Genomic DNA, 57671 nt, shown 5'->3' on the forward strand with positions numbered 1-57671 from the left:
AGATTAGGGTATTTTTATTATTACGCCTTTTGTTTTTGCCACGAAGGCACTAAGACACAAAGTTTTGTTTCTGTCAATTCCAAGAAACGAAGCAGCGCTGCAAAGCATTAAAAGTTACTGTTTGTCATTTCGACCGAAGGGAGACTCGAGCGATAGCGAACTGGCGAAGCAAATCGCACTAGAAAGTCCGCAAAGTATGGTACGCAATCTTCGTCGAATTCCTAGTGTGATTCTTCGTTCCAGGAGAACAAGAATTGAATTAAAACTTTGTGTCTTAGTGCCTTTGCGGCAAAACAAAACTTAATCTTCTAGATTCTTTAATTGAGATTCCAGATTCTCAATATATTTCTTTTGAAGTTCTAGGGTATATTTCGCTTCTTCATACAAAACCTTATAATCCAGTTGCTGTTTTTCTGCAGAAGTAACTAGTTCTTCTTCCCCTTTAGCAGGTACTTTTAACATTTCTCCTTTTCCTGTTAGGAGCCATTCTGGATTTAATTCAGGATATGCATGTAGAATTTTCTCAATAGAAGTACTATTTATTCCTGAATTATTTGAAATAGCTTTTCCAATTTGTCCAATAGAAAGTCCAGCTGTAACTGTAATCATATTATTATTTATGCCTTTTACAGACATAAATTCAGCAAGCCTTTCCGTCGTTGAAGTATTCATAAACCATTAAATATTGAAAAAAAACTACTTCTAATCACAAAATATAGAAATAAATCTATATTTTTGTTTTAGTATAAACAAAGTAAGCAAAGGTATAGTTTTAAAACAATTGACATGCAATAGTTCAAACTTTAACCTGTTTCGATACGCACCTTCAATAATTTCCAACTCCAATTTCTTTCCAAAGAAGTCTTAGATTTCTTTATAAAATCCACAATTTACGCAACTTAAACTTTTATGCGGCAAAATTCGCATAAAATCGAATGAGAAAAAACTTACAACAGATATAATTTTGCGTTTTAATTTTTAAATTTTATGAAAAAGTATTTTAAAGTGATGTTCATGATGGGGATTTTAGGCACATTGAATCTTCATGCTCAAGTTGGTATTCCCACCAACAACCCTAACGCTAATGCAGTATTAGATTTAAACAGAACGGATGGAACCAGCGAAAAAGGATTATTGCTACCCAAAGTAGCCCTCAAAGCTACAGACAATTTTGCCCCTATGGCTGCGCATGTCGCAGGTATGAAAGTATATAACACAGCCACTGATGGCTCAGGTGAAACCGCCGTAACTCCAGGAGAGTATAATAATGATGGAACCAAATGGATACGTGTTGTTTCAAAAGACGAAACCTCAGATGGCTGGGCTTTAGGAGGTAATACCAATGGTGCAATTAAAGAATTAGGAACAAAAGACGCACAGCCTCTTCCATTTATTACAGATGGAACAACTAAAATGAGTTTGTCAACTGATGGAGTTTTAGGACTAGGAGGTAATAATGATGTAGATTCCAGTATTCGTGTTCCAGATAATCCGAGTAATCCAGCTAGTGCTATGTCTCCCAGATTAAATTTAATGTCCGATAAAAACCAATCATCACCTGGATTTGTGATATCTAATTTTACTGACGATAATACATCTTATTCCACATTCAATAGTCTTGCTTTTATAAAAGGCACTGGCTCTCACCAAAATCCAAAACCAGGAGTAGATAATGATATTGTTGGCCAATTATCTTTTTATGCTTATGATAATAGATATTCTACAAAGTTCAATTTAATGACTGCGATACGAGCAACAAACTTTTTAAATGCTTCTGGCAATAAATCTGGAATACTGAGGTTGGGACTTAATTCTCATGTTACAATTTATGATAATTCTGTCGTTTTAGGATTTGGTGGTATGACTTCTTTCGATCAAAATCAAAATAAAGCTCAAATTTATATTAGTGGTAAAATAGGTGTAAATTATAAACTTCAGACCACTATTACAAATGCAAACATTTCTGACTCTGATCAAACATCATTATACATAAATACGGTAAACTCTACTGTAACATTCAATCTTGCTAAAGCAGCCGTGTCAAATAATGGTCGAGTAGCAACAATTGTTGCAAGCGGAGGTACTTCATCAAAAGTTGCACTAAAACCAGCAACAGGTGACAGCATAATACTTATGGGAGCAGCACCAATAACTACTACTACAACTGCAACAACAAATATAAAAGTAATCAGTAATGGAGTTGATACATGGTATCAAATACCATAATAAAAGCTAGATTCGCTATATAAAAACCTATCCTACAAGAATGGGTTTATAAAATTAAAAGGTTACAAGTCTGTTTTATTTAATTCATTAAAAACAAAACAAAATGACTAAAACAAAACTCACCAATGCAAGGCTTGCCAAAGGCATTTCCCAAGAAGAACTCGCAGATTTAATAGGTATGACGCAATCCAACTATAGTAGAAGAGAAAATGGTCATAAAAAAATATCGGAAGTAGAATGGATAAGAATTGCAAAAGAATTAGGCGTTAGCAAAGAAGAAATTTATGAGCCAGATGAAGATCCAGCTCCTAAAAGCGATGCCTTAAAAATGCTTCAGTTTACGATGCCTAATTTTATTCTTGAACATATTGAGCTTTTAAAAAAAGAAAACAAAATGCTGAAAGAAAAACTCAAACAGTTTAAAAATCAAAATATTAATTCCTAATCATCTCAATATGCGGGATATCATCTTCCAGATACATTTCGCTTGTTTGTACAAATCCGTGGCTTTCGTAGAATTTTTTTAGATATAATTGTGCTCCAATGGTTATGGCCTCTTTTCCAAAATTAGCTTTAATTCCAGCAATGGCTTCGCGCATTAATTCATGTCCCCATTTTTTATCTCTGTAATTGGCGTCTACCACTACTCTTCCTATCGAAGCATTATCAAAACTAATTCCGGCATCGAACAAACGGGAATAGGCCACTATTTTGCCTTCGTATTCGCCAATTAGGTGCAAGGCTTTCTTGTCTTTGCCATCAAGATCCAAATAAACGCAATTTTGCTCCACTACAAAGATTTCACTTCGCAATCTGAGCACATCGTATAGTTCGTTTACATTTAATGCCTCAAAAGGCTTTATTTTCCATTTTAACATTTTTATCGTTTATTGTTTTTGGTTTGTTGTTTATTGTTCATGGAACAAAATTACATGAAATAGAAATCCCAATCGCAAAACTGCAATTGGGATTCTTAAAAACTGTACAGAATGAAGAAGCTATTTTTTCTTCATTAAAATTTCCATGCTTTTATATTCGGTGCCATTTTTAGTGTCGTACATTTCCATTTTACGTGTTTTTGGATCTACAATAGTATACACTTCTCTGTATGAGTTCTTTTTTCCAGTTGCAGGATCTACAAATTCACCTTTGAAGGTCGCGCTTTTAGTCCTTTCGTCGTATTTACCAATTCCAACCATCATTCCGGTTCCCATATTGTCGATAAAAGTAGAGGTGTATTCTTTGCTGGCGTTATTGAATGCCAATGTGCTTTTACCTTCAAATGGTGCACCCATTATTTTTCCAACATAATTTGCTTCTTGATAGCGTCCTCCTAAAATCATTTTGATTGTGGCTACTGAAGATGCCTTTTCGGGTTTCCCATTTGGTTCGTACCAAAAAGTCATTTCACAATTCCATGTTCCTACTTCGTCGGCCATCCATTTATGTGGTTCACTCGGAGTTGCAAAATCTTGCCATGCTTTGGCTACTGCCGCAGAGTCAGCTGGTTCTGCTACTACAGGCTCTTCCGTTTTAATGCTGTCTGAAACTTTTGGCGGTTCGGTTACTGTTTCGGTTTTTATGTCTTTTTTACAAGAAACAAAACAGAGTACAAACAATACTAGTGTTGCGGTTAATTTTTTCATAACTATTTGTTTTTATGCTTGTTATAAAAACAAAAGTAAGAAATATATTAAAATGATTTGTTTCAGGTTTATGCGAATGTTTGTTTAACCGCAAAGGGCGCTAGGGTTTTACGCAAAGCACGCTAAGTTATTTGTTATATATTACTTTGCATAAAAGTAAAGTTTGCAAAGCTTTTAAACATAGCACGTGATTTTGGAAAAATGGAAACTGTTGACAGAAAATTTATAGCCACAGATTACACAGATTAAAGGGATTTTCTTTTTTTCTTTTGCCACAAATTACACAAATTAGCACAAATTTTTTTTAATGAATTAGCGTTGATTCGTGAATTCGTGGCGAAACAATAATCTTTGCGTGTATTGCGGTTAAGGAAAAAACTACCTTTTCTCCACTTTAACCGATTTGATAATAGCTTCGAGTTCCAGCATTAAATCTCGTTCTTGATTGGATGGTGAATAACAGAAACCTTCTATAACCAAAAGACGGTTATATGCTTTGTCTACAATAGCATAATTGATAAAAGGTCCTGCCATAAAATCGTTCTTCAATTCCCAAGTTCCTTTGGTTTCGAAAGCTTCTTTGTTGTCTAAGGTTACTTTTGAAAAATAGGGTGCATAAGCTTCGCTTGTTATCATTGGTGTATTAGGTTCACGACCTTTGATGTATCGCCCAACAGAATCGCGCATGCGCACAATGGAATTGACAATGTCTTTTCTCTTTTCAAAATTATGCAATGGTATTTGATAAACCAGTAAACTTGTATTACCACTAATAATCTCCTTTTTAAGCCAAATAAAATTCTTTTTGTGCAACATGTATTCGTATCCTGTTGGAATCTGAATATTTATGTGGAATTTATTCTTGATAATGGTAGGATTCAAAAGCGACTTGCGGTTATCCTCCTGTACTTTTTCAATTTCGGCATTACGGATCTGTCTTATGATTTCTGCCGAATTATCTTCAATACTGCAGATAAGATCGTCGACAGATTTTTCGTAAATACGAAAAGTGTTGTGCGGTAAATTTTTGCTGTGAATTATTTCGAATTTCTCAGCAGCCGTTTTTTTAACGACAATAATACTTCGGCTGTCGGTCACAAATCCTTCCAGCAGACGCGCCGGATATTGGTTTATGGTAAAAAGCGGTTCTTCTTGTGTAAGTCCGAGAACCGGCGAAGCAAATTTATTTCGAATACTATCACCTACTTCTCCATACCACAACTGATCATCAATAATAATCGAAATTGTGTTGGTTTTTCCAGAAACAGAATCGTTCTGTTTTTCGCCTTTAAAACAGGAAATCAGGAAAAACGGAAGTAATAGCAATAAAAAATGGGTTTTATTCATTTTCTTAATTTATGAAATAAAACCCAAATTTAAATAAGATTTTTCTTTTATCCGTTTATTTTAAGTTTCATTCCCGGTTTAATATCTTCATCTTTAATGTCATTCCATTTTTTAATATCCGAAATGGTTACTCCAGGATATTTTTTAGAAATGCTGTATAAAGAATCTCCTTTTTTAACGTAATAATCTTCACTAACGTTTTTAGAAGACGCTTTTTTCTTGAATGAATCAACCGAGTTTGATGCAATTGCTGTTGAAGCCGGCTCTTCTATAACTATCGCTGCTTTAGAAATAATCAGTGTTTTTCCTAAACCAATGTTATTTGAGGTTAAATTGTTAAGTTCTTTTAACTCCGCAATAGTCGTACCGAACTTCTTTGCAATGCTGCCTAAATTATCTCCAGCAACAACTACATAGTCCATATCTACAGCTGCTTTCTCTTTATTTTCTACAGATGCAACAGCTTGTTCTCTGTCTGCAACAGGAACAGCTTTAACAGGAATTTCCTCTTCTGCTTTGATTTTCAAGCTTCTTCCAACTGCTACTGCATTTGTTTTTAAGTTATTCCATTTTTTAATTTCTGAAATACTCACATCATATTTAGCGGCAATTGCTCCTAAATTATCTCCTTTTCTAACTTTATAAAATTCGAAATCCCCTTTCTCTACTGTTGCTGGTTTCGTCGTAGCTGGTTTTGCTTTTGGAGCATATTTTACAGCCAGTCTTGAAGAAGTCGATCGAAACTCTGTATCATGTTTCACATAAGCATAAATCTGCTCTTCATTGGAAACAAAGGTTGCGATTTTATCTTTTGGTAGTCGAATAAAATGTTGTTCTCCTTGATAATACGGAACCACATTCATTTTATAAGACGGATTTAAAAGCTGAATTTGAGACTGAGGCATGTCTAACAAATCGGCAATCTGTTTGAAAGACATTTGATTTTTGATTGCTATCGTATCAGTTTCAAAGTTTTTAACAACAGCTCTTTCTGGATTAATTCCATGTTCTTTATGATATTCAAAAAGATACATTGTAGCTAAAAAAGCCGGAACATAACCTTGAGTTTCTTTTGGAAGGTAATTACGAATGTCCCAGTATTTTGTTTTTCCGCCAGAGCGACGAATTGCTTTGGTAACATTTCCTGGACCTGAGTTGTAAGAAGCTAAAACCAGTTCCCAATCACCAAAAATATTGAACATCTTGGTCATGTATTCAGAACAGGCTGCTGTAGCTTTAAGAGGGTCGCTTCTTTCGTCGATATACGAATCGATTTTTAAAGCGTATTGTTTTCCGGTTCCGTACATAAACTGCCAAAGTCCCGTGGCGCCCATTTTAGAAACTGCTTTAGGATTTAAAGCAGATTCTACAACGGCTAAATATTTTATTTCCAAGGGAACATTGCTTTTTGCAAAAGACTCCTCAAAGATTGGGAAATAATATTCTGATAAAGCCATTAATCGAGAAAACGATTTTTTACGGTTCTTAAGAAATGACTTTATTATATTTTCTAAACCTTGATTGTATTCAATCTCAAAAGGTGATTTCTCATTCATCGCTGCCAAACGCTGTTTTAGCAATTCGGTCGGCAGTTCTTGATCAACAGTAACGTCTTTGTTGATGGTTTGAATGTCTTTGGTCAGGTCGTCATAAATATCCAAACTTACTAATTCGTTCATCCATAAACTATCTACTTTTGAAGCTAGATCGTTTCTTTTGAATGTACTTTTAATAGAATCTAAATATGTTAACTTAACTTCTGGCTTACTTTCTAAAGTCGATGCTGTTTCTTGTGAAAAGGCAGCCATCGTAAAGAAAGCAGAAACCACTATTGATATTTTCCTTACAATCATATAACATTATTTTAAAATTCTGTAATTCAAACAATTACGAGATGTGTACTTTTGCAAAAATAAGCCCTTTATCGAAGAAAACTAATTAAAAAAATGTTAATTGTGATATTTTAGTCTAAAATCGCTGCGATTCCAGGTAAAATTCTTCCCTCTAACATTTCAAGCATAGCCCCACCACCAGTAGAAACGTAGCTCATTTTATCTTCAAATCCGAACTGTTTTACAGCTGCAACAGAATCACCTCCGCCTACTAATGAAAATGCTCCGTTTTCTGTAGCCTCTGCAATATAATCTCCTAATGCAATTGTTCCTTTAGAGAAAGTTTCCATTTCAAAAACTCCCAATGGACCGTTCCAAAGAATTGTTTTTGACTCTAAAATTACTTTCTTGAAGTTCTCCAAAGATTTTGGACCTGCATCCAAACCTTGCCATCCGTCAGGAATTGCAGTTACATCTACCACCTGAGTGTTTGCTGTGTTTGAGAAATCGTCTGCAGCCACAACGTCAACTGGAATATGAACTTGTACATTTTTCTCTTTTGCTAATCTTAGGATTTCTAAAGCTAAATCTAGTTTGTCATCTTCGCAGATTGATTCACCAATTTTTCCGCCTTGCGCTTTAATGAAAGTAAATGTCATACCTCCACCAATAATCATGTGATCTACTTTATCTAAAATATTTTCGATAACTGTGATTTTAGACGAAACTTTAGAACCACCAAGAACAGCAGTTACAGGTTTCACGCTATTATTCAAAACTTTATTTAAACTGTCTATTTCTTTTGCCAATAATGTTCCGAAGCATTTTTTGTTTTCGAAAAACTGTGCAATGATTGTAGTCGATGCGTGTGCTCTGTGTGCTGTACCGAATGCATCGTTTACATAAATATCTCCAAGAGAAGCCAATTCTTTAGCAAAAACCACATTTCCTTCTTCTTCTTCAGCGTGGAAACGTAAATTTTCTAATAAAAGAACTTCACCTGGCTGTAAGTTTTTAGCAGCTGTCTGAGCTGGTTCTCCAACGCAGTTTTCAGCAAACTTAACTTCAACTCCTAAAATTTCAGAAGCTGTTTTTAAAATATGTTTTAAAGAGTATTTTTCTTCAGCGCCTTTTGGTCTTCCTAAGTGCGACATTAAGATTACACTTCCTCCTTGAGCCAAAATTGTATCAATAGTTGGCTTTGCAGCTTCAATACGTGTCGTATCAGTTACATTAAAATTCTCATCCAACGGAACGTTAAAGTCTACACGGATAATTGCTTTTTTATTTTTAAAATCGAAATCGTTTAAAGTTTTCATCTTGATAATTTTTAGTTTTTTTTTAGAAAGAAAAACAAATATAGGACTTTTAGACTTGTAATAAATTCGAATAAACTAAAAAAGAAGCAAGAAAAAGAACGAAAACGTTATAAATTTACAAAAAAAATGGTTTATTTAAGAATAAAAACAATTTTAGACCACAATTCAATACTGCCTTTTATAAAAAAACCTTTCCTGTCAACAGAAAACAGGAAAGGCAAAAAATGAATTAGGATTTATTTTTTGTTTTTGGATGATGAATTAGTCTTCTGTCTTAATAAAACAAATTGACAAATTGTTTTGAGCTGGAAACATAATGGTCTCATATTCGTTTTGGTTTTCAACATTTTTGGAGACCAAATAATTTCCTTCAATAATTCCGAAATAATTTAATAAAGGCGTGTAAAAAGTAATTCCAATTTTATGTTTGGATATATCGGTTATATCTGTATTTATAATGTCCAACTGATAATTGAGAAAAGGAAAATAGTTGTTACCTAAAACATCTGTAACACGATGAAAGTTTCCTTTTAATTGTTCTACATAGCCACTCGCCGCGATTCCTGTTAAGAAATGCAGTTGTTTTGCTTTTTCGTTTTCACTCAATAATTCTCGAAAAGTATTCTTCGGACTTGTTCTCGAATTGAACTGCTGGCTCTGCATCTGGTATTCTTTGAATGTATCTTCAAAAACATATTTATCCCACAAAGAAGAAGACGAATTATCTATGACAATACGATACGCCAATTTTATTCTAGTGATTTTCATGAATTAAGTGCTTTTAATGGGACTTCTATAACCAATAGAATGGCATTTTCTGAAAGTGCTTCCCATTCAATTTTACTGGTTTCCTTTAAAGCTAACCCGTCTTTGGCTTCCAAAAGACGGTCTTCGACTTCAAAAGCACCATTGAGAACAAATGCAAAAACACCATTTTTAGAGTTTCTCAAAGTAAACGATCCGTGTTTTCTTCCATCATAAAGTCCGATAAACCCAAGCGCTCTTTCAACTTCAAATAAAGAATAAAGCTTATTATGTCTGCTAAAATCAAATTTGTATTGCTGGAAATAGTTCTTGAAATACTGTCTTCCCATATCAAATTCGATTTCGAGATAACTCACATTTTCATTTTCATACGGATTGAAAATTTCAACCGTTAATTCGTCATCAGCAGCCAGAACGCGAATTTGATCTACACGCAGAAACTCAGTATTGCCAATACTATCTTTATATTCGATTCCGCCAAACAGAGGCAGAATAATGACATTTGTTTTTGATTTTATAAGTCGGGTAATGCATTGCTGTGGCGCCAATATTACCTCATTCAAAATCTTTAACGATCCAAATGCATTTCTAGATAAATCCTGATATTGTTCAAAATTAAAAGTCGCAAAACAATTGTGTTTTCCAGAATTGAAAACGCCTCTTAAATCTGACTTATAAATTTGGGCTGGAATCTGCGCTATCATGGTAAACTATTTTAAAAAACTAACTTGCAACGTTGATGGTATGCGTTAAAACATACCCTTCACTGATACTTCCTGTAACTGTTCCTAATTCATTTGCTACTGAATCCGAAAATACATTGTCAGACGCATTATAAGTATAACCAGACAATCCTTTTGTATAGCCATTTGCTGTTGATGCGTTTACTGTAGCCACCGCACTATTTGTTCCTTCTGGAAAAGCAATTTGTGTTACTAATAGAGAAGTTCCGCTTGCATTGTAAATATGAACGTGAATATGAGTCGCACGACCAGAATACCATCCGGGAAAAATAGAAGTAAAAGTTACCAAACCATTTTCATCTGTAGTTTGTCTTCCTCTTAAAAAATGATAAGAAGTATAATTGACTGACTGCATTGATGTTCCTCCGTATTCTGAATAATACCCATCTTTATCACAATGCCAAATGTCGACAATCGCGTCTTTTAGTACAGCACAACTTGCTTTGGTGTTTTTGATTGTAATTTTAATGGTAAAAGCCACTCCTATTCTATCCATGACAATATTTGATTTTACCAAAGATGATGGCGTAATGGTTGGAAACGGCCCTGCTGTTTCAGATGGTGTTACCGAACAGCTGCTTGAAGAAGATCCTGAACCCGAACTTGAACCTGAATCTGTTCCAGTTGATGCCTCTGATGAGTCACCATCTTTACTGCATGCGTTTATAATTGGAATGGCCAAAGTACCAATTCCTACTAAACCCAAGCCTCTTAAAAATTCTTTTCTTTCCATTTTTTGTCTTTTTAAATGTTATTCAATGAAATGATTAACAGTTATTTTGAAGTAAAATTATTGGAAATTGAGGCGTTGTAAAAAGTTTGAGGTAAACGTTATAATTTATGAGGTAAACAGATGAAATATATTTTTTGTAGTAAATTTTACCTACAAAATTACCCCATTAAATGTATATCTAATCAATGAAAAACATTTTCTTATAATCTCGATATAGTAAGAAAGAAGTAGTTTGAAAAGTACTAGAGAAAAATCCGCTTCGGATAAGCGGAATATTTATAGCAATTAAAATAAGTGGTGAGAATATAAAGCTTCGGCAGAGCGACACAAAATCAAACATCCTCAAAAAGATATTCATTTTTGAAATCAATATTGAATAATTTTAGAAACTCAATATATTCTTCTCTAAACGTTTTGGTTTTGTGATGCTCTTCTTGATTTTCAATATATTTTATCACATTCGTCAATTGTGAATGTCCATATGAAAAAGCACCAAAACCATTCTGCCATTCAAATTTTCCATTTATCCATTTTTGTTCATTAATGAATTTGGATGAACATGATTTAATATCTCTTACTAAATCTGATAATGATATATTCGGTTTTATTCCAACTAAAATGTGAATATGATCCGGCATTCCGTTAATTGCAATCACTTTTTGTTTTTGATTGGTGATAATACCAGTAATGTATTTGTAAATTTCATCTTTCTGATTTTTATAAATTAGGTTTTTTCTTCCCTTAACAGCAAAAACAATTTGTACATAAAGTTGCGAATAAGTATCAGCCATGTTGTCATTAAATGTATTGAATGGTAAATCTAGTTAATAAATTTAATTGTAGGATAAATATTTCTTTTTTTATATGGATAAATATGTCGCCCCTCTGGGGCTATATGTAGGGATTGCTAAATTATGCTATAAATATTGGGCTTCTCCGAAGCCATTTTAGAGCTCTAATAAAGTTTTAAAAGACGAATTTATAGCAACGTTTGACCAACATTATTTAAAATCTTCATTGAGGGAAATGAAAATTTTAGAAAACAAAAAAAGAGCTACGGAGAAGCCATTAAAGCTCTTGTAAAGTTTTGAATAGATGAATATTTACAGCAAAATTTGACCAAGATTATTTAAAATCCCAATTCCGAACTGGAAATTTTTAGGAAATAAAAAAAGAGCTTCGGAGAAGCTCAATATTTATAGAAATCGAATTACCATCGACAATAGAGCTCCAGAGGAGCGACATCTCTTTTTTACAATCACTGTAGATTTAGCTCCTCTGAAGCTTTATTGACCTAATTGATTTTTTTTAAATATTTTGTCTCTCTGGAGCTTAGTAAAATAAATAGAGATAATAAGATTATCTAGTACTGGAGAGCCTAATCGAATATACAATCGGTGCTATATCACTTTCCTTCGAAAAGCATAAAAAATGCTTCTTCGTAACTCGTGCTAATTGGAATTTCAGTCTGATCAATAAAGATAATTTTATTTCTGATTTTGGAAACCTTAGAAATCGGAATAATAAAGGAACGATGCACACGAACAAATTCTGTTTCCGGCAATTTTTGGATTATGGCTTTTAAGGTCATTCTTGCAACAACCGTTTTTTGATCTTTGATATGAATCTTTACATAATCATCCAAACCTTCGATATACAAAATATCCGAAAATAATATTTTAATTAAACTGTAATCGGCACGAATGAAAAGATACTGCTGCTCGATGTTTTGGTTTTGGATTTTCCATTGTGAATAAGCTTTTTCTGCAGCCTGCTCAAATCTGGAAAGCGAGATTGGTTTTAATAAATAATCGGTTGCGCTGAGCGTAAAACCTTCGACAGCAAATTCAGAATAGGCTGTTGTAAAAATGACCATGGTTTTGTGCGGGAGTTTTTTGTAAAAATCCAATCCCGAAATCGAAGGCATGTTGATATCAAGAAACAACAGATCTACGGGATATTTTTTGAGGTATTTGAATGCTTCTTCAGATTTCGTAAAAGTCCGTTCCAAATCTATGTAATCAATAGTATCACATAAACTCTGAAGGATTTCTAATGCTAATGGCTCGTCATCTAAGGCTATTGCTTTTATCATCGTATTTTAACGCTCAAATTTACGACATACTTTTCTGCTGTATCTTCAATCATTAAAGCATGTTTGTTAGGATATACCAGCTTTAATCGTTCGACTGTATTCTGAAGCCCAATACCAGAATCGGATTGAACGGAGAATGTCTTTTTATTAGAAACGTATAAAGTTAGTATTTCTTCTTCAATATCAATTTTAATATAAATTTCGGAAGTCTGATCGGGATTCACACCATATTTGAATGCATTTTCTATAAAAGAAATTAAAATAAGTGGCGTTATCACTTTTCTATGCGTACTTCCTATCACCGAATAATTAACATTTACGGTATTTCCTAATCGCGTTTTTTGAAGCGAAATAAAATTGCTGATGTAATTGATCTCTTTGGTTAAATCAATAACCTCATCATTGGAATTGACCATAATGTAACGCATCAGTTCTGACAATTGCACTACAGCATCTGGCGTTTTATCGTCTTTTTTTAAGGCAAGCGCATAAATACTGTTCAATGTATTGAATAGAAAATGTGGATTAATCTGTGCTTTTAAAAAGGCTAATTCTGATTTTACTTTTTCTTTCTCCACACTCTGCAGTCTTCCAGAAATAGCAAAAAGCAGACTGGTAGCTACGCCAATTAGATATACAAGTGTCGTATGCCCGTATTGAGTTGGTGGTCCTCCTTTGAATCCAAAAGACATGGGATGATTGCCATGCGGAGGCGGTGGAAATCTTCCATCAAAAGGTTTCGGGTGGCCGGCGAACTTTCCAGAATGGTATTCAAAATCTAAAAAGTTTCGGCTTGGATGATCTAAAACGGTTGAAATCCAAAGAAAGAATAAAAGAAAAACAATTATGATTAAATAGTACAGAAGCTTTTTATCTGAAAAGTAGAGCTTCGGAATTAAATAATAATAGTTGAAGTAAAAAAAGCAAAGAAGCGTGAAATAGATAAAGAAGTAAATCCGGTCATGCGCGTTGGTATACAAATGTGGTAATAAAAAAACGGTATTGGTTGACGTAAATGCATACGGCAAAAATAAAAAAGCGAGGCACAAAACTATGTGTTTCGCATAAAGTGAAAATTTTGCTTTCATGAATCAATTTTGGTTTATACCGTTTTGAAAAACAAAATGATAAAACTCAAATTTAATGGTATTGCAGCTTTATTTCAAATTATTGCGGTAAAAACACCTAATGTTGCGACTCGCTTTAAAATGATAGCCTTTTTCGGGCTTATATTCTAATCGTTATTTGACGATTAATCGTGAACTGGACTCTGCGTACAAGGACAGTTACTGATAGATTGTAAGAAATCAAATCCGATCGTGATTGAATGTGTTCCAGAATTGTAAGTACCAAGACCGTTAAACATTAACTGGTAAGAGTAAGCAAAATAAAATTTTGATTTCATAAAACCAGCCATTGGACCCATTGCTAATGGTTTTGGGAACTGGTCGTTTAAGAAACGGTACGAAACGCCAATCCAATAGTAATCTTCGTAACGATTGTAACGTCTGTATTTGAAGTTAAAATCGGTTGTAGAACGCTGGTCACTTGCAAAATACTGCAGGAACACCGATGGTTCATATTCTATACGTCTGTTTTCACCATCTCTAAAAGTAAATCCAGAATATAACTGAAAGTTTGAAAGCAAATCTGGTTCATTCGTTCTTTCCTTAGTCAAGTTTTTCTTTAAAACGTTATTGGCATTAAAACTTAAATAAAAACCTTTATGGCGGTATAACGCACTAATATCAAAGTTATTATTAGAAGTTTGGCGATTATCTGTTACCGTAGGATCAAGACCTCCTCCGCCTCCTTCAAAATTTCCTGTTTCTAAACGAAAAGTATTTAAGTTATACGAGATACCAAATGATAGATATTTTTCAGAATAATAATCTAAAATAAGGTGGTGTGCAAACGAAACTTTAGCTCCTGTTTGCTTAGTGTTACCGTTACTATCATTGTATAATGAAATACCAACTCCTGAACGATCCAGGACACGAAAATCTGCATACAATGATTGGTTATCTGGTGCATCTTTAATTCCGACCCATTGTGTTAAACCATTGGCTCTAATACGGAGGTTATCTCCAATACCCGCATAAGCTGGTGAAAGAATAAAAGGGTTATCAGCTAAATACTGGGTAAACACCGGTAGGTTTAACTCTTGGCTGTAACTTGTTGTTACAGCCATGAGTACTAAGGATAAAATAAGCTTTTTCATTGTAATAATTTTTTTAGATAACATCATTGGGGCTATAATTTTGTTATCTGTATAATGTGAAATGTCCAACAAACTCTCTATTATCTTTTGGATCATTTAGTTTAAGAACATACCAGTAATCTCCTGTTGGTAATTCGTCTCCATTGTATCTACCATCCCATTTTCCTCCAACTCTATATTTACCAACTACTCTACCGTATCTGTCGTAAACATCGAATGTAAGGTCTTTGTAAGCTAATGCACCACAATCAGGACCAATAGTTGTGTTAGTTCCTGTACCGTTTGGTGTAAAGTAGTTCGGCAGACAGAAGTCATAGAACGTACCAGGAACATCAATTGTAGCCTCACAACCATTTTTATCTCTCACAATTACTTTATAAACATCTGTTTTATAGATTCTATAAGTATTTGATGAAGAGAATGGTTCTCCGTTGAAACTGTACTCATAAGGAGCAAATCCTCCTGAAGCTTTCACTGATATCGTATTGATTTCATTACTTTGGTTTGTTATATCAATCAGACTTAATGGAGCAACCGGATCTACCTTAAAGATTGCTGTCGGCACTTCACAACCATTAGTGTGTCTAGCCACAATGAAGTGATCACCTGCAGGAACATCAATAAATATGTTACTTGGCTGGTAAGTACCATTGTTGTCTAATGAATAATCTACATCTGTAGGATTATTAGAAGCATCAACAGTAACTACTACTCTATTGGCTTGTGCATTGTTCACACAGTCATATGTAACTTCAGCAATTGGGTTAAGAATTACTGGCTCTGGCATATTTACTTCAAAATCGACAGGACAACCTTTAGCATCTTTCACATAAACAGTGTGTGCTCCACCGCTAAGATTTGTAAAATCAAATACTGTTTGTGTAAGTGCACCTTCTGTAAATGGTCCAGTTGGAACATCTAAACTTACGCTATATGGAGCTGTACCACCTCTAACTTCAATACTAAATGCACCATCTTTGTCTCCATCACAAACTTCAGGAATCATTGAGTTTGGAACTTCAGTAACGATTACTGGACGTGGTTCATGAATAGTGAAATCATACAATACATAACATCCATTTTCGTCTTGAGCAATTGCTTGATAATCTCCAGGAGCTAACTTATCGTAAACAACTTTTGTATCAAACTGGCTCATATTAGGAGAAACCGCGTACTTAATAATACCTGTTCCACCAGAAGCAACAATTTCTAATCTTCCGTTATTCTGACCAAAACAAGTAACATCTGTTGGGAAGAACTCAGCTTGTAGTGCTCTACTAGGCTCAGTTATAACAATCTCTTCTGATGTGATAGCACAATCAACGCTATTTACTGTTATTCTGTAAGTACCAATTGCAAGATTTTCGAATATACCGTTGTCCTGAGCTGGACGTGTCTCACTACCTGTAAGAGTATAAGTATAACTTCCTAATCCTCCGAAAGCCTCAACTATAATCGCTCCTGTTGCCTGACCAGTACATTTAACAACTGCACTTTCTTTGTTAACTTCAAGTCTTAATGGTTCTAAAGGATCAATCTCAACACTATTAGAAACAAAACTGTTACATCCGTTAGCATCTCTTACAAAGTATTTATAAGATCCCACTGGAACTTCAAAAGAAACCGTCGAAGCAAATGGTGCGCTATAGTTTGTTCCATCTGCACTATAAGTATATGGAGGAGTTCCTCCTTCTACTGTTAAAGTCAATTCAGTCAATGTTTGACATGTTTGTGCTCTAGACTGTTTCAACATAGGCGTAACCAAAGTTGGTTCTTCGATCAGAATTTCATTTGTTGTACCTTGACAAGTAAATCCATCAGTAACCGTAACACTATATCTTCCCGCTGCTAAACCACTGAAAACAGGAGACACCACAGGCCCAGAACTTATAACTGGATTTTCAGAAAGATAATTTAATGTGTATAGATAATTACTTCCTTGTCCACCTGTTGGAGGATTAACCGTAATTACACCTGTTTTATCTCCATAACAAGCAAGCATCGTTAAATTCACTGTTGCTGTTGCTGTTATTGGAGCAGGAATAACCAAAGTTTCTGTGCTACTAGCAATACAACCTTTAGAATCTTTAACATTAACTGTATATACACCTTCTGTTAAACCACTAAACGTAAACTGTTCAGAGTAATCTACTACAATTGTAGATCCTTTCACTAACTGGTACTCATATTCATTATCCCATCCACCTGTTGCAGTTGCATAAATTACACCATCGTTATTATCAGTTACACATGTAATATCATCTTTAGTTGTAGTCACAACTAATTCATTAAATGGCTGGCTAATAGTAAACATTGTTGTAACAGTACAATATGGTTTTCCAACTAAAGTTGCTGTTACGTCATACACGCCTGCTGCAAGATTTGATATAACTACTGGACCCGCATTTGCTGATCTCGTAGTAGCAAGTGAATATCCATTTGAACCCGTAATTATATAATCAAATATACCTGCCTCATTTGTTGGCGTAGGCTGATTATCAATAAAAGTCAATTCAACGCTTCCATTTGTAGTTCCATAACAAATTTCTCTATTAGTCGTTACCGCTTTGATTTCGAAACTGTTTGCACTGTTTACATAATGCGGTGTTACGATTGAACATCCTGTTGCTGGATTTGTAACCGTTACAAGATAATTTCCAATTGGTAAATCTGTAAATATACCTGTTTGATTATTCGGATTACCTGCTACAGCATTTCCAGCTGCATCTGTAATTACGAAATCTAAAACTGGATTTACTCCTGGAGTTGTTGTAACTTCAACTAAGATATCTTCATTATTTGTACAAGTAATCTCGTCTGTAACTCTAATTACTACTTTATCTAAATTAATGTATGGATTTACTGGTACAGTAACTACAACTGATCCCATACAGTTATTTTCATCGTATACATTTACAACATAGTTACCTCCTAAAAGATCTCTTTCTGTAAATACATTACGCTCTCCTTTGTACATTACAACACCATTTCTGATGAACTCGTAGTTTGGATATTTTTCGTTACCACCTGTTACACCTGTAACTGTTATAGTCGCTGCATTACTATTGTTTCCAGCTGCACAGCCGTATTGAACAACAGCTGGATTTGGTACAACAATTAATGCAGGCTCTGTAACAACAACAGTAGCTGAAGCAGGACAATTTCTTCCAGAAACAACAGATACTGTGTAAGTTCCTTGCGTTAATCCTGTAAATACTGGACTCTCTTGTGGCGTTCCTCCGTTTATACTGTACATATATTTCGGATTGTCATTTACGCCAGGGTTTGTTGGATCCATGCTCGCGATAATTGTACCATCACTTCCTCCGTTACACGTTACCGGAGTAGCAACCGCTTTAAATCCTGTAACTTCAGTAGCTTTCTCTAATTCGAATGTTACCGTATCTGTACAATTACTTGGTGTTCCTAAATCGGTTACTACAATAGTATGAGAACCATGAGCTATACCTGTAAATATTGCAGGCGTAGTAGTTAAAGTTGTTACTCCATCAAGAGTATAACTAAAGTTACCTGTTCCTCCTGTTGCAGTTGCAGTTACTTGACCATCACCATCTGCACAAGTTGGCTGAATGTCTTTTACTACATCTAAAACTACAGGCTGTAGTATAGTAAGAGCAACTGGGAATGTAGTTGTACAACCAAATCTATCTCTTACTACTAAATCGTAAGCTTTAGGTACATTCACAGTAAATGTAAGCTCTGATTGGAATCCTCCACCAATACTATAAGTAAATGGTGCCATACCGCTACCTGGGGTCACTACAATTTCGTAGTTTCCGTCTCCATCAGGACATTGTGATGTCGCTGCCGCTGTAAATCCAGTCGGAAGTGGACTAGTTCCAATATTTACTAATAAAGGAAGAGAAGTACATCCGTTAATGTCTCTAGCATAAATATGCCATGCTGTAATTGTTGGGTCAAGCTCTCTTCTTGTTTCAGGATCAAATGTCCCTGGACCAGGAATACTTGCATCAACAAATGAATACGTATATCCAGGGTTTCCACCTTTACCAAGAACCTCTACTATTGCACCTCTGTTACAATTTGCATCTAAGTTTTCTATTAAATCAACTTCAACAATAGTTGGTTGTTTTACTTCTGCAGAAGCTTTAATATCACAACCTGTAATATTATCTACAGCTGTTATTTCATAAACTCCGAAAGCTAAATTAGTTAACTCAATTGAAGCGTCTGATGTTACAGTTGGTCCTGTAAAAGGAGCGCCATCTTTAGTAATTGAGTAAGTATAAGTTCCTGCGAAACCAGAAACTGTAAAGGTTACTTTTCCATCATTTGTAGTGTTACAAGACATATCTGCAATTGACTGGCCATCTGCATTTATTCTAATAACATCTTTGATCGTTAATAACTCATCATAAGAACATGTGTTGCTATCTGTAACTCTGAACAGATAATCTCCAAATGGTAAATCATTGAATACCGCAGCAATTGTATTATCTGCAACTACTTGTGGTGTATAAGCTACTGCTGGAGCAGCACCGTTAAATTCAATAATTTCAAATGTTAATTGTCCAACACCATTTGTTGCTCTAACTGTCACATCACTGCTGTTTCCTGTAACACAAGTAATCGCTGTTGGTGTGAAGTCTAAGTCTGATGGTTTGTTTAATGGTACGATTGGTACCGTTACTACAGGAGTTTCACATCCGTTAGCATCTTTTACTGTATAAGTAACATTCGCAATTGAACCATCATTTGCAACTGATATTTTATTAGCTCCTTCTACATAACCTTTACCATTGAAATTATAGTAATAAGGCTGTGTTCCTCCTACAGGGCTTACAACAATTTCTGTTGTAGTATAACAACCTGCATTTGGTGTAATAGCGTGAGGAGCTGTAAGCTCAACCGGCTCATCTATAGTTACATTAACTGGCGCAGAAGTACATCCTTTAGAATCTGTTATTACTACAGAATATGAACCTGCTGCTAATCCAGTATAGATTCCCGTTGTATCTCCTGTTGTGTTTGCTACACCAGTAAGAACAAATGTATATGGACCAACTCCATCTGATGGTGTTATTGTTAAACTACCATCACTTAAAGTTTCACAAGTTACATCAATATGAGCTTCTAAACCTGTTGGATTAGTTGGAGTCGTTACTGTTACAGGATCTGTCTGTGCTGTACATGGTACATTACTATCTGTAATAACAAAATAGTAATCTCCAATTTGCGTAACTGTTTCTGTAAAGTCTCCTGTTGCAGTTCCTGGAAGTCCTTCTGGAACACCATTGCGATACATTTGATAAGTATATGTTCCTACACCTCCTTTAATTGTAACATCGATTAATGCAGTGCTAGGATTACAGTATAAATCTTGTTGAATAGAAGCTCCAACTATTAGCTGCTCTTCAATGATATAATCTTGCTCGTCAGTACATCCGTTTTCATCTGTTAAAACAATTTTGTATTGTCCAGGACCAGTAAATGTTGCAGTTGAGCTCGTTGCTAATCCATCAATAGTAAATGATTTAACACCATTGAAAGTTGTTGAAAGAACGTCAAGGTCTACTGTTAGATTTGCACCCCTAAAACATTGCTGTGCTGGCATGTTAAGAACTGGCGCCGCATCGTGAGTAATATCAACACGAACTGGCTCAGAAATACATAAGTTACTATCCTGAACGTAAACATCCCAAGAAAGGTTTGTTAAGTCAGTGTCTACTACTAATAAATCAGTAGCTGGCGCAAAAGTTGTTGGAGCTGGCTGACCTGCTCTAACTGCTGCATATGAATAAGCTGAAGTTCCTCCAGTTATGTTACTAATTGTAATTGTAGAATTATCTTCTGTACAATATACATTGCTACCCGTTGCAGTAAATACTATTGGAGCAGGCATTGTAATTACAACAGCAGCACTTTTTGAACAATGTGTTGTATTATCTTCTACAGTTACAGTATAAGTTCCTTCGACTAGACCATTTAAAGTTATAACATCATTAACAATACTTGGTGTAACAACTGGTAATGTTGCTGGATTATATGAAACTGAAACTGTATAATTTCCAGTCGTACTAAAATCAGAAACTGTAAAAGTTGCCGTACCATTATTGCTTGTTCCATTTAAGGTATTACAACTTACATTAGTAGATGAAGTTCGAACAATATTAATTGGAACAACTGGCTCTACTGTATAGTTACCCTCAATGTAACAACCATTTGCATCTGTAACTCTAAATAAGTAGTTTACATTTGGTGTTAAACCTGTGAATGTATCTGAATTTAAATTATCTCTATATATAGGAGAAATGATCTCATACTTAGCATAAGGAGTATATCCTCCAGTCACATCAACTCTAATATCTGCCACATTTGTTGGACAAACAGGAGCAGTAGCAATTGCAAAATCTATTGTTGTTAACTCCTGATATGGATTAACATCAACATAATTACTAAAAGTACAGCCTTTACTATCAATAACATAGTAGTAAATTCTTTGTACTGTTCCGTCATCAGTCACTAAAGTTGTATTATCATCATAATACTCTGTTCCACCGTCAAAATTATATTTGTAATCTGTTGTACCTCCTGAAGGGATAATTCTCACAACAGCCTGTTGTACTTTATTACTAGCATTACAGCTATAAGGATCAACAGTTGCTATTGCATCTAATGCTGCTGCTGGCTGATGTACATCATAAATGTGCGTTGCAGGACATCCTTTTCCTGAAGTCACTGTTATTTCATAACTTCCTTGAGGAACATTTGTAAATTTATTTCCTACTAATACTATTCCACCAGGAAGTGGCGTAGCTGTAGCAGATGCGATAGCATACGTATATGGAGTCTCCGTGTTTCCTGGAAGTAAATTAACTGTAATACTTCCTGTCGCAGAATTATAACAAGCTGCATCTATAACATCAGCATCAAAAGTAACTGGGATTGGAGCTTTCAATTCAACAGGAACTGTTGCATTACAGAAACCATCCGTAACAGTCACAGTGTAGTTTCCAAATGGTAAATTTGAAATTACATTATTTGTAACAACTGCTCCAGCAGCATCTATAGTATAAGTATAAGTACCTGTACCACCTGTAGTTGATAACGTAATACTACCAGCATTAACATCTGTACAAGTTGGATCTGCAGTAACTACAGCAGGCTGTAAATCAAGCGGTGCATTAATATTAATATCTTCAAAGTCAACACATCCGTTAGCGTCTTTAATATAAATTCTATGAGAACCCGAAGTAAGATTTGTTACAACATATGGTAATCCTCCTGTAAGAGGTGAATAAGCATTATCACTATCAACGCTTATAGAATATGCTCCAGTACCTGGATTTGTTTCTATAACATTTACTGAGAAATTACCTTCAGCCACACATCGATCTACAATTTGTAAAGCAATTTCTGGACTAGAATCTACCGGAATTATTTGTGATCTTAAAACTTCACATCCTTTTGAATCTCTTACAACAATATTCCAATCTGTTCCTGAAGAAGGATCTAATTCTATAACATTATTAGTGCTTGTAAAAACAGTTGGCATTGCAGGTGAAAGTGCTACACCATAATAATATGGAGCTGTTCCTCCAGTTGTTCTCATTGTTACAATAGCACCACTTCTACAATTTGCAGGTACCACACTAGTAATAATAGAATTAAGAGGTTGAGCTGGTTGATCAATTCTAAATGTATATGCAGTTGAACAAACCGTACCACCAACTTCAGTTACTTCCAGTATATAATTACCCGCTGGTAGATTATTAATAGTCTCTGATACAGGTCCTCCTGCCGCTCCAGTTAAATCATCTTCAATTGGTGTTGTAAGTGGCAATTGAGTTAATTCATCTAATATTCTATAATGAATAGTCGTTACTGTAGAATCATAATCCTCAACAGTAAAGTTTAATATACCATTTGCACTTCCTGCACAAGTTGCATCAGTTTGTGATGTTGCTGTAATTTTAATATTAGAAGGTGCTGGAGGCGTAATTACTTCTGCTATAGAAATACAGTTATTTTTGTCTTTTACTTGCAAATAGTAAGTTCTATTATGTGCTAAACCAATAAATGTATAACTATTGCTTGCTAAAGGAGCCGTTTCAGCTTGACCAAAAATAGAATATCTATATGGTCCTTCTCCTCCCGTTGTAGTAACAGTAACATCCACTCCTGTTGCACAGCTATTAGAATCTATTGTTGTTGTAATTTGTAAATATGGAGGTGTTTCAATTCGAAGTCTTGATGTTTCGAATTTACATCCATTAGCATCTACTATTGTAACATAATAGTAACCAAAATTTAGTCCTGAGAAAGTGTGAACAGCAGTTGGAGACACAGAAGTTTCAGTATATGTCTGTAACTGATTACGGTTAGTATCATATAATGTATAAACAAACGGAGCTACTCCACCTGAAACCACACTTACTTTAAATGTACCTAATGTATTAAGGTCACATATAATTGGAGTTCCCTCAACAAGTCCGTCGATTGGAGCAGGTTCAGTTAAAACGGCAGTACTTGCATATTCACAACCTTTCGCATCTCTTACAATATAATTATAAGTTCCAGCTGTTAATCCACCAAAAATATATTTATCTCCAAAACCAGATCCATTAAAATTGTATTTAAATGGTGCTTCGCCTGTAAGTGCATTCAATTGTACTACCCCATCTGTACCTGCATTACAAGTAGGATTTGTAGGCGTATAATCAGCAGTTACCACTGGTGTAGGATTAATAACAATTGTATTTGTTGCTTTAATACAACCATTTGCATCTGTTATTTCAAACTCATATGTTCCATCAGTTGCTGTCGTATAAACAAAAGATCTAGTTGAAGTAAAAGGAATTGGTGTTCCTGTATATGCTGCAGGCAGCACTCTTACTCTATATCCAAAAGATGGATTTCCTCCTGTCACTTTAACTTCAATGCTTGCATCTGTTGGTGAAATTGCCGCACAAGTAAGATCTTTTACTCTAACTGCCGTAGCAATCATTGCATCATTAACAGTAACTGTTTCTGTATTTGTACAGCCGTTTCCGTCTGTAATAGTTACCACATAAGTTCCCGCTCCTACTGTAAATCTATTTGCAGGACTTGGTGCAACTCCTGTATTGATAGTATAAGTATATGGTAAAACTCCATTTGCTCCCGTAGCTTCAATTATAAATGAACTACCAGAAGCAGTACATTGATTTACTACATCTAGAGTAACTGTTGGTTGTGTATCTCCTGCAATAGTAACGTTTTCAGATGTAATACATCCATTCGCATCTTTTGCATAGATTACCCAGTTTAAATCTGCACCTGAATTTGAATTGATTTCAAATACAGGATTTGGACCGTAAATTGGTGTAGCTGCAGTATTGTCTGCATCTAAAATAGCATATTCATAAGTTCCTGTTCCTCCTGTAGCATGCACTGTTACAGTAGACGTTAACTTTTTACAATTAGAATTTACATTAGAATCTATAACTAAATCTAAAGCATCTGTAGGCTCCAAAATTTCAACCTGCTCAGTAGTCGTACAGTTTGTTGTTTCATCTACAAACACAACATTATATATACCAGCTGGGCGGTTTGCTAAAGTAAATACCGTTTGATTTCTTCCTGATACAGTTGCTTCACTGTTAACAGTATAGCTATATGTCGAAGTAAAGTTTGTAACATTAAATCTAACATTTCCAGTACTTCCTCCTTTACAATAAACATCATTTAATTTAGTTGGCCTAACTGTAATCGCAACTACTGCTGGGATGTTTTTAGAAAATTCTGCATAACAGCCACTTGCATCTGTAACTCTGAAAACATAACTACCAGAAGTAAGTCCTGTAAATTCTCCATTTGCAACACCTGTAGTGTTTATCGTTGGCCCTGAAACAATTGTATAAACCAATGTTCCTGTTCCAGCTGTTGCATTAATTTTAGCAGTACTAGTTCTGCTTGCAACAGGATCACAATAAATTACAGTTGCACTAACCGAACTAATTTTAGGCGGATTAAGAGGTGAAATATTTATTGTTTTAACTGTTGTTGTACAGCCATTACCATCTTTCACAGAATATGTTACCGATTGAGGGCTTCCATTATCTGATACTTCGAATGTATTTCCAGTTTCATAAGAACCTCCGTTGAAACTATAAGTATAAGGAAGTACACCTCCTGTCACAGTAACCGTAACATCTTTAGATTCTTTTGCATTTGTAGTACTACAAGTAAATGGATCTACAGTTGCATCAGCTTCAAGTAAATCTGGTTGTGTAATCGTTACCTGAGCAGTACCCGTACAACCAATTCCATCCGTAACAGTAATATCGTAAACTCCAGCAATTAAACCTGTAGTCAAAGCAGTTGTAGAAACAGATGTTCCTCCTCTAGTTACGTTATAAGTATAAGGAGATTTACCAGCCGTTGTTGATACAGAAATAGTTCCTGTAGCAGCCCCGTTACATTTTACATCTGTTTTGCTTGTACTAATCGCAAAAGTAGTTGCATTTAAAGTAACTGGAATATCTGCTGTATAAGCATAACAAACTGGGTTTGCAGTATCATTAACTCTAAATTTATAAGTTCCTGCTGCTGTTGCAGTATAAGGACTTGTAACTGCTGAATATGCACCTCCATTAAATGAAACCGCATATGCTCGAGTTCCAGTACCTCCTGTAGAAGATAAACTTATCGTTACATTCGGTGTACAAGTAGTATTTGCTACAATTGTAGGTGTAATTGTTAACTGCTGCGGCACTATATAAACAACACTAGCTTCACAACCAAATTTATCTTTTAAAGTTAAATTATAAGTTTCAGGAGTCAAACTAAAAGTTGGTGATGATACAAAAGTAGTACCATCTTTACTGAACGTTGCTGGCCCTTGATAAGTACCTGTGATAGTCACGCTAACTGGTGATCCTGTATAACATTGCGTTGCAGGAGTATCAATTTGTGGAGCATCTTCTGTTGCGATAGAAACTGTTTTCTTAACTACACAACCATTTATATCTTTTACATATACATCAACAGTTGTTGTTAAAGATGCTGTATCTACTGTTAAAACAGTTCCATAAGGAGTTGTTGGAGCAGTAGAACCACTTGCTGCATAAGCATAAGTATATCCTGGAGCTCCACCTGTAATTCCTGTAATGCTTAATGTAGAAATTTTATTGTTACAAGTAATTTTTGAAGCATTAACTGTAAAATCAATTTGAGTGGCTGCTTTAATTGTTACTGAAGCTGTATTTGATGTACATCCAGTCGCATTATCTCTAACTACTAAAGTATAAGTACCAGTTGCTAAACCAGTAACTGTTATCGTATTATTATTTTTAGTTAGAGTTCCTGCAGTTGGAGAGAATGTATAAGTATAAGCACCTGCACTGCTTGCTCCAATAATTTCGAACGTTGCAGTTCCGTTGTGTGCACTGTAACATAATTCATTTGTAAAGTCACCAGAAACTGAAATAGATGGCGCTGCATCAATAGTTTTAGAATCTGAAGCAACACAACCATTAGCATCTGTTACTCTAAAAGTATAGGTTCCCGGAACTAATCCTGTAAATGTACCTGAAGTAGTTTGAGTTGGTGAATTTGGACCAGACGTTACAGCATAAGTAAATGGTGCAACACCTCCTACAGCTGTTACTGTAAGACTAGTTGTTGTAGCGTTACATGTAATACCAGCTGGTGTTGAAAAACTAAGTCCTGTAGGTGGATTGTATGCTGGAACTTTAATAGTTTCAGTATCTGTACAACCATTGCTGTCTCTTACATTAAAAGTGATTGTTTGTTCACTGCTTGTATTTGTTACTGTTATTGTTCTAGTTCCGTTGTAAGTTGTATTTCCTGCTCCAAAACTATAGCTATATGTTCCTGTACCACCTACAGCAGAAACAGTAATTACTGTTGAAGTGCTACAAGTTGTATTAGGTGTAAAGCTAGCAGAAGCCACAACTTCTGTTGGGTTTGCTAATGAAATATTGTAAACAGGAGAAAGACATCCTTTTCCATCTCTTACTTGATAAGTATAATCACCTGCACTTAAATTAGAAAGTGTAGCAGATGTACCAAAAGTAGCACTTCCGTTAAAACTATAAGTATAAGTCGCACCATTTCCTCCTTCTGGAGTTACTGTAATGCTTCCATCAGAACCATTGTGACATTTAGGATCTGTTCCTTTAGCCGTTGCCGTTGGAGCCAATTTTGTGCTTACCGTTACAGCTGGAGTAAGTGCTGTACAACCTTTTGAATCTGTTACTCTAAAGATATACGATCCAGCAGCTGCAGCTGGGTAAACATTAGATCCTATCGATGCAAATGATGTTCCTCCATTAGTTGATACTTCATACGTATAACCTGGAGTCCCATCAGTAGCCGTAATCGTAATTTGGGCATCTGGTGAATTTGTACAATCTAAAGGTTTAGTAACTTCTGCTCTTACAAATAATTCTCTTGCAATAATAATATCTTTTATTTCAACTGTACAACCATTTCCATCAGTAACAACAATAGTATGTGTTCCAGGACCAACATTTGTAAATGTATTATTATTTTGTCCATTACCGCCATTTAAACTATAGCTATATGGTAATTTACCATCAGAAGCTGTTACAACCAAAGTTGCTCTATCTTTAGTATCATAACATAAATCTGAATTCGAAGCCAACACCGCTTTTGGTGGAACTGGCGCAATAACTGTAATTGGATCAGAAGCTGCAGACTCGCAACCTCCTGAATCCCTTACATAAACTCTATACGTTCCAACTGGAATGTTACTTCCGTCAGCTAATTTTGTAAATACATTATTAGCTTGATACGCAATAATAATATTAGAACCTTGACGTAATTCGTACTGGTAACCTGGTTTACCTCCACCTGCAGTTGCTGTGATAACAGCACCGTCAATACAAGTAGGCTGTTTTGTTACAGTAGCCAATGAAGTAACAGGATTAGGAGCCGTAATATCTATATCAAATGACTCTGAACAAACTCCAGTCGCATCGCTTCTAATAATAATTTTGTAATTTCCAACAGCTAAATTATTAAGTTCAAGTGTAGCTGCAGTAGAAGGAGTCCATGATCCGTTATTTATTTTATATTCATATCCACTAGTAAAATTCTTTACTTCATAGACAATACTTCCTGTATTTCCTCCAGTACAAGTAACGTTGTTAATTTCTGGATCAGATACTTCAAAGCCTTTTCCGCTTTCGATTACAACAGGGAATTCTGTTTCACCGCCGCAAGATTCTGGAATCTGACGCACCCAGATATCATCAATAAGAACGTCATTACCATTAAATTCATTACTGTAAGATCTAATAACAAAACTTAAATTATTGAAAGCTTTAGGATCTAACGATAATTCTCTATACTCCCATTGTTCTGTTTTTGGAACTACCCAAGGATTATTAGTATCAGTCGTAGCCACAATTGTTTCTGGACCTCCAACACCATTTAAGTTGTTTATTAATTGGATAGTCAACTTTGGATCAGCATGTGAAGTTGATGTTTTTACGATTAAGTTTTCTGCCCATAATGAAATTATTACTGGCTGATTTGGAATTACATCAGAAATAGGTTTACTGTATAAAATACCACCAATACCTGCTGTACCACCAACGTTAACACATAAAAATCTTCCTAACGGATGTTGCGGAACCGTATGGTCTTTTGCAACAATCCAAGAATTATCGAATCTTGTTCTAATTGAACTTGCAACTGCATATTCCCCATCATTGATCCACTCATCTCTATTACATTTATAATCTGGAGCTAAGTGTGTAGATGTTTCGTCTTCAAAACAATATCCTGGGTTAATACCTGGTGTTGTGGTGTAAGATCCTCTTCCAAAATCTTCAATTAATAAGTTACTGTAAGTTGGAACCTGAGTAGCTTTATATTTAACTTTAACCGTATAACTTCCTGATTTAACTCCAGTAAATACATTGTTTGTAATTGGTACGTTTGGTACATCATCTAAATAATACTCATACGTATATGCAGTATCTCCACTTGTTTCAGGAGTTGTAACTTTTACTGTACTTGTTGCTAAACCATCACAACCGTATACCGTATCAACCGTATTGATAATTGGGTTCGCTGGTATCGGATCTAATTTAACTTCATAAGGAATTGTAAAAGTACAACCGTTATCATCCTTTACAACTAATTGATATGTTCCTGGTCTAGCTGCTATTTCTCTTGCTGTTCCAAAGTGAGCTCCATTATCAAAACTAAATTGGTATGGTGCTTTACCTCCTTCAACATTATTAAATCTGATTATTCCACCATCTTTAATTCCATCTCCATCAGGATCTGTACAACCAGCTAATGCAGCAACACCAGCCGAAGCTGTCAATGCAGATGTTGGTCCTGTAATTATTACGTTTTCTGTATCGCTATAACAATGTTTTGTATCTCTAGAACCGTTACTTGTTGTATAAGTAATTGAATATCTAACTTTAACTTTATAAGTACCTGGCTCTAAATTTAAAAAGTTAGGATTGGTCTGATAAGTTGCTCCATCATTAATACTATAAGCCATAGTATTCCCATTTGGAACTATGTTTTCAATTTTAATCGAAGAAGTACCATCATAACATAAACTGCTTGTAGCATTTACGGTATAAGTTGGTTTTGAAACTACAGGAACATTAATAGAAGTTTCTGCTTTACAACCTGCATCGTCAATAACAACAATATTATATTGCCCGCCTTCAGTTACAGCGAAAGGATTTTCACTTATATAACTACTAGCACCATTTACAAAATAATGATAAGGAGCTCTTCCGTTTGATGCTGATAAAAAGATCTGACCAGGACTACAGGCCGTTAGTGGTTCTCTCAAAGTTGCCGTAACTCTTAATTGATTATTTGGTGGATTTATCCTGAAATAAACTGATTGATCACAACTTGGCTGCGGGTTACCACTTCCTACTGGACTACTAGTAACCCTTACTCTGTAATTGATACCATTAGTACCATAACTCAAAGAAGCAAAGGTATATTCAAGATCTGAAACAGGCCCAGCACTTCTTTCTATTGTATTCCCATTATATAAATAAATATAATACTGGGCATTATAATTTTCAACACCAATTTTAATACTTCCTGTATCTCCAACACAAACTGGCTGAGTCTGCTCATTAACCAAACTCATATTTCTGCGTCTTATTTGAATATTTTCAATCTTAAAAATACAAGGTATTGAAGTTACACCTTGTTGTTTAATAAAAACGGTATAGCTTCCTTCATTGTAAATTGGAAAAGTATTACTGGTCTGCCATTCCCAATTCTGGATAGTGCCATTTGGATCTGTTTTAATAGCATATTGATAACCCGTTGGAACATCAAGTATTTTTATACTTCCGCTTTGCCCGCAAAGAATATCAACATGCTCTTCTCTAGGATTTAGTGGGTTTGTAAATACGTTAAAGTAAAATCTGCTGAAACAACCGCCTGCATAATTAATAGTTAAACGGTATTGTCCTGCATCTTTTACGTTATAATCTGGTCCAGAAGCAACAGGCTGCCAGGTGCATGATTCATTTTCGTTTGCACATCTATCATTACTGACTGCTGGACAACTCGCTGTATCTAATCTTTCCCAAACAATATTAGAACTATCTGTTATTCCTGTCTTAATTAATTTTGAAGCATTTGCCCCGCATAAAAATATTTTAGGCAATTGTTTTCCATCATTAGGACAAGTAACGATTTCATCCGCAAAATCATTAACAGGATTATTGACTGTGGTTCCAAATCTTGTAACAGTAAAGGCTTCATAGATAGATCTACATGGTGCAGGAGCAAGATTATAAACATAATAGGTTCCTGGTTCTTTAGCCACAAAAGTCTGACCTCTGCCTATTTCTCTAGTTCTGGCTTCATCACTATACCATGTGTAGGTTGAATAACCGTCGGCCGCAACCAAGTTCACACTTGCAGTACACAAAGTGACATTTCTATTATATCTACAGCCAGCAACTCCAACCAAGAAGTTTGTCGCTTTTGGAACTAAAATACATCCCGTGTTTGTATTCACACTCGGATCATCAGAAATCGTAAATGTAGTATTCTGAGTTCCTTTATAAGTGGCATAAGCAGAGTTATCAATACTATCAGAGCAAGCCTCATCAAGCATGGTACAATCAGGAATTACCTGAACTTTTAATTCAATTTTTGTTTCTGTTAGACGTCCTGCTTTTAGCAGATTAGCATCTGTAACTTCAAAAACAATATTACGTGTTGCCGGAGTCCAAGATTTTACTCGCACACCTGCTGGCAACACCATATCTCCTGGATAATTAAAAATTACATTTATTGGCAATTGATCACGAATCGTAAAATCTGTAGCATCATCATTACCTGTATTTCTAAAACCAATTATATAATTTAAATGCTGGCCTAATGTTACATTTTGTCCACCAATATTAGTTCCCTTATCATTTTCTACAATTTTAGTTAAAACTATTTTTGGCTCAATAATTTCAACATTAAATGCATTAAAGAATAGACCATAACCATCACCACGGGTCTTTAACTTTAATGTTGCCTTGGTATCATTATTTTTAATAATGACATTATTAACCGTATTCCCTAATTTAATAATACCGGAATCATAACCAAGAGTATTTGAACTATTAGGTCTTCGATCATTTACACCATTAAAAGCGCCATCAACATTGTTAATTGTACTATTAAAGAAATTGTTTACTGGTCTTTCATTTGTAAAAAGATCTGTACCGTTTAAAGAGTAACTATCTCCAGTAGTATTATTATCCCCTTCTATAGCAGCAAAAGCGAGCTTTACTTTAACCTCTCCATTTGGTATCGTTTTAAATCCAGAAATTTCATAATTAACATCAGGACTATTTGCTTTAATAAAACGGAAACCATCAAACGATGTAATATACTTAGCACTTAATTTAGGGTCTTCATAAACCACAAATAAAGACCATCCTGCAGCAAATCCACCATCAATATTACCATTGGTAGCTATAACATTTGCGAGTGTATAACTCCCCTCAGGATTTGCTAAACCCTGTATTAAATTTGTTACATTACTATAGTAGGCATAAATGACCTGAGATCCATTTGCAGTATTTGGAGTATTTTCATAATAATCATAGATTTTCTCACCTTGTATTTTTTCGTAAGTATTGGTATTGGCAAGTTTGAACTCTACAGATCCCAGCTTTGTACGATCCACAACTCTATCATTAACATCTTTTATACTATAAATACCTGTCCAATAAAGACCTGCATAAGCAATCTTGTAACATTCTTTACTTGCCGCTGGTATTGTTAATGTTGCAGAGCTTGAACTAAATCGTCCTCCACCCGGATCAACATTAATATATCCCATATTAAAATTATTGTTGTCCTGTAATCCTGTGTAGTTATTGTTTGGACGTTCATTGTTTCGTACATCTCTATTCAAGATATTATTTCCAATCAAAAGCATGTCACCCTTTAAACTTTTGTCATAACGGGGAGTAAAATCCTTTTGGGCGAAAACAATAAAAGTTTGTATAAAAAATAATACAACTAAAACTGATTTTAAAGTAGTAGGTTTCTTCATATGTTTATGGTTTCAGTTTAACTAATTGTCTGTCGAAGGGGCTTTCAAAAAACAATATGTAATCTTATTTATTTTTAATTCTTTTGAATATATTTTTATTAATTCTCCACTTTTACAATCGCCATTTTGCCATTGTATGGTTTATTACCTTTTGCCTCTAATGCTTTTGTTGCATCCTGTAAACCATCAAATTTCTCATAATAGATGTAATATTTACTTGTTGCTACATTGTAAAAGAAATTAATATCTGTGCGTCCAGCTGCTACCGCTTTAGTCAAGAACTCGTCACGTTTCTCCACACTACTATGGACAGCAACAATTAAATAATAACCGTTTTCAGAATTTTTAATATTCTTAATAATCTGCATGTTTGACTGCTCTTCTCCAAAATCAAAATCATTAGCTGTCATTGGTGCATTACTTAATTTCGTTGTTTCCTTAATACGTTTAAGAGCGGCAACATCCTGTGCATATCTTCCTTGATCATTCTCATAAGCCGCACGTTTGATTCTACGCTTACGCTCGATTTCAGTCTCTGTTTTAATACGCTCTAAATCGGCTATTAAAGCAGCTCCTTCACTTTCCATTTTCAATTGAGCTGCTTTCAACTCATTTATCTTATCCAGATATGCTTTATTCAACGGATCATTTTTAGGGAACTTTTTAAGTCGATCGTTATACAGAGCCGTTAATCTGTCAATCTCATTTTTCATGCTCTTGTTAGCGTCGGCAATCTGAAGTTTTAATGCTTCTATCTGACTGTTCTCTGCTGCTACACTCTTGAATGGTTTTGGCTCTCTATAAATTCCTCTTTCACTTAAATCATTCTCCTCTTTTAAATCATTTAAATCTTTTTGTTTATTAGCAACAGTAGCTTTAAACTGACTTAATAAATCACTTTGGATTTTACTAGTACTTTCAACAGACTGTGTTAAACTTTCGATTGCTTTTCCTGTATCATCTTTTGCTTTTGCTGCAAGTGCCGCCGCTTCGGCATCTGCCTTAGCTTTTTCTGCTGCTAACTGAGCTTGACGTTCTTCTTCTTCTCTTAAGCGTCTTGTTTCTTCCTCTGCCTTTAACTTTTCAGTCGCTTCAGCATCTGCTTTTGCTTTTGCTGCGGCTAAAAGTCTTGCTTGCTCCGCTTCCATGTCAGCTTTCGCTTTTACATCGGCAGCTAATTTTGCTTGAAGTGCTTCAGCATCTGCTTTTGCTTTCGCATCAGCGGCCAATTTAGCTTGGCGAGCCTCTTCATCTGCTTTTGCTTTTGCATCGGCCGCTTGTTTTGCTTTTAATGCTTCTGCATCCGCTTTAGCTTTCGCATCTGCCGCTAATTTAGCTTGACGAGCTTCTTCCTCAACTCTTGCTTTTTCTTCAGCAGCTTGTTTTGCTAGTAATGCTTCTGCGTCTGCTTTAGCTTTTGTCTCTGCCGCTAATCTTGCTTTTTCTGCTTCTGCATCGGCCTTAGCTTTCGCATCTGCTGCTTGTTTCGCTTTTAGTGCTTCAGCATCTGCCTTAGCTTTTGCGTCTGCAGCCAATTTAGCTTGACGTGCCTCTTCTTCCTCTTGTAATTTTTTCGCTTCTGCTTCCGCTTTTGCTTTCGCAGTTGCCTCTGCATCGGCTTTAACTTTTGCGTCTGCTAATAATTTTGCTTGTAGAGCAACCATATCAGCTTTTGCTTTTGCCTCCTCAGCTAGTTTAGCTTCAGCATCTGCTTTTGCTTTCGCATCAGCAGCTAATTTTGCCTGACGAGCTTCTTCTTCTACCCTTGCTTTTTCGTCAGCAACCTGTTTTATTCTCAATGCTTCTGCATCGGCTTTCGCTTTTGCTTCGGCTGCTAATCTTGCTTTTTCGGCTTCAGCATCCGCTTTTGCTTTTGCGTCAGCCGCTAATTTTGCCTGACGAGCTTCTTCTTCTACCCTTGCTTTTTCGTCAGCGGCTTGTTTTATTCTCAACGCTTCTGCATCTGCTTTCGCTTTTGCTTCGGCTGCTAATCTTGCTTTTTCGGCTTCAGCATCTGCCTTAGCTTTTGCATCTGCAGCCAATTTAGCTTGACGCACCTCTTCTTCCTCTTGTAATTTTTTCGCTTCTGCTTCCGCTTTTGCTTTTGCAGTTGCTTCTGCGTCGGCTTTAACTCTAGCATCAGCTATTAACTTAGCTTGTAAAGCTTCCATATCAGCTTTTGCTTTTGCATCGGCTGCTAATCTTGCTTTTTCTGCTTCTGCATCTGCTTTTGCTTTTGCGTCAGCCGCTAATCTTGCCTTCTCAGCTTCTGCGTCTGCTTTAGCTTTATTTTCTGCCTCCAATTTAGCTTTAGCTGCAGCTTCCGCATCGGCTTTAGCCTTAGCATCTGCAACTAATTTAGCTTGAAGTGCCTCTGCATCTGCTTTGGCTTTGGCTTCTGCCGCTAGTTGTGCCTGACGAGCTTCTTCAGCTTGTTTTACCTTTAGTGCTTCAGCATCAGATTTGGCTTTAGCTTCGGCAGCTATCAATGCTTGTCTTGCCTCTTCATCCGCTTTTGCTTTTGCTTCTGCTGCCAATCTTTCTTTTAATGCCGCATCTTCAGCAGCTTTTGCTTTCGCATCAGCGGCTAGTTTTGCTTTGTTCGCAGCATCTATAGATGATTTTGTTTTAGCTTCTGCGGCTGCTTTCGCTTTTGCTTCTGCTGCTAATCTAGCTTGTAATGCATCTGAATCCGCTTTTGCTTTTGCATCGGCTGCAATTATAGATTGTAAATCTGCCGCCTCAGCTTTTGCTTTTGCATCAGCTTTACGTTTTGCCTCAGCTGCCTCAGCTTTTGCTTGATTATCTGCGATTAATTTCTGTCTTGCTGCTTCTGCATCGGCTTTTGCTTTTTCGGCTGCCGCTAATCTTGCTTGTCTAGCCGCTTCAGCATCGGCCTTTAATTTTTCAGCTGCCGCTAATCTTGCCTTCGCAGCGGCTTCAGAATTTGCTCTTGCTCTTTCAACCGCAAGCTGTGCAGCTGTTTTTTGCTGTGTTGGCGTTGCCGCATTTGCTGCAGCTGCTTTCGCTTTTGCTGCCTCAGCATCGGCTTTAGCCTTATCTGCTGCATCTAATTTTGCTTGTAAAGCTTCAGCATCAGCCTTAGCTTTTGCGTCTGCTGCTAATTTTATTTTTAAAGCTTCAGCGTCTGCTTGTGCTTTATCTGCTGCTAATTGTTCTGGCGTTTTTTGTGCTGCACCTGCTTTGTTTGCCGCCGCTTGTGCTCTTGCAGCCGCTGCTGCATCAACTCTTGCTTTATTATCAGCTGCCAGTTTTATTCTGCGCTGTTCTGCATCAGCTCTTGCCTTATCAGCAGCTAATTGCGCTTGTGTTTTTTGTGTTTCAGCAACAGCTTTATTTGCGGCTGCCGTTTGTGCTCTCGCGGCTACTGCGGCATCTGCCTTAGCTTTTGCCTCTGCTGCAAGTTTTATTTTAATAGCCTCAGCATCCGCTTTAGCTTTATTGTCTGCTTCCAGTTTTGCTTTTGCTTTCGCTTCGGCATCTGCTTTTGCTTTATTATCTGCTTCTAATCTGGCTTTCGCTTTAGCCTCTGCATCTGCTTTTGCTTTGTTATCAGCCTCTAATTTAGCTTTTGCTTTTGCCTCTGCATCTGCCTTCACTTTTTCTGCTGCCAAAAGTTTTGCTTGTTTTGCTTCAGCATCTGCTTGTGCTTTTGCTTCGGCAGCCAATCTGTTCTTTTCAGCAATTTCAGCTCTGTTTACTTGTGTTGCTTCTGAATTTTGTTTCGCTGGAACTCGTTTTGGCTTAGCTGGATCAATCAATGATCCTTCATCATCATCTCCGTAATAGTAATTTCTGTTTTTGAATTTGTAGGCAATTGCGAATTCATGTGATCCGCCCATATTAGAGAAATTGCCCATTCCTCTTTCGTAATTATATTCAATAGCAATACTTGGAGAAATATTAATCCCAAGTCCTGCTGAAACTCCGTATAAAGTGTTATATCCTGCCTGAGCCCAAACTCCCTGCTGAAGAGTAAGCATAGCCAAACCAGAAATAACGGTTTTGTCTTTTTTTAATTCTGTTCTTACAATACCTGAAAATTTACTTCTGTCAAAAAAACCATAACTGTCAATATAACCAGTATACATTGCATGTAGTTGAATGGCTCTTTCCGGATCTTCTTTTACCATACCCGATCCAAAATTGTACAGTACCAAATTGTTAATCGCCAATCCAAAATCCAAAAATTCTGTACCGTAATTAATTCCAGGATTTACCGTAAACAAGGTGCTTTTTGGAAAATCACCCTGTAGAATTGTAGAATCATCAGAAATGATTTTTCCAGTATTTAATCCGCTTTGGTAAACACCTACATTTAAACCAAAAGTCAAATTACTGTCTTGTTCTAAAACAATGTTATGTGCAAAATTTCCGATTGCTCCAAAAACGGTCATTAGTCCGTAATTCTGTTGAAAAAGACCTGCCGCAAAAGCTTCATTTTCTCTAAAACGTCCAGAATAATTAAACAAATAACTCTGTGGTGCATTCTCAAATTGTACCCATTGTCTTTTGTTGTAAAAGCTTATGTAGGGATTTGATTCACGAACAAAACTGAACGCTGGATTAATTATATATCTATTAAACTTTAAAGAATTTCTGATAGGTAACGAAAACGAAACAACTCCATCCTCAGAACCGTTCTGAGCATAGAGTACATTTGATAAACCATAAAATAAAGTGATGAATAGTAGGATTTTCTTCATATTATTTTATAACCGTTATTGATCCTTTTTTTTCACTTGCATCGCTTTTAATGACATAGTAATAAACCGGATTTACATTTTTAAAATCTATATTGCTTTGAGGCCAATCGCCTTGATAATTCATAACATCGAGTACTTTATCTCCGTTTGAACTTATAATAATGACTTGGGTGCTTGCATTTTTGTATTCGTCTGGGATATCCCAATAAGGATTTCCTCTTAAGCTTATAATGTTTGGAATAACTGTTGCTTTTCCCGGTTCTCCATTTATTCGGAATGAAAATTCTCTGCTGGCAGTACAACCTGATACTTGCGAAATTTTCACTTTATAATTACCTTTTACTGTAACTAAATAAGAACTTCCCGTTTCACCGGAAATTAGATTATCATTTAAATACCACTCATAAGTTGGAGTTTGAGCATCAGTAGTAACAGACACATTTAATGTTTCTCCTTCGCTTAATTTGTAACCATCCTGAGCATCGATACTAGCTTCAAAACCGTTACTCTTAAGGTCAATTGTTCCTGTTGCTTTACATCCGCCAAAATCTACCTCAACACTATAAACACCAGATTCATTTGTTGAATAGGTTCTGCTGGTTGCACCATTGATAGTAGCACCATATTTTTTCCAAACATAGCTATTTCCAGAAGTAGCTGTTAAAACAGTTCCTGCACCACTTGCACAAAAAGGATTTCCTAAACTTGAAGATATTGTAACGCTAGAACCTGAAGTAGAAGATGTAACATTTACACGATTAGAACTAAAGTTTACATCCGAACATTGTCCATAATCGATTTCTGCATAATATCTACCAGTTGTATTTACCACAAGATCTTTTGAACTTTGTCCAGCAATCACTACATCATCTTTATACCATTTGTATTTAATATTAGTAAAAGTTAATGGAGATGGTGCTTCTGCACTGATAGATAAGGTTAAACTGCCACCTGAACATAACATAGCTGTTTCACTTTTATTATTGATAAAAAATGAATTTTCGTATGCTTTATAATATGCTGGAAAAGAAGTATTTCCTAAAGAGTTTCTAAATCTTGAGCTTACAACTCCTGTAGAACTTTTAACTCTTAAACTGTATACGTCAGATCCAACTAAATTTGTTGGTACAGCATATCGGATTGTTTTTTGAGTTGCAGAAACATCGATAGTCTGAAGTAATGTTGTAGCAATTGGCGTTGTAAAACTTCCTGTGGCATCTGAAAGTTCTACAACAAAAGTTGTTCCCGCAGGAAAATCAATATAACTAAAGGTAGCGTTGAATTCATTAAAAGATCCTCCGGCGCAAAGTTTCTCAAGTCCATCAAATGTTTGAGGCACAATTGTTTGTGCATTAACACTAGATTCGAGGGCAAACAATGCGCCGAAGAATATTATCCATTTGGTAAAAGATAAAGTAATTTTTTGAATCATATAGTGCGTGTTCTGGCTAAATCTATACGCTCAAAAAACAAAATATCTATAAATGTTTCTGAAAAGTCATACTTATAGTTTTCGATGATATCTTTTGCAAGAATCGAAGTAGCTGTTAAAGATGAATCTTCTTTACATTCGTTTGATACAGAATTTGATTCAGCGGCAATAGTAAGGCTATCCTTGGGGGTGGACATCCTTACTATTAACTGATTAAAATTATCTGAACTGCTGTTTTTAAGTACAGCATTATTAGTATTGTTTTGGTTATTTTCTAATAACGCTACACAGCTATCAGAACCAGCTTCCGTTGTAGGCTTTTGTGCTGTATTCTGTGCGTATAGAGTTAACGAAATAGGTGAAACCAAAAATATTATATATAAAAAATATTTTTTCGTAGATACCATTATGTTTTGATCTTTATTTGGGTCCGTTATAGACGATACATAAATTGTGTCTGGGGACTTAATTAATAAAATTTACGCTCGGAAATAAAAATCGAAATCTATTTATCTATTGCCGCTTGAAGCCGTGATTTTTCCTAATTGTAATCTGTAATCTGGTTTTTTAGGGTTTGCGATATCAATGAAAGTTTCATTGTTACTGCTTTGAGAATAAACATTAAAGAATACACTGTTACCATACCAGCTCTCTAAATCTTCATTGTTAGAATTGTACTCAGTAAAGATGTTTCCATTACATAAGTTAAAGTACATTTCTTCAAATTTGATTTTTTTAAGATTCGCATCGTTGATCTCAATTTTACTATCTAATAAAACAGCAGGATTGAATCCAGAGATTACACTACGCTTTAATTCAAGAGAAGCACTTTCTGCAACATAAACACATTCTTTAACTAACCCTGCCTGGATATCAGATTTAATGTTTTCACTATCGTTAAGCATTGTGATATTTGTAGCGGCTACAAGAGTTTGTTTTTTTGTAAAGTCTGTTTCGTTCTTTTTCTCATAAGATTTCACCTCCATACAACGAGATCCGTCTTTATTACTTGATAAGTAAGAAGATCTAACTGCTAAAGAGTTGAATAAACGACATTGTACACCTTGTGTAAATTTGAAGTCGTCGTTGATAGATTTGTAAGAAACTAATTTTGATGCATTCACATCACCACCAAAGAAAGCAAATGAATCACCTCCAGAGTAGCTTACCATAACGTTGTCAATAACTGTTTTGCTACCCACACCTGCAACAGTCAAACCGTTGAAAGTATCTGCACCTTTTACTTTTTTACCTGCAAACTCGATTCTCACGAATCTTAAAATTCCAGAGTTTGAAGCTACGTTGTCTCCACCGTAAGTAGTAAGTGTTGGATCTAAATCAAGGTTGTAAGAACCTACGTTTCCAAATTTATTGATTGGCGCATCACCAAGGATTACCACTCCACCCCAGTCTCCAGCTTTTTTCATGCTGCGGTTTGAAGTAAATACGATTGGGTCTGTTTCTAAACCATCAGCAATAATCTGAGCACCTTTTGTAACTACCAATGTTCCTTTTGTTTCGAAATCACCAATAATTAAAGTTCCTGGTTCAATTGTTAAAACAGCGTTGTTTGTAACATATACGTTTCCTTGCAAAACGTAGATATTTCTTTTCAGCAATTTAGTATTAACAGAAATGTTTCCTGCTAAAATTTGGTTTGCTTCTCCATAGTCCACTTTGTTAGGCTTAAATTCGGTCCAATTATTTAACCAATTGTTGTAGCCCATAATTCCTTTCTCTTGTTGAGCACTCATACTCGTAACCGTCAAAAGAACGCAGATTAATTGAGTAATTTTTTTCATGATAAGGGGGTATTAGGGTTAATAATAAATTTGGGTATGCGTAAATGAAAAAACTCCTCTCGAACTTTCTTAAATTATAAGAAACCTCGAGAATGAGTCTTTTTTTATTTTGTTTTTCAAAAGCGCTCCACTTAGATTTTATCCATCTACGTAAATACTTCGAAAAAGGTTTTAAAAAAAATTATTCAATATTACATTTCGTTCAAATCGTTGAACTCGTGTAATGATTTCAATGTACTTTCGTAAAATAAAATAGCCGCAATTAGATTTCCTTTATCAGAGTAAGGCATCATCTTTCTTTGGAATTCTACCGTAGTATCCAAAAATGTCGATGTCCCAACTGCTTGAGCATCTAAGATTTTTTTGTGATCTCCATCGTCTGGAATACCAAGGTCGGCCATAGTAACTCCCGGTTTTGTAACCAAAGCAATGTAAGGAAGAGTTTTCACCAAAACTTTAATACGTTCAATGTATAACTCCAAAAGTTCCCCTTTTTGCATACCACTTAATTCTTTTTGATCATGGTATTTACGAATAAGAGCTGTTGTACTAATAATACTTCTTGGCGCGTTTTTAGCCTGTGCCGAAACGGCTGCAGTAGTTAAAATAAAAAGTGCACTTAGCAGAGTAATTTTCCCTTTCATAGATTCTTATTTATAATTGGTTGTTGATAAAAACAAAAATATAGAAATTAACTTAAATTACAACTGGAATGATTTTTTTTTTCAAAAAAAAACCTTAAAAAAACCTTAAAAATCAGTCTTATGTCGAGAAAATGTGCGTTTTAACGGGCTTTTTGTTAAAATCGTTAAAATCAAAACCGTAAGATTAACGCTATAAAAAAAGCGTCTTTTTTCTTTTAAATAATCAAAAAAAACTTACGTTTATCGATTTTCTCAAAAAAAATATTAACAAAAACATCTCGATATCTGCTCATCTTGAGCTATTTATTAACAAAATTATTCTCTATAACGACCAAAAAAAATCTTAAAGAGCACCTTAATTTTTAAAATTATGACTATAAAATAATCTTTGTGTCGAAAATTTTTGACTACATCATTTTCTTCTATCTTTGCTCCATGCAATTTTCTCAAATTTTAGGTCAAGATTATATCAAAAGCCACTTGATAAAAAGTGCTGCTTCTGGTAGAATTCCGCATGCACAATTGTTTGTTGGTCCAGAAGGAAGCGGTACATTAATAACTGCCATTGCTTATGCTCAGTATATTTTGTGTAGCAATACAGGCGATGAAAATTCGAACGGAAATGATTCCTGTAATCTAAAGTTTGATAACATATCGCATCCCGATCTGCATTTTATCTATCCAACCGTTACTACCGAAGACGTAAAAACAAAACCAAAAAGTTTAGATTTTATTCAGGACTGGCGCGGTTTTATTCAGGAAATGCCTTATGGAGGTTTATTCGATTGGTACAAAATTCTGGGCGTTCAAAACAAACAGGGAGAAATTCGTGTCGAAGATGCGCAGGAAGTTTTAAAATCGCTTTCGCTGAAATCTTATGAAGGCGGTTATAAAATCATGATTATTTGGATGGCCGATAAAATGAATATCGCCGCTTCGAATAAACTTTTGAAACTTTTGGAAGAACCATCAGATAAAACCATGTTTATTCTGATTTCTGAAAATGAAGAAGATATTATACAAACCATACGTTCCCGCTGTCAGGTAATTCACTTTAACGGACTTCCCGAAAAGGTAATTGCTGAAGCTCTGGTCGCCCGTGAAAATACAGATCCAAATTTAGCCAAAAAAATTGCACACCAGGCGCAGGGCAATTTTAATAAAGCTTTGCATTTGCTAAAAGAAGACGATGACGATTTTCCTTTTGAGCAATGGTTTGTCAATTGGGTCCGCGCTGCTTTTAGGGCAAAAGGAAATGCAGCCGCCATTCAGGATTTAATTTCCTGGAGCGAACAGATTGCCGCTTTGGGACGCGAAAGCCAGAAAAAATTCATTCAGTATTGTATCGAAATGTTCCGTCAAGCGCTTATGCTAAATTATCAAGCACCGAGTTTGGTGTATATCGAGCCAAAAGTGGATAAGTTCAAATTGGAAAATTTTGCTCCGTTTGTTAATGGAAATAATATCCACGAAATATTCAAAGAACTTTCAGATGCCATGTACCACATCGAAAGAAACGGAAATGCAAAAATTATTTTAACCGATTTATCCATCAAATTAACTCGTTTAATTCATAAAAAATAAATTTCATGAACAATGTTGCCTCAATTTTAATTTTAGCTTTTTTAGCTTTAACGTTCTTACAATCAGGTTACGAAAAAATATTTTATTGGAATGATAATGTCACTTGGCTTAAAGAACATTTTTCAAAAACGAAATTAAAAAATCATGTTCCACTGGCATTAGGGCATCTTTTAATTGTAGAATTAATTTCAGGAATTTTATGCGTTGTCGGAGGCATTCAATTATTCACAAATAACGGTCGTGAATTTGGTTTTTACGGAGCCATCTTTTCCTGCATCTCTTTGTTAATGATGCTTTTCGGACAGCGACTAGCAAAAGATTACGATGGTGCGAGAACTATTGTAATTTATTTTATACCAGCTGTAATGGCGGTTTACTGGTTAAATTAAAAAAAAACCACAGCTTTAAAGAAAGTACGTTTGCGACTTTGACAAAGAGTGGCTAACTTGAAAATGCTTAGAGGGAATCTTAAGAATAATTTTAAAAAACATTTGCTTTAAAATCTTAGCGTCTTAGCGACTTTGCGAGATTAAAACATAAAGTTTTTGTTTCAGCAACAAGAGATTTGCACGCAAAGTCGCTAAGACGCTAAGATTTTACACTTAAATTTTAAGGTTAAAAAAGAGAAACTAAAAAGAATTATATAGAATTACACAGATAAAATGATTAAAAAAATCATTCGAATCCTTTTAATCTGTGGCAAAAAAACGCTTTCATAGCGAGCAAAAAACAAATTTATTATTCAAAAAAATGAATCCAAAACATCCTTCAGAATCTCTAACTATTTTAACTGATTTAGTTTTACCGAGCGAAACTAATCCTTTAAACAATCTTTTTGGTGGCGAGTTATTAGCCCGAATGGATCGCGCTGCAAGTATCGCTGCCCGCAGACATTCACGCCGAATTGTAGTAACAGCTTCTGTAAATCACGTTGCTTTTAATAGAGCCATTTCGCTTGGAAGCGTTGTAACAGTCGAAGCAAAAGTTTCAAGATCTTTCAAAAGTTCTATGGAAGTTTTTATAGACGTTTGGGTAGAAGACCGCGAATCTGGAAACAGAACAAAAGCCAACGAAGCCATTTATACTTTTGTAGCTGTAGACGATACAGGAAGGCCTGTTGAAGTACCGCCAATTGTACCAGAAACCGAATTGGAAATCCAGCGATTTGATGCGGCTTTGCGTCGTAAACAATTAAGTTTATTATTAGCTGGGAAAATAAAACCTTCTGATGCCACGGAATTAAAGGCTTTGTTTTTGTAGTTCAAATTTGTGACAATTTGGAACAATTGGAAATAATGAAACTTCAAAAAAAGGAGTAATTTTACAATTTACAAAACAGACCAGTAAATTTTAAGAAAGAATTTTCTTAATTTTATCCGGAAAGGCAAAATAAAAATTTAGATAATTTAAGAAAATATGAGTTCAGACAAAGAAGCCAAATTAAAAGCGTTACAGTTAACACTTGATAAACTTGACAAAACCTACGGAAAAGGAACCGTAATGAAAATGGGCGACAGAGCTATTGTGGAGGTAGAAACGATTTCTTCAGGTTCACTTGGTGTTGATTTAGCTCTTGGAGTTAATGGTTATCCTAAAGGAAGAATTATTGAAATATATGGTCCAGAATCTTCTGGAAAAACTACTTTGACGCTTCACGCTATTGCTGAGGCTCAAAAAGCTGGAGGTATTGCTGCGTTTATCGATGCGGAACACGCTTTTGATAGAAACTATGCTGAAAAATTAAATGTTGATATTGAGAATCTAATCATTTCTCAGCCAGATAACGGTGAGCAGGCTTTAGAAATTGCCGAAAACCTAATCCGTTCTGGAGCCATAGATATTGTTGTTATTGACTCTGTTGCGGCTTTAACTCCCAAAAGTGAGATTGAAGGTGAAATGGGAGATTCTAAAATGGGGCTTCACGCACGTTTGATGTCTCAAGCTTTGAGAAAACTTACTGGAACTATCAGTAAAACAAACTGTACGGTTTTCTTTATCAACCAGCTTCGTGAAAAAATTGGTGTAATGTTCGGAAATCCGGAGACTACAACGGGAGGTAACGCCTTAAAATTCTACGCTTCTGTGCGTTTGGATATTCGTCGTTCAGCTCAAATTAAAGATGGTGAAAACGTAATTGGTAACAGAACAAAAGTTAAAATTGTTAAAAACAAAGTGGCGCCACCTTTTAAAACTGCCGAATTTGATATTATGTATGGAGAAGGTGTTTCTAAAACTGGTGAAATCTTAGATTTAGCAGTAGAATTTGACATCGTTAAAAAAGCGGGATCTTGGTTTAGCTATGGTGACACCAAATTAGGGCAAGGTCGTGATGCCGTTAAAGCTTTGATTAAAGATAATCCTGAACTTGCTGAAGAATTGGAAGTAAAAATTAAAGAACACATAAAAGAATTAGCAGACGCTTAATTCATTTCCATAAATAAAAACACTGATTTTGAGTCCGATAGATCCTAAAATTCTATCGGGCTTTTTATTTTTTAGAAACTTTTAAAATCTACACGCAACCATTTCAATAAATCCTCATCTTATTAAAAAGCAAGTTTCCAAAATTGATATGCCATATATCACTTTGGATTTTTTTAGAATTTACATTGGTTGGTTATTTGAACAAAAATCCGTTAGTTATTGGGTACTAACGGATTTTTTATCATTTTTTTCCTTTTTTGACGCAACCTTTTTTGCTTTTCCATATCTATACTAATGTGACGTTAACTTGAGTTATGATTAAACTCTTTATTATCAACCATTAATATTTTTAACCATGAAAGAAAAAATAGAATTGTTGTACAATAAAAACCGAAGAAAAACCAAATTAAAATTTAAAAAAGTATTACGTTTTATTTCCGAAAAGATAATTCACAGATAATGACTTTTGAATAAAAATAGGGGGTTTTTAATTCAAAGAAAAGCCGGTAGATTTTAAGAAATCTACCGGCTTTTGTATTCTAAATTATCTTTGCTAATTCTTTTTTTGAAAATCAATTAATCCGTTATAAATCAAATTTCTAACTTGATCTCTCAACTCCTTTCTGTGATCGATTGTTAAATCTTTTGTTTCAATGAAAGGAAGAATTCTCGCTCTCATTTTCCCAGGACTTCCGCTCAAAAAGGTATACGAAAAACGTTCTTTGTTATCTGGAAAAACAATTGGCACAATTGGAATCTGGTGATCAATTGCCAGTCTAAATGCACCGTCTTTAAATTCATCCAGCAAAATGCTTTCATCATCTGGAACACCCCCTTCAGGAAAAATACAAATACTTAAACCTTGATTCAAACGGCTTTGAGCTCTTTTAAAAACTTCATTTTTGCTTCGTGAAGAATTTCGGTCAACCAAAATACAGGTTCGTTTATAGAAAAATCCAAAAAGCGGAATCTTCACCAGCTCTTTTTTTCCAACAAAAACAAACGGATTTTTAATCAGAGCCAGCATAAGCATAATATCGGTCATCGAGGTGTGATTGGCCACAATCATGTAACTTTTGCCTTTAATGAGCTTCTGTTCGCGTTTTACGGTATAGTAAAATCCCATTCCGAAAAGGATAAATTTTGCCCAAATTCGAGCCATTTTAAAAAAATAAGGATATCCTTTCTCCGAAAGAATAGAAATCACTAAAAATGGCAACATAATCAAGATTGGAATCGCCATTAAGACGTAAAACCAAACGCGCCAAAGAATCCAAAAAACAATTTTAAGTATTTTCATAGCTTCAAATGTAATAAAACGGGAATGAATTTTCTATAACGAATTTATTCTATTCGCTATTTTTTTGTAACGCAGAGAACGCTGAGATTTTTCGCAAAGAAAAGAAGTTTAATCCGAGTATTGCTAAAGCAAAAAGTTCGCAGAGCTTTGTAAATAAGGTGTTATTTCTTTGTAACACAAAGATTACAGAGATTTTTCGCAAAGAAAAGAAGTTTATTTTGAGATAAATGCTAAAGCAAAAAAGTTCGCAGAGCATAACTTGAAATAATCTCTCTGAAAATTTTGCATATTCTCGGATATCTATGTTATCAATAAATTTCAAAAAATAACATTTCATTTAAAAACAAATTAATATATTTATACGAAAATCTGCGTTAAAATATAAAATAAAAATGACTGAAAATGAAATTTCGACTATTGTAATTGGTCTGGCAATCGAAATACACAGAACCCTAGGACTCGGCTTATTAGAAAATGTCTATCAGGAATGTTTATTTTATAAACTCAAAAAAAGAGGGCTCTCTGCAGAAAAGGAAAAAGCAATGCCGTTAATTTTTGAAGAAGTAAAACTGGACTGTGGATATCGCATTGATATACTAGTAGAAAATAAACTAGTTATTGAAATTAAAGCTGTCGAATCTTTAACAATAAATCACTTAGCACAGGCATTAACTTATTTAAAATTAGGGAACTATAAACTTGGATTACTGATAAATTTCAACGAACAGCTTTTAAAAAATGGAATTAGAAGAGTAGTGAATAATCTACAAATAAACCAACCTCTCTGAGACCTAATAAAAAACTCAAAAAAAAACTTAGCGTTCTCTGCGAAAAAAACTCTGCTATCTCTGCGTTACAAAGAAATACGTAGTCAACTTTGCGGTTAGAAAAAACATCACGACATTTGCAATTCAGAAAAAATTGAGAATGGCAAAAATACTTACGGGTGTTCAGAGTACAGGAACGCCGCATTTAGGAAATTTATTAGGAGCAATTATTCCAGCAATCGAATTATCAAATGATCCGGCTAACGAATCTTTTTTGTTTATTGCTGATTTACATTCAATCACTCAGATTAAAGACGGAAAAACTTTAAGAGAGAATACCTACAGCACTGCTGCAGCATGGCTTGCTTGTGGTTTAAATCCAGATAAAGTGACGTTTTACAGACAATCTGATGTGGTGCAGACTACTGAATTGACTTGGTATTTAAGCTGTTTTTTTCCTTTTCAGAGATTGACTTTGGCACATTCTTTCAAAGATAAAGCTGACCGTTTGGATGATGTTAACGCCGGACTTTTCACCTATCCAATGTTAATGGCGGCAGATATTTTATTGTATGATGCTGAATTTGTTCCTGTTGGAAAAGATCAGTTGCAGCATTTAGAAATTACACGTGATGTGGCTTCTCGTTTTAACCATCAAATGGGCGAAACTTTTGTTCTTCCTGAAGCAAAAATTCAGGAAAACATCATGTTGATACCGGGAACAAATGGAGGAAAAATGAGTAAGTCTGCCAATAACATTATCAATATTTTCTTGGATGATAAGACCTTACGCAAACAAGTAATGAGTATCGAAACAGATTCTACACCACTTGAAGATCCTAAAAATCCTGATACCTGTAATGCATTTGCAATCTATTCGCTTTTAGCAAATGAAGAACAAATTGCACAAATGAGAGCTAATTATCTTGGTGGAAATTATGGATACGGCCATGCAAAACAAGCTTTGTTTGAATTGATTACAGAAAAATTCAAAGCAGAAAGAGAGAAATATAATTACTACATCAACAACCTTGAAGAAGTAGATGCCTTATTGAAAAAAGGCGCAGCTAAAGCTTCTATAATTGCCGATGGTGTTTTGGCAAAAGTTAGAGAAGTCTTAGGGTTTTCGAAGTAATTCCCCAACTCTCAATATATTTTAAAATCAAACGTTGATTAGTTTTGAAACTGATCAACGTTTTTTTATTAAAATTCAATGATTATATATAAGGTTTTCTGTGTTAAATTGACTCAAAAAGTTTTCCCGGAAGTGGCCTTATTAAACCTTTTAATTCCATATTTAAGAGAATTCCAGACATTTTGAAAATCGGAAAATCACATTGAATGGCAATAATATCAAGTAATTCCTTTCCGTTAACTTGAAGAAAATCATATACTTTTTGTTCCTCTGGTTCCAAGTCAACAAAAAGTAGTTTCTGGATGGGCTTTGGTTTTTCTTTAATATCCCAATTCAACATATAAATCAAATCGGCCACATTGGTCAATACACTTGCTTTCTGGGTTTTAATCAAATTATTACAACCTTGACTATATTTATCAGTCACTCTTCCAGGCACTGCAAAAACATCACGATTGTATTCATTGGCCATGTTCGCTGTGATTAATGAACCTCCCTTATCTGCAGATTCTATTACGATTGTTGCTTCGCTCATACCAGCAACAATACGATTTCGGCGTACAAACTTTTCTTTATCAGGATTTGAATCGCTCCAAAATTCTGTAATAAAACCCCCATTCTCCTCCATCTTTGCCATATACTTTTTATGCGATCTAGGATATATCTGATTTAGACCGTGAGCCAAAACACCAATGGTCTGCAAATTATGATCTATAGCAGCTTGATGTGCCACGATATCTACGCCATAAGCAAATCCGCTTACGATTACAGGATCTAGTGGAGCTAAATCTTCAATCAATTTTCTGCAGAATTCTGTTCCATAAGAGGTAATCTGTCTGGTACCGACAATGCTGATTATTTTCCTGTTTTTTAAATTTAAATTTCCAGCCGTAAAAATTAAAATAGGACCATCAAGGCAATGTTTCAGTCTTTCCGGATAGCTTTCGTCTTGAAAAAAAGAAGTTTGAATGGTATTATTTTTAATAAAAGACAATTCTTTTTCGGCTTTATCAAAAACGCTTTTATCTTTTAAGTTTTTCAATAAAACACTTCCAATTCCATCAACTGCTGCGAGTTGGCTATTTTTTGCTTTAAAAATAGATTCGGCATTACCAAAAGAATGCAGTAATTTCTTCCCCATAATATCTCCTACTCCATCCACTTTTAAAAGTGCAAGCAAATAAAACAACTCTTGATCCTTCATCTTATATAACATTATGTAAAATAGAATTTCTATTTTTATTAATTCAAAAGCGCAAATATCACTAAAATAAAGTAAATTCTTAATAAATTAAATAGTTAAATTTTAAAATCACTTCCGAAATTGCATAAACACTGACTTATATATTTGAAAATGAATTCTCTAAAAATAAAACTCAATTGTTAATAAAAATTGTGAATAAAATTTTGATAACTATAAGCGATGCATAACTTTGTGATTATGAAAATCGAAGTATACATCTCACAGTTATTGTATCGTTATCAGTGTGTAACGGTTCCAGGATTTGGTGCATTTTTAACCGAAAGTCATTCAGCGCAGCTTAATCCAAGCACTAATTCGTTTTTTCCTCCTAAAAAAACCGTTTCTTTCAACAGTCGTATCAAAAATAACGACGGATTGTTAGCAAATCATATCGCGCAAGCTGAAAAAACCTCTTATGGTTTTGCTGTAAGTGCAATTGCTTTTGAAGTTTTAAGCTGGAAAAAAACATTAGAAGAAAATGGCGTAATTCTTTTGAAGAATATTGGAGAACTGCGTTTAAACTCTGAAAGTAATATCGTTTTCACACCAAACGATCAAACCAATTATCAAGCAAATTCTTTTGGATTAAGTCCTTTTGTCTCTCCTATTGTGAAAAAAGAGATTTTCGAGAAAAAAATCGAAAAAATCGCTGCAAAAGAAAAAGATGCAGTTTTATTATATGAAAATGAAGAACAAGTAAAATCTTCAAATCCATTCTTGAAATATGCTGCGATAATTGTTCTTGGACTTGGAATTACAGGAAGCATTGGTTATCCTTTATATCAAAATCAGATTGACAACCAAACTCTTATGGTTGAAAAATCGGTTCAGAAAAAAGTACAGAACAAAATACAAGAGGCCACTTTCTTTATCAAAAGTCCGCTTCCAGCAGTAACACTTTCTGTAGATTCTGCTAAAGTTGAAACAGCTGAGCCAACCATGCCTTATCACATTATCGCTGGTGCTTTTAGAAGCGAAGCCAATGCAAGAAAAGCTTACAATCAACTGATTAAAGATGGTTTCAAAGCTAGGATGCTGAAAGAAAACAAACATGGATTATTTCCAGTTTTATACGGAAGCTACACTACCATGCAAGAAGCTGAACAAGCTAAAAGAGAAATACAAAAAGGCGAAAATCCAGATGCCTGGATCTTAGTCGAAAATCTATAAAACTATTGAAAATCCTATTCTTCCGAATAGGATTTTTTTTTTGATTTCCACTGATTATAAACATTATATAAAAATTATACTTTTGAGCTTATCAAACTGTAACGATAGCAATTGAAGAAAAATCAACTTCATAAGAAATCTGAAATAAATTGTAAAAAGAAAATTTACTTTTGCTAATTCATTTTCTTCCGTTTCACGTGGAAAACATTCATTGTTAAATCAATACGAACGAAATCGTATCAGATTCCTAAAAGGAAAAAACTCTATGAGTTATAAAGAAATAAAGCCAACAGGAATTTTAAGCAATTTTGTGCAGTCCTTCTGGTATTATGAAACTTCAGAAACAGTAGTAAGGCATACTATTCTGCCCGATGGTTATTTTGATCTTATTGCCGAATTTGAAAACCAATCCTTATCCAAAGTAAAACTGACTGGAATATGGACAACGCCAAAAGATATCCACATACCCAAGAATACTACTTTCTTTGCCATCAGATTTAAACTCCTATCGCTCGAGTATTTTTTTAAAACAGAAATCAAATCTATTTTAGATACCACACAAAATTTACCTTTATCGTTCTGGAATATAGACTCTTTCGCCTTTGATGAATTCGAAAAATTTACAACCGTCGTTTCTGAAAACCTGAACGCTGAAATCATTAGATTTACTGAAATTGACAACCGGAAACTTAAATTATTTGAATTTGTGTATCAACATCAGGTAAAAACAGTTTCAGAAATTTCTACTCAAATTTTCTGGAGCAGCCGGCAGATCAATCGCTATTTCAATTCGCAGTTTGGAATTCCGCTTAAAGAATTTCTGAAAATTGTTCGCTGTAATGCTGCTTATCAGGAAATTTCAAATGGAAATCTCAAACCACAAACCGATTTCTTCGATCAGGCACATTTCATAAAAGAAATCAAAAAATATACTGGCGCTACTCCAAAGGAACTTCACAGAAATAAAAACGACCGATTTTTACAATTATCAACACGGGAAGAAAAATAATTTTGGGACTTAATTTTTTAATTTCATTCCAATGAAAATAAGTAAACTATCTCCCAATTTTGAAGTAAGAGACATCAGAAAAAGTGTCGAATTCTACACCCAGTATTTTGGCTTTAAACTAATTATGGCAGTTTCCGAAAGTCAAGACGGCGTTGACAACGTGATCCACTCCGATAAAGAATATGTCTATGCTATGTTACAGCAAGATGCTGTTGAAATTATGTTTCAACGTTCGGATACTTTTAAGACAGATGTCGCTTTTTCTGAAGGACTACCGATTGGAGCAACAGTATCTTTTTACATGGAAGTCGAAGGCATACAAAATTTATATCAAAGCCTTAAAAATGAAAAACTTGAAATTACAGAACTCCAAAAAACCTGGTACGGAATGCAGGAGTTTTATGTAAAAGATTTGGATGGCTACATCTTGGTTTTTGCTGAAAAAGCGGCATAAATAAAAAACACTTTCTCTTGAGTTGTTAGAGAAAGTGTTTTTTAAGTTTGGATTTTACTGCCTCAAAATTTTTGCATCTTGAGACAAAATTTCTTTTCCAGATTGATAAACCGTTAGAATTGCAGGCGGTGAATCGGATTGGCCTAAAACAATGATGTAGCAATTGTATGTGAAGTTTCCTTTTTTAAATTCATAGTAATGATTACCTCCAGTTCCATCGGCATGAAAAACTCCTTTTTCGATTATCAAATCTGGTTTTTCTGTCATTTTCTGTTTTACTGACCATGAAGCGTATCTGTAATTGTCATTTCCAAGATCATCAATTCTGATTCTGAATTTTGCCGTTTCAAGGATTGCAACCGGTTCTTTAAATTTTGAAAGTGAAGCATTTACTTCTTTTTTCTGCACCGCAATCAATTCTTTTTTTAATTTCAGTTCCTCATCAGATTGGTGATTTATGCTGCTAATTTTTCCATCGGTATCAATCCACAAATCGCCTCTGTTCAGCATAATTCCTCTCCAACCTACTTCCGACCAATCTATTGCCGGATCTGATTTCGTTATTTTTTCAATCAAAACTTTATCAAAAATCTGGTTGTATCTTTTTATAAAATCTTGCTTATCCTTTACCAATGGAATTGGATATTCTCGTTTAAATGGAAATTTAAAATGTTTTGAAACCGCTTCTTTATCATTGTTTTTCACTTCCAAAATAAACTTCGAAATGAATTTCTGATATTCGGGTTTCAAATCCTGTGCGTTTGTAAATAACGAACAAAAGATTAGAAATAGTAGAAAAGTTCTGTATGTTTTCATGCCAAAATTGATTTAATACTTTATAAACTAGATTTTTAAGAAACAAAACAATGTTTCACGTGGGACGTTCAAATACAATTAATTAATGCTCGCTTTGAACATTTTTAATTCATCCCAAGTAAATTCATCACCATGTTTTTCTTTCAAACCGCTTAACGATTCTTCTTGATAAAACTGAAACGCTTCTCTTAGTGCTAAAATTTTATCGTACGGCAAAACATCTGTAATTTCAATCTTTTTAGCCTGAATCAGTCTAATCAAATGTCCTTCGATGGTTTGAACATTCAATTTACGCATTCTCGCAATATCTTCTACAGAATTTTTCTCGATCCACAAATCGTACGTTTCTTCAACAGTCGTTTTTTTAGCCGTTTTAAGCTCGTTTTTCTCCGCTTTAGCTGATTTGTATCGAACCACGGGTTCTTCTGTCCTGAAAATGTCTGTATTTGTCGTTTTCAGCTCTTCTCGGATTCTTTCCGCTTTGTTGGTTTTATAATTTCGAATAACTGGCGATGATAATTTTTCTTTAGAGATTGCTTCGCCAGAAACCACAACTTCGATCAATAATTTGGCTTTCATCAATCGTAGAACTGCTTTGGTCTGCAGATCTTCCAAAAAAATCAGTTCTTCGTAAAATTCCTTGACTTTTTTAAATTTCTGAATTTCATTGATTTTATAAATCAGATCATCAACCAACTTGTCCATCGGTTTGAAGAAATAATCATAGGCCGCTTCTACCCTTTCTTTCACAAAAAACAAATCAACCGTTTCTTTGATGAAAATTTTATTGAGTTGTGCAATGAATTTCTGCGAAGGATCCAAAAGTTGCTCCATGATTTCCATTCGCTTATGCGCCCAGGCAGCGTGTTTCGCTTTTTCAGATCCTGCAGCATTTTCGTTATAACTGAAACGATGATTTCGCCATTCTTGCGCCAATTCTCCCCAATTAAAACTGTTGATCAAATAGTTATGAATAAAATTTTTGGTTTCAAAGTGAAGTGAACTCTTCAAAACTTCTTCCGTCGCTCTATTCAAAGCATAATCCATCACATCTTGATCGTTCGAAATACCATTCATCTGCATCGGAGAAAGCAAAATAAGCCCGTTTAAGGAACGCAAACGCGAAAGTGCCACATACGCCTGCCCAGGCAGAAAAACTTGTGATACATCAAGCGCTGCTTTGTCAAAAGTTAAACCTTGGCTTTTGTGCACCGTAATTGCCCACGCCAGTTTGATTGGATAATGCGCAAAGGTTCCTAAAACCTCTTCCTCGATATCTTTGGTTTGTTCGTTGACTTTGTAACGGATATTCTTCCATTCGTACTTCTCCACTTCCAGAGTCATGTTCTCTTCAGGGAAGTGAACAAAGATTTCTTCATCTGAAAGCGATTTGATTACCCCCATCTTTCCATTGAAATATCTCTTTTCAAAAGATAAGTCATTCTTAACAAACATAATTTGCGCTCCGACCTTCAATTTCAATTCTTCTTCAACAGGAAAAATCTTTTCAGGAAAATCTCCAACAACAAATGGCGTATAAATGTATTCTTTACCACCTAAATCATTGATTGACTGATTGTTAATAGAATCTGCTTTTGCATTGTGTGTAGTCAGCGTGATATAACCTTTGTTCTCTTTGAAGTCAAAATCAGGCTTAACATATTGATTTAGAATGGCTATATCTTCTGGGGTGATCTGATTATTTCGAAGATTGTTCAAAACCGAGATAAAAGCATCATCGGTTTGACGATAGATTTTTGACAATTCGATATAAATCGGTGGATACGTTTGAAGAACATGGGAATGGAAAAAGAACTTGCCGCGGTAATAGTTTTTCAGCGTGCGCCATTCTTCATCCCGAATAACTGGCGGTAACTGAAGCAAATCTCCAATAAACAACACTTGAACTCCACCAAAAGGTTGCGTGTTTCTTCGAACAGTCTGCATCATAAAATCGACAGCATCCAGCAAATCAGCTCGCATCATACTGACTTCATCAATAACTAGAAGCTCCATGTTTTTGATTACATTTCGCTTGACATTATTCATTTTGAAATGACGTCGCAGCGATTCCTTGTTTTCGAACTTAACCGTATCGGTAAATTGTGCACTTGCTTCGTACGAAGGAATAAATGCAGAAAACGGAAGCTGGAACATAGAGTGAATCGTAACACCGCCTGCATTCAAAGCTGCAATTCCAGTTGGTGCGACAACCACAGTATTTTTGTGAGTGGTTGCAATGATTTCGCGCAAAAGCGTAGTTTTTCCTGTTCCTGCTTTACCGGTAAGGAAAATAGATTTTTGCGTCTGATTGATGAATTGTAAAGTGTAAGCTGCCGCTTCTGAAACGTTTTGCATTGGGCTTGTATTAAAAACTAAAATTACCTTATTCTTATAAAAAGAAAAAACCTAAATCTTAGTGGATTTAGGTTTTTAGTAATTTAGTTAGTTTGGTAGTTTTTATTTTTTTGCTTCACCTTCTTTTGTTTCAGCTGCTGGTTTAGCATCTGCTTTTGGTGTTGCTTTGTATTTTTCGTTTAATTCTTTGATAATCTCTTTTGTGATATCATATTTATCTTCAGCATACAAAACAGTTGCAGCATCTCCAGTTCCGTAGATGTAAGAGTATCCGTTTTTCTTTCCGTAGTCTTTAATGAATTTTTTAACACCACTGATTAAAGAATCCATTTCAACTCCACTCTCTTGTTGTAATTGTTGAGCCAATGCTTGTTGAGCATATCCTAACTGTTGTTCTCTTTTTTGTAATTCCGCACCTCTTTGCTGCGCCCAAGCTTGACCATTTGCTTGTGCCTGACTTTGAAAACTAGCAGCGTCTTGTTTAAAACGTGAAATCTCAGCCTGTAATTGTCTTCCTTTTTCTTCCGCTTGAGCTTTGTATTTTGCCTCTAAATCTTTTGCCTCAGTGTACTCTTTCATCAAAACCGAAGTATCCACGTAAGCTGTTTTTACTTCCTTTACCTCTGCTGTTTTGTTACAAGAAACTGCGAAAACTGAAAGTGCGATAATAACTAATGCTTTTTTCATTTTTTTTAATTCTAATTTTAAAGTGATTGAAGACAAAAATATAAAAAAATCAATAGTAACAGCATAAAGTTTAAAAAATGCTCAAATTTTATCATATTGTTTTTATTTATAGAAAGAATTCTTACTATAAATCGACGCTATCGCATTGATTTTGATGTTTTTTTCTCCTTTTTTAAACAATAAAGGCTATTTCATCCTTGAAAAGACAAAATAGCGTTTTCTATTTTATACCGTTTTTATTTGTTCTTCAAAACATAAATATGCGAAGAATATTCTTTTGTGCTCTTGGCTTTCCAGTTCGATTTTAAACCAACGAAAAAAGCTTTGATATAATTCATTTTTCCTGTTTTATATTTTTCTGATAAAAGACTAACATAAAACGAATCAAATTTCATTGGAAGTATTTTTTCTAATTTTATATCCACTTTTTCAAAAAGCAACTGAATTGATTTTTTAGAGAAATGCCAAAAGTGAATTGGCACATCATAAGCAGCCCAAAAAGTTTCATAATGATTTGCATCAAACGATTTGTAATTTGGAACCGCAACAATTAATGTTCCAGTTGGTTTTAACAAACGCTTCAATTCCTGGATTTGTTGTTCTAAATTTGGAACGTGTTCCAAAACATGCCACATCGTAATTACATCTAAAGAATTATTTTCTAAAGTGCTAATTTCTTCTACAAACGAAATTCCTTTTTGTTTGGCAATATTTTTTGCTCTGTCGCTTGGTTCAACTCCAATAGTTTCCCAACCATTGTTTTTTGCTGTTAAAAGAAAATCTCCCGTTCCGGCACCAATATCCAGTAATTTACCTTTTTGTGGCTGTTCGCTATTAATTAAATTCAATTTATTCTGAAGCGCTATATTTTTCACAAAATGATAGGCTTTTTCAAATAAGGAACGTTTGTTGTCTGTATGTGAAATATAATCTTCACTTTCATAATATTTGCCTAAATTTTGCAGTTCAGGTTGTGGCGATGTAATCAGCATATCTAATTCTTCATCATAATACAAATCGAAAATTTCTTTTGAAACAGAATGGTCTTTTACTGTAAGAAAGTGTTTTTTGTTTAAAACGTCCATTTTTAAAATTATAGATATTTGGGTTTAATTTATAGCAAATCCTAAAAACGAAATTTCATCATTTTTAGGATTTTTTAGTTTTTGTTATTTGTTACTTTTCCAATTGATCTTAACGGCCGAAATCTTTTCATTTTCTAATCTGATATCATCCAAAACAGCAAAACCATTTCGAACATAAAATTCCAATGGTGATTTGTATTTTTTATTATTTCGTTTGAGATCCTTTTCATGATCGATTACCCAGCCGTTCAAATTTTGATTATTCTTTTTGATTTCCTCCAATAAAATTCTGCCATATCCTTTTCCTTGAAATTCATAATTCAACATTATTGCAAACCAAATTTCGCTATCGCGAAAAAAAGTATAAGCCCAACCTTGAATAACATTTCCAGAATCAATCAGAATGTAATTTTCTGTTTTTACTAAAGCATTGCAATACGACTCAAATTCCTGAAAAGTTTCATGACCAAATTGAATTGGATATTCATTATTTCGAAGTTGCCACAATGTTTCTTTTTCATTCTCTGAAAAACTA

Annotated in this window: 37 protein-coding genes (1 of these 37 cut by a window edge); 11 read left to right on the forward strand and 26 right to left on the reverse strand. The window is 34.8% G+C overall.

The window, feature by feature from the left end; genetic code table 11:
- Nucleotides 1-300: 300 nt before the first annotated feature.
- Entirely contained in the window at nt 301-672 is a 372-nt protein-coding gene (locus BM289_RS00830) for a hypothetical protein (protein ID WP_091489986.1), read from the reverse strand.
- A 315-nt stretch (nt 673-987) separates the two neighbouring features.
- Between BM289_RS00830 and BM289_RS00835 the strand changes: the two genes are divergently transcribed.
- Nucleotides 988-2226 (forward strand): hypothetical protein, encoded by a 1239-nt coding sequence (locus tag BM289_RS00835; protein WP_091489989.1) that lies wholly within the window; start codon nt 988-990, stop codon nt 2224-2226.
- Nucleotides 2227-2329: 103 nt separating this feature from the next.
- Nucleotides 2330-2671: a helix-turn-helix domain-containing protein gene (locus BM289_RS00840; RefSeq protein ID WP_091489991.1), complete on the forward strand. Its 342-nt coding sequence runs from the start codon at nt 2330-2332 to the stop codon at nt 2669-2671.
- On the opposite strand, the gene BM289_RS00845 is transcribed toward BM289_RS00840, so the two are convergent.
- From BM289_RS00845 to BM289_RS00930, 18 genes are all read right to left on the reverse strand, one after another.
- A complete protein-coding gene (locus tag BM289_RS00845; protein ID WP_091489994.1) occupies nt 2661-3104 on the reverse strand; it encodes a GNAT family N-acetyltransferase in 444 nt (147 codons plus the stop codon). The genes BM289_RS00840 and BM289_RS00845 overlap by 11 nt on opposite strands.
- A 120-nt stretch (nt 3105-3224) precedes the next feature.
- The gene (locus tag BM289_RS00850; RefSeq protein ID WP_091489999.1) at nt 3225-3872 is read right to left on the reverse strand and encodes a DUF1579 domain-containing protein; all 648 of its coding nucleotides are present in this window, start codon (nt 3870-3872) and stop codon (nt 3225-3227) included.
- A gap of 378 nt (nt 3873-4250) precedes the next feature.
- On the reverse strand, nt 4251-5219 hold the full coding sequence (locus BM289_RS00855) for a DUF4837 family protein (RefSeq protein ID WP_091490002.1): 969 nt from the start codon (nt 5217-5219) through the stop codon (nt 4251-4253).
- A gap of 47 nt (nt 5220-5266) precedes the next feature.
- On the reverse strand, nt 5267-7072 hold the full coding sequence (locus BM289_RS00860) for a LysM peptidoglycan-binding domain-containing protein (RefSeq protein ID WP_091490006.1): 1806 nt from the start codon (nt 7070-7072) through the stop codon (nt 5267-5269).
- A 110-nt stretch (nt 7073-7182) separates the two neighbouring features.
- Nucleotides 7183-8370, reverse strand: coding sequence for a phosphoglycerate kinase (locus BM289_RS00865; protein WP_091490009.1), 1188 nt, complete (start codon nt 8368-8370; stop codon nt 7183-7185).
- A 261-nt stretch (nt 8371-8631) separates the two neighbouring features.
- Nucleotides 8632-9138: a hypothetical protein gene (locus tag BM289_RS00870; protein ID WP_091490012.1), complete on the reverse strand. Its 507-nt coding sequence runs from the start codon at nt 9136-9138 to the stop codon at nt 8632-8634.
- On the reverse strand, nt 9135-9839 hold the full coding sequence (locus BM289_RS00875) for a pirin family protein (protein WP_091490015.1): 705 nt from the start codon (nt 9837-9839) through the stop codon (nt 9135-9137). Before BM289_RS00875 ends, BM289_RS00870 begins: the two co-directional genes overlap by 4 nt.
- Nucleotides 9840-9858: 19 nt before the next feature.
- Nucleotides 9859-10611 carry a dioxygenase family protein gene (locus BM289_RS00880; protein WP_091490018.1) on the reverse strand — a complete coding sequence of 251 codons (753 nt, stop codon included), beginning with the start codon at nt 10609-10611 and terminating at the stop codon, nt 9859-9861.
- Between the two features lie 332 nt (nt 10612-10943).
- A complete protein-coding gene (gene tnpA / locus BM289_RS00885; RefSeq protein WP_091490021.1) occupies nt 10944-11402 on the reverse strand; it encodes an IS200/IS605 family transposase in 459 nt (152 codons plus the stop codon).
- A gap of 614 nt (nt 11403-12016) precedes the next feature.
- Entirely contained in the window at nt 12017-12706 is a 690-nt protein-coding gene (locus tag BM289_RS00890) for a LytR/AlgR family response regulator transcription factor (RefSeq protein WP_091490025.1), read from the reverse strand.
- Complete coding sequence (locus BM289_RS00895) at nt 12703-13794, reverse strand: sensor histidine kinase (RefSeq protein WP_091490028.1); 1092 nt, start codon at nt 13792-13794, stop codon at nt 12703-12705. The genes BM289_RS00890 and BM289_RS00895 overlap by 4 nt, the downstream gene beginning before the upstream one ends.
- A gap of 164 nt (nt 13795-13958) precedes the next feature.
- Entirely contained in the window at nt 13959-14927 is a 969-nt protein-coding gene (locus BM289_RS00900; RefSeq protein WP_244165300.1) for a PorP/SprF family type IX secretion system membrane protein, read from the reverse strand.
- Between the two features lie 43 nt (nt 14928-14970).
- On the reverse strand, nt 14971-32499 hold the full coding sequence (locus tag BM289_RS00905) for a T9SS type B sorting domain-containing protein (RefSeq protein ID WP_091490030.1): 17529 nt from the start codon (nt 32497-32499) through the stop codon (nt 14971-14973).
- A 98-nt stretch (nt 32500-32597) separates the two neighbouring features.
- Nucleotides 32598-37226, reverse strand: a complete 4629-nt coding sequence (locus tag BM289_RS00910; protein ID WP_091490033.1) for a PorP/SprF family type IX secretion system membrane protein — start codon at nt 37224-37226, stop codon at nt 32598-32600.
- A gap of 1 nt (nt 37227) precedes the next feature.
- Entirely contained in the window at nt 37228-38658 is a 1431-nt protein-coding gene (gene sprC / locus BM289_RS00915; protein ID WP_091490035.1) for a gliding motility protein SprC, read from the reverse strand.
- Nucleotides 38655-39065, reverse strand: coding sequence for a hypothetical protein (locus BM289_RS00920; protein WP_091490038.1), 411 nt, complete (start codon nt 39063-39065; stop codon nt 38655-38657). Before BM289_RS00920 ends, sprC begins: the two co-directional genes overlap by 4 nt.
- A 102-nt stretch (nt 39066-39167) precedes the next feature.
- Nucleotides 39168-40460 carry a hypothetical protein gene (locus tag BM289_RS00925; RefSeq protein ID WP_091490041.1) on the reverse strand — a complete coding sequence of 431 codons (1293 nt, stop codon included), beginning with the start codon at nt 40458-40460 and terminating at the stop codon, nt 39168-39170.
- A 191-nt stretch (nt 40461-40651) separates the two neighbouring features.
- Nucleotides 40652-41104 carry a hypothetical protein gene (locus BM289_RS00930; protein ID WP_091490044.1) on the reverse strand — a complete coding sequence of 151 codons (453 nt, stop codon included), beginning with the start codon at nt 41102-41104 and terminating at the stop codon, nt 40652-40654.
- 435 nt (nt 41105-41539) lie between these two features.
- Here BM289_RS00930 and BM289_RS00935 point away from each other — a divergent pair, with 435 nt between their 5' ends.
- The 4 genes from BM289_RS00935 (at nt 41540) to recA (ending at nt 45112) form a co-directional block, all read left to right on the forward strand.
- Nucleotides 41540-42688, forward strand: coding sequence for a DNA polymerase III subunit (locus BM289_RS00935; protein WP_091490047.1), 1149 nt, complete (start codon nt 41540-41542; stop codon nt 42686-42688).
- Nucleotides 42689-42693: 5 nt separating this feature from the next.
- On the forward strand, nt 42694-43077 hold the full coding sequence (locus BM289_RS00940; protein WP_091490050.1) for a DoxX family protein: 384 nt from the start codon (nt 42694-42696) through the stop codon (nt 43075-43077).
- A gap of 361 nt (nt 43078-43438) precedes the next feature.
- On the forward strand, nt 43439-43948 hold the full coding sequence (locus BM289_RS00945; protein WP_091490696.1) for an acyl-CoA thioesterase: 510 nt from the start codon (nt 43439-43441) through the stop codon (nt 43946-43948).
- A gap of 156 nt (nt 43949-44104) precedes the next feature.
- Nucleotides 44105-45112, forward strand: coding sequence for a recombinase RecA (gene recA / locus BM289_RS00950; RefSeq protein ID WP_091490052.1), 1008 nt, complete (start codon nt 44105-44107; stop codon nt 45110-45112).
- 553 nt (nt 45113-45665) lie between these two features.
- On the opposite strand, the gene BM289_RS00955 is transcribed toward recA, so the two are convergent.
- A complete protein-coding gene (locus tag BM289_RS00955; protein WP_091490054.1) occupies nt 45666-46412 on the reverse strand; it encodes a lysophospholipid acyltransferase family protein in 747 nt (248 codons plus the stop codon).
- A 392-nt stretch (nt 46413-46804) separates the two neighbouring features.
- Here BM289_RS00955 and BM289_RS00960 point away from each other — a divergent pair, with 392 nt between their 5' ends.
- On the forward strand, nt 46805-47200 hold the full coding sequence (locus BM289_RS00960; RefSeq protein ID WP_091490056.1) for a GxxExxY protein: 396 nt from the start codon (nt 46805-46807) through the stop codon (nt 47198-47200).
- Nucleotides 47201-47339: 139 nt separating this feature from the next.
- Nucleotides 47340-48314 carry a tryptophan--tRNA ligase gene (gene trpS, locus BM289_RS00965; protein ID WP_091490059.1) on the forward strand — a complete coding sequence of 325 codons (975 nt, stop codon included), beginning with the start codon at nt 47340-47342 and terminating at the stop codon, nt 48312-48314.
- A gap of 103 nt (nt 48315-48417) precedes the next feature.
- On the opposite strand, the gene dprA is transcribed toward trpS, so the two are convergent.
- Nucleotides 48418-49518, reverse strand: coding sequence for a DNA-processing protein DprA (gene dprA, locus BM289_RS00970; protein WP_091490697.1), 1101 nt, complete (start codon nt 49516-49518; stop codon nt 48418-48420).
- 237 nt (nt 49519-49755) lie between these two features.
- On the opposite strand from dprA, the gene BM289_RS00975 reads away from it, so the two are divergent.
- From BM289_RS00975 to BM289_RS00985, 3 genes are all read left to right on the forward strand, one after another.
- Nucleotides 49756-50727 (forward strand): HU domain-containing protein, encoded by a 972-nt coding sequence (locus tag BM289_RS00975; protein ID WP_091490060.1) that lies wholly within the window; start codon nt 49756-49758, stop codon nt 50725-50727.
- Nucleotides 50728-50992: 265 nt separating this feature from the next.
- Nucleotides 50993-51736 (forward strand): helix-turn-helix domain-containing protein, encoded by a 744-nt coding sequence (locus BM289_RS00980; protein ID WP_091490698.1) that lies wholly within the window; start codon nt 50993-50995, stop codon nt 51734-51736.
- Nucleotides 51737-51767: 31 nt separating this feature from the next.
- Nucleotides 51768-52190: a VOC family protein gene (locus BM289_RS00985; protein ID WP_091490062.1), complete on the forward strand. Its 423-nt coding sequence runs from the start codon at nt 51768-51770 to the stop codon at nt 52188-52190.
- Nucleotides 52191-52244: 54 nt separating this feature from the next.
- Here the strand turns inward: BM289_RS00985 and BM289_RS00990 are convergent, their stop codons facing one another.
- The 5 genes from BM289_RS00990 to BM289_RS01010 form a co-directional block, all read right to left on the reverse strand.
- Nucleotides 52245-53006: a hypothetical protein gene (locus tag BM289_RS00990; RefSeq protein ID WP_091490064.1), complete on the reverse strand. Its 762-nt coding sequence runs from the start codon at nt 53004-53006 to the stop codon at nt 52245-52247.
- A gap of 78 nt (nt 53007-53084) precedes the next feature.
- On the reverse strand, nt 53085-55364 hold the full coding sequence (locus tag BM289_RS00995; protein WP_091490067.1) for a helix-turn-helix domain-containing protein: 2280 nt from the start codon (nt 55362-55364) through the stop codon (nt 53085-53087).
- Nucleotides 55365-55466: 102 nt separating this feature from the next.
- Complete coding sequence (locus BM289_RS01000; protein WP_091490699.1) at nt 55467-56051, reverse strand: OmpH/Skp family outer membrane protein; 585 nt, start codon at nt 56049-56051, stop codon at nt 55467-55469.
- Between the two features lie 236 nt (nt 56052-56287).
- Entirely contained in the window at nt 56288-57136 is an 849-nt protein-coding gene (locus BM289_RS01005; protein ID WP_091490070.1) for a class I SAM-dependent methyltransferase, read from the reverse strand.
- An 84-nt stretch (nt 57137-57220) separates the two neighbouring features.
- Nucleotides 57221-57671, reverse strand: the 3' portion of a protein-coding gene (locus BM289_RS01010) for a GNAT family N-acetyltransferase (RefSeq protein ID WP_091490071.1). The gene runs 20 nt beyond the window's last position; the window shows 451 of its 471 coding nt (coding positions 21-471); its start codon lies off the right edge, out of view — the gene reads right to left on this strand; it ends in the stop codon at nt 57221-57223.

This window comes from Flavobacterium phragmitis, from assembly GCF_900112575.1.
GTDB classification, from domain to species: Bacteria; Bacteroidota; Bacteroidia; order Flavobacteriales; family Flavobacteriaceae; genus Flavobacterium; species Flavobacterium phragmitis.

What these genes read in the sequence shown, in the direction of transcription:
- BM289_RS00865 (WP_091490009.1), bottom strand. Translation starts at nt 8,370, where the DNA reads ATGAAAACTTTAAACGATTTCGATTTTAAAAATAAAAAAGCAATTATC.
- BM289_RS00910 (WP_091490033.1), bottom strand. Translation starts at nt 37,226, where the DNA reads ATGAAGAAAATCCTACTATTCATCACTTTATTTTATGGTTTATCAAAT.
- BM289_RS00905 (WP_091490030.1), bottom strand. Translation starts at nt 32,499, where the DNA reads ATGAAGAAACCTACTACTTTAAAATCAGTTTTAGTTGTATTATTTTTT.
- BM289_RS00895 (WP_091490028.1), bottom strand. Translation starts at nt 13,794, where the DNA reads ATGAAAGCAAAATTTTCACTTTATGCGAAACACATAGTTTTGTGCCTC.
- BM289_RS00845 (WP_091489994.1), bottom strand. Translation starts at nt 3,104, where the DNA reads ATGTTAAAATGGAAAATAAAGCCTTTTGAGGCATTAAATGTAAACGAA.
- BM289_RS00880 (WP_091490018.1), bottom strand. Translation starts at nt 10,611, where the DNA reads ATGGAAAGAAAAGAATTTTTAAGAGGCTTGGGTTTAGTAGGAATTGGT.
- BM289_RS00890 (WP_091490025.1), bottom strand. Translation starts at nt 12,706, where the DNA reads ATGATAAAAGCAATAGCCTTAGATGACGAGCCATTAGCATTAGAAATC.
- BM289_RS00840 (WP_091489991.1), top strand. Translation starts at nt 2,330, where the DNA reads ATGACTAAAACAAAACTCACCAATGCAAGGCTTGCCAAAGGCATTTCC.
- BM289_RS00835 (WP_091489989.1), top strand. Translation starts at nt 988, where the DNA reads ATGAAAAAGTATTTTAAAGTGATGTTCATGATGGGGATTTTAGGCACA.
- BM289_RS00930 (WP_091490044.1), bottom strand. Translation starts at nt 41,104, where the DNA reads ATGAAAGGGAAAATTACTCTGCTAAGTGCACTTTTTATTTTAACTACT.
- sprC (WP_091490035.1), bottom strand. Translation starts at nt 38,658, where the DNA reads ATGATTCAAAAAATTACTTTATCTTTTACCAAATGGATAATATTCTTC.
- dprA (WP_091490697.1), bottom strand. Translation starts at nt 49,518, where the DNA reads ATGAAGGATCAAGAGTTGTTTTATTTGCTTGCACTTTTAAAAGTGGAT.
- trpS (WP_091490059.1), top strand. Translation starts at nt 47,340, where the DNA reads ATGGCAAAAATACTTACGGGTGTTCAGAGTACAGGAACGCCGCATTTA.
- BM289_RS00945 (WP_091490696.1), top strand. Translation starts at nt 43,439, where the DNA reads ATGAATCCAAAACATCCTTCAGAATCTCTAACTATTTTAACTGATTTA.
- BM289_RS00955 (WP_091490054.1), bottom strand. Translation starts at nt 46,412, where the DNA reads ATGAAAATACTTAAAATTGTTTTTTGGATTCTTTGGCGCGTTTGGTTT.
- BM289_RS00935 (WP_091490047.1), top strand. Translation starts at nt 41,540, where the DNA reads ATGCAATTTTCTCAAATTTTAGGTCAAGATTATATCAAAAGCCACTTG.
- tnpA (WP_091490021.1), bottom strand. Translation starts at nt 11,402, where the DNA reads ATGGCTGATACTTATTCGCAACTTTATGTACAAATTGTTTTTGCTGTT.
- BM289_RS00855 (WP_091490002.1), bottom strand. Translation starts at nt 5,219, where the DNA reads ATGAATAAAACCCATTTTTTATTGCTATTACTTCCGTTTTTCCTGATT.
- BM289_RS00960 (WP_091490056.1), top strand. Translation starts at nt 46,805, where the DNA reads ATGACTGAAAATGAAATTTCGACTATTGTAATTGGTCTGGCAATCGAA.
- BM289_RS00850 (WP_091489999.1), bottom strand. Translation starts at nt 3,872, where the DNA reads ATGAAAAAATTAACCGCAACACTAGTATTGTTTGTACTCTGTTTTGTT.
- BM289_RS00900 (WP_244165300.1), bottom strand. Translation starts at nt 14,927, where the DNA reads ATGAAAAAGCTTATTTTATCCTTAGTACTCATGGCTGTAACAACAAGT.
- BM289_RS00975 (WP_091490060.1), top strand. Translation starts at nt 49,756, where the DNA reads ATGAAAATCGAAGTATACATCTCACAGTTATTGTATCGTTATCAGTGT.
- BM289_RS00995 (WP_091490067.1), bottom strand. Translation starts at nt 55,364, where the DNA reads ATGCAAAACGTTTCAGAAGCGGCAGCTTACACTTTACAATTCATCAAT.
- BM289_RS00990 (WP_091490064.1), bottom strand. Translation starts at nt 53,006, where the DNA reads ATGAAAACATACAGAACTTTTCTACTATTTCTAATCTTTTGTTCGTTA.
- BM289_RS00860 (WP_091490006.1), bottom strand. Translation starts at nt 7,072, where the DNA reads ATGATTGTAAGGAAAATATCAATAGTGGTTTCTGCTTTCTTTACGATG.
- BM289_RS00870 (WP_091490012.1), bottom strand. Translation starts at nt 9,138, where the DNA reads ATGAAAATCACTAGAATAAAATTGGCGTATCGTATTGTCATAGATAAT.
- BM289_RS01005 (WP_091490070.1), bottom strand. Translation starts at nt 57,136, where the DNA reads ATGGACGTTTTAAACAAAAAACACTTTCTTACAGTAAAAGACCATTCT.
- BM289_RS00920 (WP_091490038.1), bottom strand. Translation starts at nt 39,065, where the DNA reads ATGGTATCTACGAAAAAATATTTTTTATATATAATATTTTTGGTTTCA.
- BM289_RS01000 (WP_091490699.1), bottom strand. Translation starts at nt 56,051, where the DNA reads ATGAAAAAAGCATTAGTTATTATCGCACTTTCAGTTTTCGCAGTTTCT.
- recA (WP_091490052.1), top strand. Translation starts at nt 44,105, where the DNA reads ATGAGTTCAGACAAAGAAGCCAAATTAAAAGCGTTACAGTTAACACTT.
- BM289_RS00980 (WP_091490698.1), top strand. Translation starts at nt 50,993, where the DNA reads ATGAGTTATAAAGAAATAAAGCCAACAGGAATTTTAAGCAATTTTGTG.
- BM289_RS00940 (WP_091490050.1), top strand. Translation starts at nt 42,694, where the DNA reads ATGAACAATGTTGCCTCAATTTTAATTTTAGCTTTTTTAGCTTTAACG.
- BM289_RS00875 (WP_091490015.1), bottom strand. Translation starts at nt 9,839, where the DNA reads ATGATAGCGCAGATTCCAGCCCAAATTTATAAGTCAGATTTAAGAGGC.
- BM289_RS00925 (WP_091490041.1), bottom strand. Translation starts at nt 40,460, where the DNA reads ATGAAAAAAATTACTCAATTAATCTGCGTTCTTTTGACGGTTACGAGT.
- BM289_RS00985 (WP_091490062.1), top strand. Translation starts at nt 51,768, where the DNA reads ATGAAAATAAGTAAACTATCTCCCAATTTTGAAGTAAGAGACATCAGA.
- BM289_RS00830 (WP_091489986.1), bottom strand. Translation starts at nt 672, where the DNA reads ATGAATACTTCAACGACGGAAAGGCTTGCTGAATTTATGTCTGTAAAA.